This window comes from Microvirga sp. HS2 (genome assembly GCF_055792805.1).
On the sequence record NZ_JBVVAJ010000005.1, the window covers coordinates 110,486 to 168,156 of the forward strand.

The following is a 57,671-nucleotide window of genomic DNA, read 5'->3' on the forward strand; positions in this document are numbered from 1 at the left end:
GTGGCTCAAGCTCCTGAACCGGGAGCTGGATACGGCCCTCGCCCATCTGCGCGCCGACGAGCTTCAGCCCGCCTTCAAATGCACGGCGCGCATCAATCGGATCCAGGAGCAGCTCATCCAGGCCTGGACGGTGCTCTCCACCATGACGCCGTCCGATTATCTCAGCTTCAGGCCCGCGCTCGGCCGCTCGTCCGGCTTCCAGTCGTGGCAATACCGCCTCGTGGAATTCAAGCTCGGCGCGAAGGACGCGGTGAAGATGGCGCCGCACAAGCACCGCAGCGATCTCGCGGAGCAGCTCGACGCCGCCTATCACGCGCCGAGCCTCTACGACGAGGCGCTGCGCCTTCTGGCGCGGCGCGGTTATCTCGTGCCCGCCGACGTGCTGAACCGGGACGTGACGCAGCCCTATGCCGCGCACCCGGGTGTCGAGGCCGTGTGGGAGGACATCTACCGTCATTCGAGCGAGCATTTCGATCTCTACGAACTCGCCGAAGAGCTGGTCGATCTCGAGGACGCGTTCCAGCAATGGCGCTTCCGGCACATGAAGACGGTGGAGCGCATCATCGGCATGCGCCGCGGCACAGGCGGCAGCACCGGGGTCGCCTATCTGCGCAAGGCGCTGGAGCAGTATTTCTTCCCCGAACTCTGGTCCGTGCGCGGCAAGCTCTGATCGTCGAGGCCCCCATGCTCGATCTGCGTTCCCACTTCTCCCGTTTCCTCAACGCCGCGCCGGAGCGCCTTCATTTCGCGGCGCACAGCCACCATCCCTGGCCGGACGTCACGCGCGAGGCGCACCTGCAGGCCTGGGACGATGCCGCCCGCCTCGTCGACGACAAATGGGAGCATGTGCTCGGCCCCGTCTTCGACGAGTTTCGCGCGCATGTGGCAAGCCATCTCGGTCTTCCCGATCCGGGCACGATCGCCGTTGCGCCCAACACGCACGAATTCCTCAAGCGCATTCTCTCCTGCTTCGCGGCGGACAGGCCGGTCCGCATCCTGACCTCGGACGGCGAATTCCATTCCTTCAGCCGGCAGATCGCGCGCCTGGAAGAGGACGGGAGCGCCATCGTCACGCGCGTTCCGACGGAGCCCTTCACGACCTTCGAGGACCGCTTCTGCGCAGTGGCGAGCGACGCGTTCGATCTCGTCTTCGTCAGCCAGGTCTTCTTCAATTCGGGCTTCGCCCCGGATGTGCGACGGCTCGCGGAGGCCGCTCACTCCGATGCCATGGTGGTGATCGACGGGTATCACGGCTTCATGGCGCGGGCGACGGACCTGAGCTCCATCGCGGACTGCGCCTTCTACATGGCGGGCGGCTACAAATACGCCATGGCGGGCGAAGGCGCCTGCTTCATGCATTGCCCGCCGGGCTGGGGATTGCGCCCGCGCGACACCGGCTGGTACGCCGCCTTCGGCAACCTCGCCAACGCGCAGCGGGGACAGGTCGGCTACAGCGAGGACGGCTGGCGCTTCATGGGCGCGACCTTCGATCCCTCGGGCATCTACCGCTTCAACGCGGTGATGCGCTGGCTCAGGGCCGAGGGCATCACGCCGGCCATCGTGCACGCCCACGCGAAGGCGCTGCAGCAGCATTTCCTGCGGCATGTTCCCGAAATTCCGACCCTCGGCGAGGCCCGCCTCGTCGTGCCGCAGGACGAGATGCGGCGCGGCAATTTCCTGACCTTCGAGACGGAACAGGCCCAGAGCCTCTATGCCCGCCTCAAGCGGCACCATGTGGTCACCGACGTCAGGGGTGACCGGCTGCGGATCGGGTTCGGCCTCTACCAGACACAGGAGGAGGTGGACGAGTTCACCAGACGCCTGCAGGCGGACGCGGCGCTCGCCTGACCTTGGAAGCGATACCGACTCTGGAATCCCGATGGGCCTGAAGGCCCGTATTTGCAATGTTATTACTTATGATTTAGTGAACTCCTGGGAAGTTGCACCTGTCCCAGGAGGGCCCCATGGCCGAACTGCAGATTCTGAACCTCGACGGCGACACGGTTATCCGGGTCCCGAACGGAGCGCCGGTGTCGATCGACACGGGCTCCAATGTGGCAATCGTGCCCGGCGATCATCCGCTCCAGCGCCTCCAGATCAATCTGTGGACCGGTCCGATCACGAATGTTCTCAGTCTCCAGCTCGCCGATGGCGGGGTCACGGCTCCCGAGGGCGTTGTGGCGGGCAAGCCCATCCAGGTGGGCGACATCGTCATCGGGACCATCGCGTATGCGGACGACGCCGGGATAGGCTTTGACTTCAACGAAGCCGCCTCTCCGGCGCTGGTCCAGCAGCTCATCCGCGCCGTCGCCTATGCCGATACGTCCACGGCGAGCGGTTTCACGTCGGGAAGCTTGATCGGTCTGCTGCTGGAGGACAGCGGTGGGTATTCGGCCGAAGCCCTCGTCACCATCGCCGACCGCGTCGTCGGAACCGGAGCTTCCGATGTCTTCACGGCAGACAGGAACACCTTGAGCAGCGGCGACGAGCTGGCAGGCGGCGATGGCGACGACACCCTGATCCTGACCGGCGGCGACGAGTTCGATCTGCATCTGATGGGTGAATTGTCGAGCGTCGAGACGATCAAGGGCACGGCCGCCGACGACTGGATCGTCATCGCGGGAAGCCAGCTCACCGATGTCCGGAGAATCGAGGGCGAGGGAGCGACGATCGGCGACACGCTGGTGATCAGGGGAAACTCGATCGATCTCACCAACACGGACATCATCGGCTTCGGCAAGATCAATCTCGTCAACAACGGTGCCGAGATCACCGTCGACGACGCAGCGACCGCCAAGCTCGTCAACGGACGAGACACGACGAACGACAAGCTGACTCTGACCGTGGGAACCCTGACGGCGCAGGAGCGGCAGGCGCTGCACCTCCAGGGCGTCGACACCATCGTCGCGCGTGAGGTCGAGGGCGGCGCATACGTGACCACGACCCATCACGCCCCAACGGTCACGAATTTCGACGGGAACTCCATCAACGCCGTTCTCGGCACCCCGGTCTTCATTGATTTCAACCGGGATGCCGTGCTGAGCGTGGATGACGGACGGCTGAGTTTTCTGTCCGTGCACATGATGGGAAATGCCGATCCGGACGAGGTCATCGGGATCGCCTCTTCAACGAGATTGACGCTCTCGAACACGAACAATTCCAACACCAAGAACCTGCAATACGATGGGGCGGTCATCGGCCTCGTCGAGGGCTGGGGATCGTCTTCCCTCAGCATCACCTTCAATACGAACGCGACGGCAGCGATGGCCCAGGACGTCCTTCGCTCGCTGACCTATACCAAAGCGAACGGCGCCTTTGCGGAATCGCGCACGATCGACATTTCGATGATCGATGTCGGCGGACGGCAAGCGCAGGCGGACGTCTCCGTCTACCCGCCCGTCACGCGATCCCTCACCGACGGCGTCGACGACATCGTCGGAACGGACGCCAACGAGATTTTCGAGGCCACGCCGGAGAACCTCATGGTCGCAGGCGACCGGCTCGACGGGGGCGGCGGAACCGACACGCTCCAATTGATCACACAAAGCCCGGGGCCCGTCGGGTTCGACCTTTACCGCATGGCCAGCCTGTCCGGCATCGAGATCATCCGAGGCTCCGCCCAGGATGACGACATCAGCATCGCCGCCACCCAATTGGCGGGCGTCACGACGATCGACGGCGGCGGGCATAACGGCACGACCGGCGACGGCAGCAACGGCGACACGTTGTCTTTCCGCGCCGGAACGTCTTTCGACCTGAGCGGCAAGACCGTTACCGACTTCTGGAGAATCAGGCTCTGGAATGACGGGACAGAGGTGACCGTCGACAACATTGAGACCGCTCAGTTGGTGGACGGCCGCCTCACGCAGAGCGATCATCTGATCCTGACCGGGCACGACCTGTCGGATGCCGAGAGGGAGGCCTATTTCCTGAGGGGGATCGACAAGATCACCGATAGAAGCGGGCGCACCACCGAGAATCTGGCGCCCTCGCTGAGCAATATCGACGGCGACAGCATCCGACTTCAGGCCGGAGAGAGCGCGCTCGTCGATGCCGGAGGCAATGTGCAGATCGCAGGCGAGGACAATGATCTGGCGAGCCTCTCCTTCTCTTCGCTGCAGAAATTCGGTGATACCGACACATTCGTGGACATCCATATCGGGAACGGCATTGCTCTCAGCAACGCGCTGAATCATGGCAGCGAGATCACTGTCGACGGCGTTCAGATCGGCAAGATAGGCGACACGTCCAGTCAGTGGAGCCTCGACATCGAGTTCTACCCAGCAGCGACCCGCGCCCTCGTGGAAAAGCTGATCAAGGCACTCGCCTACAAAAACACCTCCGCGGACAATCACCTTCTGGACCATGATGCACTTGTCCTCGCGATCACGGACAAGGCAGCGCATTACTCCGAGGCCTCCGTCATCGTTACCATCGCTCCTGACAGTGCAACCATTCTGACCGAAGGCACCGACGACATCACCGGAACCGATGCAGAAGAAGCCTATACGGCTGCTGCCGGCACCATCACCGCAGGCGACAGGCTCGACGGCGGTGGAGGCAACGACACTCTGGTGCTCGGTATGGGCGCAAGCGACCTGACCTTTTTCGCGGCATTCACGGGCATCGAGACCCTCCAGGGCTCGGCAGGCGCCGACACCATCGTGGCCAATGCGGCCATCCTGGCCAGCGGCATCACGCATATCAACGGCGGCGGCGGCACGGACCGGCTCCATCTCGCAGCCGGCGCTTACGATTTGAGCGACAAGACCATCGAGGCCATGGAGGCGATCATTCTCCAGGGCAACGGGAGCCTGACCTTCGATGACCGCGCGACGGCTCTCCTAGCAGGCGCGGCGCAAGGCGTGACGGCCTCCGTCACGCTCACGGGATCCGCCTTCACCCTGGCCGAGCGCGCCCAGCTCTTCCGGCAGGGCATCGCGACCATCACCGATGCGGGCGGCACCTATGCCAACGCCGATCCGGACGGGATCAGCCTGAGCGCAACGAGCGTCAGCGAGCTGGCCAGCATCAACGCCGTCGTGGGCACTCTCGCGGCGAGCGATCCGAACAGCGGCGATACCTTCACCTACCAATTGCTCAACACTGCAGGCGGGCGCTTCAAGCTGGTGCAGGAAGGTGAATCCTGGACGATCAAAGTCGCCAACCGCCTCCTGCTCGATTTCGAGCAGGCCCAGGTGCACACCATCCGGGTCAAGGTGACCGATCAGGAAGGCGGCTCCTACGAGCAGGACCTGACCATCACCGTTGGCGACGTGCTCGGCGAACGGGCCACCGGATCGTCAGGCAAGGACAAGCTCTACGGCAATATCGGCCGGGATGCGTTCAACGGTGGCGGCGGCAATGACACATTGAAGGGCGGCATCGACAACGACACGCTGAACGGCGGCGCCGGCAACGACGTGCTCTATGGCGGGACGGGCTCCGACAAGTTCGTGTTCAGTACGAGCTTCAGCAGCCGGACCAACAAGGATCGGATCATGGACTGGAACAAGACCGCCGACACGATCCTGCTGGAGAACGGCGTGTTCAAGGCGCTCAAGAAGACCGGCACGCTCAGCAAGAGCTTCTTCAAGCTCGGCGCGGCTGCAGCCGATGCCAACGACTACATCGGCTACAACAAGGCCACCGGCGACCTGTGGTACGACGCGAACGGCAACAAGGCCGGCGGGCAGGTGGTGTTCGCCAATATCGGCAAGGACAAGGCCATCGCCTATAACGACTTCGCCGTGATCTAGCGGATCGTGCGAACCCGCTTACTCCTCCATGCGACTATTGCGGCGGAGTACGGGCTCCGGCAACCTCCACCGTCATCCCCGGCCTTGGGCCGGGGATCCACGCCTTTCCGCCGAAGACGTGGATTGCCGCGACAAGCGCGGCCATGACGGTAGAGCCAGGCCGAAACGGCGATCGAAGAGCAAGACTGCGGCAGCGTTGCCGCCGCGGTCTTCATATTATCGCCCGACCGTCTGCATGCCCGCCGCTGCATAGCGCGTTCCGGCAGCGGCGCCGGGCGGCATGATGCGGTCGATCCGATCGAGATCGTCCTTCGTCAGCGTGACGTCGCGGGCTTCGATATTCTGCTCCAGATATGTGCGACGCTTGGTGCCGGGGATCGGCACGATGTCGTCGCCTTGAGCAAGCACCCAGGCGAGCGCGAGCTGTGCGGGGGTGCAGCCCTTCTCCTGCGCCATTTTTTCGATCTCGCGCACGAGGTCGAGATTCATCTGGAAGTTCTCGCCCTGGAAACGCGGAGCGGTTCGGCGGATATCATCCGGCTCCAGATCGTCGATGCTCTTGATCTGTCCCGTGAGGAACCCGCGTCCGAGCGGCGAATAGGGCACGAAGCCGATCCCGAGCTCGCGCACGGTAGCTAGAATCTCATCCTCCGGGTCGCGGCTCCAGAGGGAATATTCCGTCTGCAGAGCGGTGATGGGGTGAACCGCATGCGCGCGGCGGATCGTCTGGGGCGCGGCCTCCGAGAGCCCGAGATAGCGCACCTTGCCCTCGCGCACGAGCTCGGCCATGGCGCCCACCGTGTCCTCAATGGGCGTGTCCGGATCGACCCGGTGCTGGTAGTACAGATCGATCACGTCGACCTTCAATCGCCAGAGGCTCGCCTCGCAGGCCTGGCGCACGTAATCGGGCTTGCCGCTGATGCCGAGGCGCTCGCCGTTGGGTCCACGCACATTGCCGAACTTGGTGGCGAGCACCACCTTGTCGCGGCGATCTTTGATGGCGCGGCCCACGAGTTCCTCGTTGTGCCCGACCCCATACATGTCGGCGGTGTCGAGGAAGGTCACGCCGAGTTCGATGGCCCGGTGGATCGTGGCGATGGATTCGTCCTCGTCACGCCCGCCGTAGAACTCCGACATGCCCATGCAGCCGAGACCGATGGCGGAGACTTTCAACTGTCCGAGATGGCGTGTCTGCATGGCGTTCTCCTGGCCGGGCGCCGATCGGCGCGAGGCCCGGGAACTAGCGCCTAAACGATATTCGACCAGTCCATCGCAGTGGCCGATCCCGCCCGCAAAAGAACGATTCCGGTTTCGAAGGTCCCGTTACCGTCAAGGTCGGAGAGAAGATAGCCTGTGTTCGTCCCGGCATTGTAGAGAAACCCGTAGCGAACCGACGGGTCGGTGAAGAGGCTCTCGGCCGCCGTCGCGGCAGCGCGAATGGAATTCGCCGCGGTGACCGCTTCGCCGTAATTCGAAGCCGATCCGGCGATGGACATGTCGATCCGGTCGCCCGCGCTCCAATCGGCGATGACGTCAGCCGTCGCGGTGGTGATCCCCGTCTCGCCCAACTGGAAACTGAACGTATCGGTCCCGCTTCCACCGGTGAGCCAATCCGATCCCGTTCCTCCGGCGAGGATGTCATTGCCCGACCCGCCGTTCAGAGTGTCGTTTCCGGCGCCGCCATCCAATCTGTCGTGGCCCGCCTGTCCATCCAGGAAATCTCTCCCGGCCCCGCCATAGAGTCGATCGCCGGTAAGATTGCTGCTCTCGCCGCCGCCATACAGGGTGTCGTTGCCTGCTCCGCCATAGAGGGTGTCCGAGGAGCCTCCGCCATTCAGCGTGTCATTGCCGTCCCCTCCCTCGAGCCTGTCGTTGCCGAAGGCGCCGATCACGCTGTCGTTCCCAGCTCCTCCGTCAAGAACGTCGTCGCCAAGCCCGCCGAATATCAAATCGTGTCCGTCCCCACCGAACAGCTGATTCCTGCCGGTCGGTTCGGTTCCCGATCCCGCAGTCAGAGTGTCGTTGCCGCTTCCGCCATACAGCTCGTTGTTGCCCTCTCCCCCATTCAGGATGTCGTTGCCGGATCCGCCATACAGGGTGTCGTTGCCACCTCCGCCGTCCAGGGAGTCGTTGCCGCTCCCGCCGTCGAGAAAATCGTTGTCGAAGGGTGAGCCGCCGCCACCGATCAGGGTGTCGTCGCCGGCCCCGCCGACCAGCGTGTTTCTGTCCGAGCTCCCCGTCAGGATGTCGTTGCCCGTCCCCCCGTAAAGGGTGTCGAAGCCGAACCGGCCGCCGTCCAAAGTGTCGTTGCCGCTCCCGCCATCCAGGAAATCGCTTCCGATCGGGTCGATCCCGCTGTCGCCGCTCAACCGGTCGTCGCCCGACCCGCCGATCAGGACGTCACTCACGTCTCCTCCGGTCAGGGTGTCGTTGCCGGCTCCGCCATGCAGAGTATCGGAACCGAACCCGCCGCCGCTCAAGCTATCGTTGCCGCTGCCGCCATCGAGCCAGTCGCTGCCGGCCAAGCCGCTCAGCGTGTCGTTGCCGCGCCCGCCATAGATGGAATCGTCGCCCGCCGTGCCCGGGAGGATGTCGTCGGCTGGCGTTCCAAGGATAACTGCCATGATCTCAGTCTCCTGTTCTGCGGTTCGCTGAATGGCGAGCGAGCTTCCATTGGTCGCGGCCCTGCTGGTGGCGGCGACCTGCTTCGACGGAACACGACAGACGGCACTTCGATGCTCGACATCGAGGATCTCTCGTTGCCTCGCATGAACTCACGCATGACCGGCATCGAGCAACGGGTGCATCGAGTCTACGAAGGGCGGCAGGAAACACCATTGATAAAACGGGTATTCCTACTCCTAAAGCCGTAGCCTCTTTCCCTGATGGAAATCTTTCAGGCACGCGTTCAGAACACCTGGAGCAGAGCCCAGCTCGAGAGGCGAATATCCTGCGATGTTGCGCTCTCCCGAAGAGCGCAGGGATCGCGTGTCAGGCCACCTGTCCCGCGCACCAGCCGGACGACCAAGCCCATTGGAAATTGTAGCCGCCGAGCCAGCCCGTCACGTCCACCACCTCGCCGATCATGTAGAGGCCGGGAATGGACTTGGCTTCCATGGTCCGTGAATCGAGCTCGCGGGTGTCGACGCCGCCCAGCGTCACCTCGGCCGTGCGATAGCCTTCCGAGCCCGCGGGCTTGAAGCGCCACCGGTTCACCGCTTCGTCGATGCGCCGCAGATATTTGTCGGAGCAATCGGCGAGGTTCGCAGGCCCCTTCTCCGACTCCGCGATCAGCTGCGCGAGGCGCTTCGGCAGAAAGGCGGAGAGCGCCGTCTGCAGCGCCTGCCTGCCGTTCTGGGCGCGGGCCGCGCGCAATTCCTCGAACAGGTTCACGCCGGGCAGCATGGACACGACGATCTCCGCGCCCTCGCGCCAATAGGACGAAATCTGCAGGATCGCCGGGCCGCTCAATCCACGATGGGTGAACAGCATCGCCTCGGCGAACGTGGTCTTGCCGCAGCCGACCACCGCATCGACGGAAACGCCCGCGAGAGGCGTCAGCCGCTCGAGCAATGTCGGCTCGAGGGTGAGCGGAACGAGCGCGGGCCGGGTTTCGAGAACGTTCAAACCGAACTGACGCGCGAGATCGTAGCCGAAGCCGGTCGCCCCCATTTTCGGAATCGACTTGCCGCCCGTCGCCACGACGAGGGAGCGGCACTGCACCGCTCCGTTCGAGAGGGTGAGATGAAAGCCGCCCGCGTTCTTCTCCACCTGCGTCACGGATGTCTGCAGGCGCAGCGCGACGCCCGCCTGCTTCATCTCGGTGAGGAGCAGATCCACGATCTGCCGCGAGGAGCCATCGCAGAACAGCTGGCCGAGCGTCTTTTCGTGATAGGCGATCCCGTAACGCTCCACGAGGGCGATGAAATCGGCTTGAGTGTAGCGGCGCAGGGCCGAGATGCAGAAGCTCGGGTTCTGCGAGATGTAGTTGGCGGGCGCAGCTTTGAGATTGGTGAAGTTGCACCGCCCTCCCCCGGAGATGCGAATCTTCTCGCCGGGCTTGGCCGCATGGTCGAGGATCAGCACGGAGCGCCCGCGCTTGCCGGCTTCGGCGGCGCACATCATGCCGGCTGCGCCGGCGCCGATCACCACGACATCGAACTGTTCCAAGAGACGCGTTCCCGAGAGGTTTTTCACACGAAGGCAGGCGAGCGGCGTTGGTAGTTCAGTTTGGCCGGATCGCGCAAGCTGGAGCAGACGATGGCCGCTCCCTCTCCGTCATGGCCGCGCTTGTCGCGGCCACCCACGTCTTGGAACTCCGGCGAAGTCAAGACGTGGATCCCCGGGACAAGCCCGGGGATGACGAGAGGGGATCACGACGCGGGCTCTCCATCCGTTTGTCGCCGGGTCGGTTTTGGGAACCTCGGCGAAGCATGGTAAGGCCGGGGCCCCGCAACGGCTTTCCCAGACCCTCATGCTGCATCTTGCCGAATACGGCGCTCTCTTCGCTGCTGCGTTTCTCTCGGCCACCATTTTCCCGTTCCAGTCGGAGGCCGTGCTCCTCGGCCTCCTGGTGGCGGGCGACGGCCACGGATGGCTGCTCATCCTCGTCGCCAGCCTGGGCAACGTTCTCGGCTCGATCGTGAACTGGTTCCTGGGGCGCTTTCTCAGCCGCTTCGAGGGCCGGCGCTGGTTTCCGATCAAGCGCGAGCAGATGGCCCGCGCGGAGGGCTGGTATCGGCGCTATGGGCGCTGGACCCTGCTGCTGAGCTGGATGCCGGTGATCGGCGATCCGCTCACCATCGTGGCGGGCGTGCTGCGCGAGCCCCTCCCCGTCTTCATCCTGCTCGTGGCGCTCGCCAAGACGGGCCGCTACCTCGCGGTCGGGGCGCTCAGCCTGGGCTGGACCTGAAGGACGTCACGGCCCCTGGAGGCTGAGCCAGATCTCTTCCAGCATCGCGGGGCCGAGAACGGCTCCGGAGGAGGTGCGGATCACGGCCTGCATGCCGGCCGGAGCCTCGTTGGTCATGGCCCAGTGCACCGCCTCGCGGAGGTTCTTGAACTCGGTCACGTCGCTCGCGTCGCGGTGAGCGCCTCCCTTGGGCGCGATGATCGGCTCGTATTGGAGATGAGCGGGGGCATCCCAGTCGGTCTTCGGCACCATGGCGTCATCCTGCCCGTATTCGATGATGTTGACAGGGACAACGCGGACCAGTGGCGACGGTTCAGCTTGGAAGCGGCGCATTTCGAAGCCGGCCGGGCGCTTTTCAGGCGTGAGATGCCGCTCCGGCATGCGTTCTGCGCCTAAAGGCGGCACCAAAACCGCTTGCATGTCGGGCGTTTTCAGCCGAACAAGACTGACTTACGGATTGTGAGGACCAGAGTACACCCCATGCCAGCCTATCGCTCTCGCACCACCACCCACGGCCGCAACATGGCGGGCGCCCGCGGCCTCTGGCGGGCCACCGGCATGAAGGATTCCGACTTCGGCAAGCCGATCATCGCCGTCGTCAACTCCTTCACCCAGTTCGTGCCGGGCCACGTCCACCTGAAGGACCTAGGGCAGCTCGTCGCGCGCGAGATCGAGAAGGCGGGCGGCGTCGCCAAGGAATTCAACACCATCGCGGTGGATGACGGCATCGCCATGGGCCATGACGGCATGCTCTACTCCCTGCCCTCGCGGGAGCTGATCGCCGATTCCGTGGAATACATGGTCAACGCCCATTGCGCAGACGCCATGGTCTGCATCTCGAACTGCGACAAGATCACCCCCGGCATGCTGATGGCCGCCATGCGCCTCAACATCCCCGTGGTCTTCGTCTCCGGCGGGCCGATGGAAGCGGGCAAGGTGCAGCTCAAGGGCGTGACCAAGAAGCTCGACCTCGTGGACGCCATGGTGGCCGCCGCCGACGACACGGTGGCCGAGGAGGACATCCAGGCCATCGAGCGCTCCGCCTGCCCCACCTGCGGCTCGTGCTCGGGCATGTTCACGGCCAATTCCATGAACTGCCTCACCGAGGCCCTGGGCCTCTCGCTGCCGGGCAACGGCTCGACGCTCGCGACCCACGCCGACCGCCGCCGCCTCTTCGTGGAGGCCGGCCACCTGATCGTCGATCTCGCCCGCCGCTATTACGAGCAGGACGACGCGAGCGTGCTGCCGCGCTCCATCGCCTCCTTCGCGGCCTTCGAGAACGCCATGACCCTCGACATCGCCATGGGCGGGTCGAGCAACACGGTCCTGCACCTGCTGGCGGCGGCCTACGAGGCCGAGGTGCCCTTCACCATGGCCGACATCGACCGCCTCTCGCGCCGGGTTCCGGTGCTCTGCAAGGTCGCGCCCGCCGTGGCCAACGTGCACATGGAAGACGTGCATCGCGCCGGCGGCATCATGGCCATCCTCGGCGAGCTCGACCGGGCGGGCCTTCTCGACACCTCCCTGCCGACGGTCCATGCCGAGAACATGAAGGCCGCCCTCGACCGCTGGGACGTGCGCCGCACCAACAGCCATGCCGTGCACGACTTCTACCGCGCCGCGCCGGGTGGCGTGCCGACGCAGACGGCCTTCAGCCAGGAAAGCCGCTACGACAGCGTGGACACCGACCGCGCGGCCGGCGTGATCCGCGATGCGGAGCATGCCTTCTCGAAGGACGGCGGCCTCGCCGTGCTCTCCGGCAACCTCGCGCTGGACGGCTGCATCGTGAAGACCGCGGGCGTGGACGAGAGCATTCTCGTCTTCTCGGGCCCGGCCATCGTGTTCGAGAGCCAGGACGATGCCGTGAGCGGCATCCTCAACGGCAAGGTCAAGGCTGGCGACGTGGTCGTCATCCGCTACGAGGGACCGCGCGGCGGACCGGGCATGCAGGAGATGCTCTATCCCACGAGCTACCTGAAATCGAAGGGCCTCGGCAAAGCCTGCGCGCTCATCACCGACGGCCGCTTCTCCGGCGGCACCTCGGGCCTGTCCATCGGCCACGTCTCGCCGGAAGCGGCGGAAGGCGGCATGATCGGCCTCGTGCGGGACGGCGACCGGATCGAGATCGACATCCCGAACCGCCGCATCCAGCTCGCCGTGGACGAGACGGAGCTGGAGCGCCGCCGCGCCGAGCAGGAGGCGAAGGGCTGGCAGCCCGCCGCTCCCCGCAAGCGCAAGGTGTCTGCCGCCCTCAAAGCCTACGCCATGCTGACCACCAGCGCCGCCAAGGGCGCAGTGCGCCAGGTCTGACGATCGACCCGGTCCCTGAACCCTTCTCGTCATCCCCGGGCTCGTCCCGGGGATCTCTCGTCTTTATGCACAGCGGTTCCGAAGTCGTGGATGGCCGGCTCTGATCCCCGGATCAAGTCCGGGGACGGCCATGACGGTGGGAACCTGGGAACGGGCGCAACGCATGAGCCGCGTGTCGCATCCGGCGCATATCCGGCATCGAATGCCGCATGTCATATCCCTGCAGGCGACAAGCCAAGTGATGCTGACATAAACCCAGCCTTGCACCCTTCACTTCATCACAATCTCAGGATGCTGATCCGACTGCCTTCCTGACAGCCCTTCGAGGGCCCTTCAGCCGTTTGGCCTAACGACAAGACATGTCTGTTACGTTATTAAATTAACAAACAGGCATTAAGCTGCGCGACGGTTGTCAGCGCCAGGCACGACGAATGGGCATACATATGAGCACCGGTCAGATTTTCGAATGGGAAAGCATCACCCAGCCGTCGTATTGGGGCGGCCAGGCCCTGTCGCCCGGCGGCCAGGCGGCGATGCGTCAGATCGCGGCGACCGGCGCCAGCACCGTCACGCTCATTCCGAACTTCTTTCAGGAGAACAAATTCAGCAACTCGATGGGATTGAGGCTCGGCACCGCGGAAAACCCCTGGGATGACGAGAGCGACACCTTCGAGCGGGTCGTGCAGACCATTCAGCAGGCGAAGGCGCTCGGCCTCAACGTGGTGCTCAAGCCCCACCTCGAAACCGTTGACCGCGTGTGGCGCGCGGAACTCGATCCCGCCAACCCGAAGGCGTGGTTCGACAGCTACAAGGCCATGATGGTCCAATACGCCCAGGCCGCGCAGGCGGCCGGAGCGGACATGATCTGCGTCGGCACCGAAATGGACAGCATGATCAATCCGACCAAGGTCTGCAGCGACGGCAAGACCTATACCCAGAAATGGGGGGAGATCATCGACGCCGTGCGGGCCGTGTTCTCGGGCAAGGTCACCTATGCGGCGACCTACTGGACCGTGAAGGATGTCGGATTCTGGGACAAGGTCGACTACATCGGCGTCGATGCCTATTACCCGATGTCGACGGTCGACGATCCCACCGTCGATCAGATGGTGGATGCCTGGACGAAGCCGCACTTCAATCCCTGGATCCGGGATACGCTGCTCGGCGGCAAGTCCATCGTCGATTACTACAAGGCGCTGTCCGATCAATACGGCAAGCAGGTCATCTTCACCGAAGTCGGCTTCCGCAGCATGGATGGCGCGAACAAGGATCCCGGCGTTTTCGGCAGCGGCGGCACCTACGACCCGCAGGAGCAGGTCGATTGCTACACGGCTCTCTACAAGGTGATGGAACACTACGGCGGGCAATGGCTCGCGGGGGCTTTCCTCTGGAGCTATTACTCCTTCGAACACCCGATGGCTCCTCCGGCAGAAGGAGGAGCAGGCGTTTCGTGGACCGATTACACGACGCAGGACAAGCCCGCTAACGGAACGATCACCTATCACTACTCCAGCCCGACGCACGAAACCGGACTCGTGTGGAACGGCACGGGAGCAGCCGACAAGCTCGACGGCGGATATCACAACGACACGCTCAATGGCGGGGGCGGCAACGACCTGCTCTGGGGCGGCGCAGGCGACGACCTGATGGACGGTGGCCAAGGCGACGATGCTTACGTCGTGGACAGCATCAATGACGTGATCATCGAGGCCGTAGATGGTGGCAACGATACGGTTTCAGTGTTCTTCTCGGCGTACCTGACGAATTACGCCAACGTGGAAAACATGGTCGCAGCAGGGTCAGGGGCCATCAACCTGACGGGCAGTACGGCCTCCAACATCCTGGCCGGCAACGATGCAGCCAATACCCTCGACGGCGGCGAAGGGAACGACACCCTGGCCGGCGGCAAGGGCGACGATGTGCTCATCGGCGGTGCGGGGAACGATACGCTCGACGGTGGTGAAGGAACCAATACGGCGAGATTCGCAGGGAACAGGGCCGCTTACACGATCGAACATATCGGCCAGAACCTCGTAGTGGTCGGGCCCGATGGCACAGACACTCTCAGGAACATTCAGTTTCTGGAATTTGCGGATCAGACCATCAACACGATCAACATCGCTCCAGACAGCATCGCTCTCTCGACGTCGACCGTTGCGGAAAGCACCCAGGTGAATGACGTTGTCGCCACTCTTTCGGGCCACGATGCCGATGGCGATGCACTGACTTTTACGCTGAACGATCCGACCGGCACGTTCAGGATCGATGGCCACAATCTCGTGCTGACCAGGGCGCTCGATTACGAAACGCAGCAGCGCCATCTGACGATCGATGTTGAAGCCAATGACGGCTTCGGTGGCACCTTCAGCCAGACTTTCACCATCGATGTCCTGAACGTCATCGAGACGACGCCTCTGACGCTGATCGGCACGCCCGGCAATGACAGCCTCACGGGCGAGGCGGGCAACGACACCATCTCGGGCCTGGGCGGAAGGGATGTTCTGAACGGCTATGTCGGCAACGACAAGCTCTATGGCGGCGCGGGCAACGATAAGCTCTATGGTGGTGCGGGCAACGACAGGCTCGACGGGGGCACGGGTAACGACGCGCTCTATGGTATGGCTGGCAACGATACGCTCGACGGCGGCACCGGGCGGGACGTGCTCAGCGGGGGAGCGGGCCGCGACACCTTCGTGTTCCGGGACCGGCCGGGCTCCACGCGCTACGACAAGATCACGGACTACAACAAGAGCTATGACAGCTTCCAGCTCGACAACAAGTACATGGCGAAGCTCGGACCGGCGGGCCGCTTGGGCAGTTCCAAGTTCGTCGTGGGCCCCCACGCCAAGGATGCCAGCGATCACCTGATCTACGACCGCTCGACGGGCAAGCTCTACTACGATGCGGACGGCTCGGGCGCTGGTGCTCAGGTGCTCATCGCCCTCTTCACCAACAAGGCCGCTCTCACCTACGGCGAATTCACGATCATTTGAAGATGGGCCTCAGAACGGGACGGCGCAGACAGGAGGGCCTGGGCCGTCCCGTTCATCAATCGGCCAGGGCACCGCTAAACCGAGGCCCGAAACACATTGACGTCTTTCTTGCGTGGCACCTGCTTCCTATAGTCCCAATCACCTTCTTCACCCTTGACGGAATAGCATTGCGCCGCCTCCAGTGAGGGATGATTCAATCGGCCGTGAGGAGTCTTATGCGCCAATTCTTATTTGCTGCCGTTCTCGCAAGCCTGCCGGTCTCGGCCTTCGCCCAGGGAGCCGCCTCCGAAGCCAAAGGCCTGCAACTGACGGTTCGCCCTTCCGGATACGAGGCGCAGGATGACGCACAGGCACGGCAGGAGAAGCTGCTCAAACGCCTGGAGCAGAGCAACCACATGATCCGCTCGATCTGCATCAATTGCGGCGATTCCTGGAAGCACCAGATCTACGCGCCCTTCGATCCCTATGCGTCCTTGAAGCCGTCCGCCCGCCCTTCGGACGATTCCGTGAACTGACCCCCCACCCGCGCCCCCCGAACGTAGGTATTTATGCAGCCGGCTACTATTGAGACGTATGCGACAGCCCTGTATACCTGGAAGGGCGCAAGGGGGGCCTCGCGCTATCATCTCGGAAAGGCTGTCACCGCATGGTGACGTGAAACCTGAATGGCGTGGGTTTATCTGACACTGGCAGGCCTTTTCGAGATAGGATGGGCCATTGGGCTCAAATATAGCGAGGGCTTCACGCGCCCCGTGCCCTCTGTCCTGACCGCTGTCAGCATGGTGGTGAGCGTCCTGCTCCTCGGGATCGCTCTCAAGACCCTGCCCGTCGGAACCGGGTATGCCGTCTGGACCGGGATCGGCACCGTCGGCACGGCCCTTCTCGGCATCGTTCTCCTGGGTGAGCCCGCCACGGCCCTCCGCCTCGGCTGCATCGGCCTGATCGTGGTCGGCATCCTCGGCCTCAAGTTTGCGGCCACGTGAGGGTCGATGCCGATGCTGTCCTCTCCCCGCGACGCCAATTCCTCCACCCGTGGGCTCAGGATATTCGTCGCGGTGATCTGCCTCGCCATCGTCGGCCTCGAAGGCTGGAGGGACTGGACGGAGCGTCAGCAGGAAGTCGTCCGCATCAAGGGCGAGATGACGAATCTCGCCAAATCCCTGGCTCAGCACGCGGAGGATACCTTCAACCTGGCAGACGCCATCCTGGTCGATATCGTCGACCGCCTGGAGCGTCAGGGAGCGGATCCGGACGACCTGATGTCCATGCAGGAATTCTTCTCCGAGCGCATCCAGACCCTGCAAGCCCTGAAGTCTCTCACGGTCTATGGCGAGAACGGCTTCCTCCTGGGTAGCTCACTTCCCGGCCATAACCGGGTGAACGTCAAGGACACGGTTTTCTTTCAGCATCACGCCACCTCGCTGGAGCGGAAGTGGTTCTTCGGCCCGCTCATTCAGGATCCGATCGGGGGCGAACGGGTGCTCACCCTCTCCCGTCGCCTCGACAAGCCCGACGGGAGCTTCGGCGGCGTCGTTCAGGTCAGCATCCCGCCGCGCTACTTCGCGAACTTCTTCGGCCGCATCGATCTCGGCTCCCAGGGGAGCGCCGTGATGGTGAGCTCCGTGGACGGGAGAATCCTCTCCCGATCCCCCTATGTCGAGAGCGCGATCGGCCTCAAGCCTCCCTCGACGGAGTGGCTGTTCGAGGGCAGCCAATCCGGCTCCCGCTCCTATGTCTCTCCCATCGATGGCGTACCGCGCCTTGCAGGCTATCAGCGAAACCACGTTTATCCGGTCGTTCTTCTGACGGCGGTCAGTCAGCAGGAGGCCCTGAGGAACTGGCTGCTGGAATTCCAGATCCGCTCGCTGCGCGTCGTGATCCTCATCGGCATCATCGTCGTTCTGGGCTGGAGGCTCGCCCGCGAGCTGCGCCGCCGCGCGCAGGTCGAAGCCGAACTCGCCGTGCTGGCGGCGACCGACGGCCTGACGGGCCTCGCGAACCGCCGGACCTTCGACAGCCGCCTCGAGATCGAATGGCTGCGCGCCTCGCGGGACGGAACGCCGCTTTCGTTGTTCCTGATCGATGTCGATCAGTTCAAATCCTACAACGATCTCTACGGCCATCAGCAGGGAGACGAATGCCTGCGCAAGGTGGCGAGGGTCATTACTGCGGAGGGCGTCAGATGCCCTCGCGACTTCGTCGCGCGCTATGGAGGCGAGGAGATCGTCTTCCTGCTGCCCGATACGGATCAGAACGGCGCAGCAAGGGTCGCGGAAAAGATCCGCGCGGGCGTGGAGGCGCTGGCCCTGCCTCACGAGGCCAATGCCCCCGTCCATACCTTGACGATCAGCATCGGCATCGTCACCCACTGGCCTGCTGGAGACCGCCCGCACGTGGGGCCGGCAGATCTCATCGAGATGGCCGACAAGGCGCTCTATCAGGCCAAGCAGAGCGGCCGCAACCGCGTCTCCGTCGCGAAAGCCGCGTAGCGCATCCTGCGGACCCGGCGGGCCGAACGGCCACGCCTCAGAAGACGCACTCGCTGAAGGAGGGCCGCACGGAGCCGCCCCACGCGCCGTGATAACGCTCCAGCAATCGCTCGGCGGACGTCCGGCCGGATGCGACGATCTCCTCGGCATAGACCAGATGCTTCGTCTCATCCTGTCCCGAGGCATCGCGATAGGCGCGGCGCTTGAGGCCCTCACGCGAGAGAGCCAGCGCATCGCGCGCGATCTCCTGGACGGAGCGACCGGCGACCGTGGCCCTCAGGGCGAGCTTCGGCACATCGGCGCGCAACTGTTCGCGCTCCTCCGCGCTCCATCCCTTCACGAGATCCCAGGCTCCGTCGAGCGCCGCCTCGTCGTAGAGCAGCCCCGTCCAGAAAGCGGAGAGCGCCACGATGTGTTCGAGGTTGCCGACATCCGCGCCGCGCATTTCGAGATAGCGCTTCAGGCGCACTTCCGGAAACAGCGTGGAGACATGGTTCGCCCAGTCGGAGCGCGTCGCGCGCTCGCCCGGCAATTGCGCGAGCTTGCCGTCGAGAAGATCGCGGAACGATTCGCCGGCCACGTCGTGATAGGTCGCGTCGCGCTTGACGAAATACATCGGCACGCCGAGCGCCCAATCCACGTAGCGCTCATAGCCGAAGCCATCCTCGAAGGCGAAGGCCATCATGCCCGTGCGGTTCCTGTCCGTATCGAGCCAGATGCGCGAGCGCATGGAGAGATAGCCGTTGGGCTTGCCTTCGGTGAAGGGCGAGTTGGCGAAGATCGCGGTCGCCACCGGCTGCAGCGCGAGCGAGACGCGCAGCTTCTTCACCATGTCGGCTTCGGACGCGTAGTCCATGTTCACCTGCACGGTGGACGTGCGGTACATCATATCAAGGCCCAGGTTGCCGACCTTGGGCATGTAGTTCGTCATGATACGGTAGCGCTTCTTCGGCATGACGGGCGTTTCGGCGCGCGTCCACAGCGGGCTCATGCCGAGAGTGAGAAACCGGATGCCGAGCGCCTCGCCGATCGCCTTCACGTCGGCGAGATGCTGCGCGGTCTCCTGCGCGGTGTCATGCAGCGTCCTGAGTGGAGCGCCGGAGAGTTCGAATTGACCGCCCGGCTCCAGAGAAATCGCTCCGCCGCCCGCCTCGTCGAACAAGCCGATGGGCTGGTCGTCTTCCATGATGGGAGACCAGCCGGTGCGCTCCTGCAGACCTTCGAGCAGCGCGCGAATGCCTTTTCCGCCGTCATAGGGAACAGGAGAGGCATCCGCCTCATAGAAGGGAATCTTCTCGTGCTCGGTTCCCAGCCGCCATGTGTCGCGGGGCTTCTCGCCCTCCGCGATCCATTCCACGAGCTCGGCCCGCGCGCCGATAGGGGTCGTATCGGATACGTCCCGCGCCATACATCACCTCATCCAAAAAGCGCGTTCAAGGCGCGCCGACTCAGGGATCGTGACTAGATAGGCGGGTTAAGGCCAAGCTGCAATGAGGGACGGCCCCACAAAGTGCGGGGCCGTGAATGCCTCAATGACGGACGACCAGATCCCCGACTGTCTCGGCGGAGAGCCAGTCGACCACGCTGGCCAGAGCGTCGCGGCTCGACAGGCCGCGCCCAAGCGCTTCCGTGTAGAGCGTGAGCTGCCGGTCGGCGCTCGTGCCGCGTGCCACGATCCAGCGCGCAAGATCGACCTCGCGCTCGCAGCCGAGCTCTTTCGCATCGTCCCGGATCATGTCCAGCACCTCGTCGAGCAGTTCGCGCACAGGCTTGGCGCTGCGCGTCTTCTCGTCGACGAAACTGCCATGGATGCCGTAGCGCATCGCGCGCCAGCTGTTCTCGTCGTTGATGGCGCGCGACGCGCCGGTCTGACCCGCATTCAGCTTGGACTCGAGGCTCAGGCGGCGTACGAGGCAACGATAGAGGGCCGCGATGGCGATGGTGTCGTCCACGCGGGTGCAGCTGTCGGCCACGCGCAGCTCCAGGGTCGGATGCTTCAGCGAGGGCCGGATCACCCACCACACATAGCTCGAATTCTCGATGGCGCGCGCGGCGACGAGCGTATCAATGTAACGCTGATAATCCTCAGCTCCGTCGAACAGGTCCGGCAGACCGGTGCGCGGCAATTCGCGATAGGCTGCGAGGCGGTATCCGAGAAGGCCCGTGCGCTGCGCCTGCCAGAATGGCGACGAGGTCGACAGCGCCAGCAGCAGCGGCAGATAGGGTTGAATGCGGTTCATGATGTCCACGCGCATGGCGAGGTCGGGCACCTCCACGTGCACATGCATGCCGCACAGCACCGTGCGGCTGCCGAGCATCTGCAGGTCGTGCATCACCTTGCCGTAGCGGGGCTGCGAACTCGGACGCACGCGCGACCAGACGGCGAGCGGATGCGTCCCCGAGGCCATGATGGACAGATTGTAGTCGCGGGCGATGGCGCCCGCGGCCGAGCGCAGGCCTGACAGATGGGCGCGGGCCTCGGCGAGATCCACCATGGGCTTCGTCGCGATTTCGATCTGAGGCTCGAGCATCTCGGGCTGGACGCCGTCCGAGAGCTGCTCGCGGCAGGAGGCGAAAAATTCCCTGATTCTTCCCTTGGCCACGTCCCGCTTGGCGGCATCGTTCACGAAGTATTCTTCTTCGATGCCGAACTTGAAATCCCAGCTCATTTCCCGGTTTCCTCTATTTGTTTTTCAGGAATGACCCTTGCACGCAGGATGGCCTGCCGCCGCCCCACACTCTGCCCGAATAGGGCGTGAGTGGGGCGAATCGGCGCTAAACTGCTAAGCTTGTGAAACTAGAGGCGAATTGGCCTGCCCCATCGCAGGATGGGCGTGTCAGTTCCAATCGCCAAGGACCGCTTGAACGATCGCGAGGGCTGCCACTGCTGCGGTGTCGGCTCGCAGGATTCGCGGTCCCAACGATACGCAAACACATCTTTCGTGGGCGGCGACAAGCGCTCTCTCCTGATCGGTGAACCCCCCTTCGGGGCCCACGATAACGGCAAGGCCTGCTTGATTGTTCCCAAGCTTGGCAAGAGCTTCGACCGGATTGGAAACGGGTGCGTCCTCGTCGCAGAACACGAGGATGCGATTTTTATCCAAGTCCTTGAGAAAACGTTCCAAATTCTCTTCTTCGCGCACCTCCGGAAGAGTCAGGATCCCGCATTGCTCCGCTGCCTCGACGGCGTTGCTGCGCATGCGCTCCAGGTTGACCCGCGTGCTCTGGGTGCGCCGCGTGATAACCGGCTGAAGAATCCCTGCGCCCATCTCGACAGCCTTCTGAACCATGTAGTCCAGGCGCGCATGTTTGAGCGGCGCGAAAGCATAGATCAGGTCGGGCCGGGCGGTCTGCTCACGGGCCTGCTCCGCGCAGACGAGATCGGCGGATTTGCGCCCCTCCACGGAGACTTCGGCGCGCCACTCCCCGTCCTGCCCGTTGAAGATCAGCACGCTCTCCCCGTCCTTCAGCCGCAGGACGTTCAACAGGTAATTGGCCTGCCCCCGGTCGAGAGCGATCCTCGCGTTCTTGTGAAGGGGCGAATCGACGAAGAGACGGGGCGCGTTGAAGTCGTAACCGGCCATGGGATCCCTGGAAGAATGAGCCAGGGAGCATTATCAAGTTCCCTCGCCCCTGAGGAGGGGTTGCGGGCCGCTGGTCATCTGGAATTAAGGTGCGCCATGGCACAGCTTGGCGTCGGGTTGCTCTTGGGCGACCAATCGCCCCTTGGCCTGGAGGCCCGTAACCTGTTAACAGAGCACAAGTTCGCGAGACGTCGCGGGCTTCATGAAGGGTTTTTGCCATGACGCACATCCGTCCGACCTTAATGGCCGCGCTTGCCGCCGTTGGCATTTTCGCATCCGCTCCTGCCTTCGCGCAGTCGAGCGCCTGTCAGGACGGGCAGAAGATCCTGCTCGAGCGCCAGAACCTGGTCAAACAGATCTCGGCCCTCACCGGCGGAGGCAAGAAGAAGCAGATCGATCCGCGCGCCGCCTGCACGGTCTTCGGCAAGCTCGTGACCAACGGGGATGCCGGCCTGAAATGGATGACCGCGAACAAGGACTGGTGCCAGGTTCCCGATCAGGTGATGGAGAATTTCCAGCAGGACCATAAGCGCGCCCAATCCTTCAAGACCCAGGCCTGCGGCGCCGCCGCGAAGATGGCCGAGATGGAAAAGCGCGCCAAGCAACAGGCCCAGCAGGGCGGCCCCGGCCGCATGGGCGGCGGCCTGACCGGCACGCTGAGCGTGCCGAAGGGCGCCCTCTAACCGAGGCAGAGACCCGTCATGGAGCGTCCCGGGGCGTCATCCCTTCCCGATGCTGTGCGCGGCCATTGGGCCGACCGGTGGGCCCCGGCGGGCCTGCGCCCTTATCTGCGCCTGGCGCGGATCGAGCGGCCCATCGGCTGGTGGCTGCTGCTGCTCCCCTGCTGGTGGTCAGCGGCCCTGGCAGCCCTCGTGAAGGGACAGCCCTATCCCGACCCGCTTCATTGCCTGCTCTTCCTGATCGGCGCCGTCGCGATGCGCGGCGCGGGCTGCACCTATAACGACATCGTCGACCGAGACCTCGACCTGCGCGTGGAGCGGACGCGCCAGCGCCCCCTGCCCTCCGGCCAGGTCAGCCTGAAAGGGGCGCTCGCCTTCCTCGGGCTTCAGGGCCTCGTCGGCCTTCTCGTCCTTCTGCAGTTCAACGGCTTCGCCATCCTGACGGGCTTCGGCTCCCTGGCGGTCGTCGCGCTCTATCCCTTCATGAAGCGGTTCTTCTGGATGCCGCAGATCGTGCTGGGCCTCGCCTTCTCCTGGGGCGCGCTGATGGGATGGGCCGCCGCCTTCGGCTCCCTGAGCTTAACCCCGGTCCTGCTCTACCTCGCCAGCATCGCCTGGGTGGTGGGATACGACACCATCTATGCCCTTCAGGATATCGAGGACGACGAGATCGCCGGCATCAAATCCTCCGCCCGCTTCTTCGGCGAGCGCGTGAAGCTGGGCGTCGGCATCTGCTACGGCCTGACGATCCTGCTCATGACGGCGGCCTTCGCCCGGGCCGGCGTGGGCCTCCCGTCCTACATCGGCCTCGGCCTCTTCGCCCTGCATCTCGGCTGGCAGGTGGCCCGGATCGACAGGTCAGACGGCGCAGGAGCCCTCAGGCTCTTCCGCTCGAACCGGGACGCGGGCCTGATCCTATTCGCCGCCATGATCGCCGACGCTCTGTTCTAAAGCATCGGACCCCAAAGGGGACTTGCACTTTTGGGACCCATCCGATGCTTTCTCCTGAGACGAGAGCATCGCTCGACGTGGCCCGCTGGGTCCGCACGATGCTCTAGGTGCCAGGCAGAGCCTTTCTCTCAAGTCCTTCCCTTGCGAAGGAAGCCCTTTTCGTGAAGAAACTCTGTTTCTTCGCCGGCCTCTCTGGCATCTGTCGACGGGGCTACCCATCTTGAGAAGGATGCTGTCCCCCTTGCCTGACCCCCTGCCATCCCTGGCCGCAGCCGTACGTGATGCGGCGCGCCGGGCCGGAGCCCTCGCCCTCCCCTATTTCCGCTCCGGGGAGCAGACGGCTGCGCGGCTCTGGTACAAGGGGCAGAGCTCCCCGGTGACGGAAGCGGACATCGCCCTCGACACCTTTCTGAAAGAGCACCTGACGAGCCTCCTCCCCGAGGCGGGGTGGCTCTCGGAAGAGACGGCGGACAATCCCGCGCGTCTCGACCGCACCCATGTCTGGGTCGTCGACCCCATCGACGGCACCCGCGCCTTCGCCTCCGGCCATCCGGACTGGGCCGTCTCCATCGCCCTGGTGAAGGACGGAACCCCGGTTCTCGGGGTGCTCCACGCCCCCATTCACGACCGTCTCTACGAAGCGCGTCTCGGCGGCGGCGCCTGGTGCAATGGGGAACGGCTCCGGCTTCCCGAGACTCCACCTGCGGCGCCGGCGCGCGTGGCGGGCCCCAAGCCCCTGGTGGACAGGTTCGAGCGCAATATCGGCCCCGTCGAGCGGCTGCCGAAGGTCCCCTCCCTGGCGCTGCGCCTCGCCCGTGTGGCAGATGGCTCCATCGATGTCGGGCTCGTTTCCCATAATTCACAGGACTGGGACATTGCCGCCGCCGATCTCATCCTGCGCGAGGCCGGCGGCCTTCTGACGGATTTCGCTGGTTTGCCACCGGCTTACAACAAACCTCAGCCGAAGCACGGCGAGATGATTGCCGTTGCGTCACAGTTGCATCCTCGTGTTATTGGGGCCATGAGGACCTGATCACGTTCGCCTCACAGCAAAATCCTATCCCCGCATCATTCGGAAGAGTTCTGAAAACATGACCGACACGTCCGGCAAGCAGCTGCTTCATCTGGTTTTCGGCGGTGAGCTCACGAGCCTCGAAACCGTTGATTTCAAGGATCTTTCCAAACTCGACATCGTCGGCATCTTCCCGAACTACGCCACGGCCCATGCGGCCTGGAAGGCCAAGGCGCAGTCGACGGTGGACAATGCCCAGATGCGCTATTTCATCGTGCATCTGCACCGCCTGCTGGAGCCGCAGGCTTAAGGCTTCACGGCCACGATGGGTCTCCTCAAGCGCATCATTCGCTCGCGGCCGGTCCAGGAAGCCTTGGGCTTCCTGGTCGCGAGCTATTTGAAGTTCGTGCACCGCACGAACCGGTTCGTCATGGAACCGGTGGATGCCTATGATCGGATCGGCCCCCAGATGCCCGTGATCGCCGCCATGTGGCACGGGCAGCATTTCATGATCCATTTCGCCAAGCGGCCCGAAGATCGCGCCGCGAGCCTCGTCTCCCGCTCCGGCGACGGAGAGTTCAATGCGGTCGCCCTGCGCCATCTCGGCATCAGGGCTATCCGGGGATCGGGCGCTCGCGGCCGCGATATCCGCAAGAAGGGCGGCGTTCAGGCCATGCGCTCCATGCTCAAGGCGCTGGCGGACGGTGAAATGGTCGTAATGACGGCGGACATCCCGAAGATCTCGCGAGTCTGCGGACAGGGCATCGTGACCCTGGCGCAGATGTCCGGCCGCCCCATCGTCCCGGTCGCCGTGGTGACGAGCCGCCGCATCGATTTCAACAGCTGGGACAGGGCCAGCATCGGCCTGCCCTTCGGGCGCGGCGCGATGGTGCTGGGCGAGCCGGTCCATGTCCCGCGCGATGCGGATGCGACCGCGCTCGAAGCTCTCCGTTTCCAGGTGGAGCGGGAACTCGACGCCATCCACGAGCGAGCTTACGCTCTCGTCGGTTCCCGGGATCCCGGCGCGAAATCGTCGCCGGCCTTCGCGGGGGAATCGCACGCATGAGCACCCCACTCTTCTTCAGGGCCTATCGGACGGCCACGGCCCTTCTCGAGCCCGCCGTCTTCGGGCTTCTCCTGTGGCGGCAGCGCAAGGGGCGCGAGGATCGCACCCGCCTGGGCGAGCGCCAGGGCCATCCCAGCCGCCAGCGGCCGAAGGGCCATCTGATCTGGGTCCACGGCGCGAGCATCGGCGAGACGTTGTCCCTGCTGCCTGTCGTCGAGCGCCTGACGCAGCGCGGCCTCGCGGTCCTGGTGACCTCCGGAACCCGCACGTCCGCCTCCCTGATCGCGCGCCGCCTGCCGCCCGGAGCGCTGCATCAGTTCATGCCCCTCGACGTGCCGCGCTACATGCGGCGCTTTCTCGATCACTGGCGGCCCGATCTCGCTCTCATCGCCGAATCCGAGATCTGGCCGAACACCGTCATGGCGCTCGACGAGCGGCACATTCCGCTGGTCCTGGTCAACGGGCGGATGTCGGACCGGTCCTTTCAGCGCTGGCAGAAATTCCCCTCCATCATCCGGGGACTGCTGGAGCGCTTCGCCCTGTGCCTCGCCCAGAGCCAGGACGACGCGGCCCGGCTTGCCCGCCTCGGCGCGCCTCGCGTGTTCGTGACCGGCAATCTCAAATTCGACGCCGCCCCTCCCCCGGCCGACCCGCGGGTGGTGGCGCATTTGTCGGGCCTCATCGCGGGTCGTCCCGTGTGGCTCGCCGCCAGCACCCATGCGGGCGAGGAAAGCGCCATCGTCGCCGTGCATCGGGCGCTCGCCAAGCGGCACCCGCATCTGCTTACGATCATCGCGCCGCGCCATCCCCATCGCGGACCGGAGGTAGCCGCCATTGCCGCGCAGGCGGGCCTGCGCGCCGGCCGCCGGTCCGAGGGCATGCACCCCGACCGCGCCACCGACGTCTATGTGGCCGACACGGTGGGCGAGATGGGGCTGTTCTACCGATTGTCCCCCATCGTAGTGATGGGCGGATCCCTGGTGGCTCATGGGGGGCAAAACCCGATCGAGCCCGCCAAGCTGGGCGCGGCCATCCTTCACGGACCCCATGTCCACAATTTCGATGATGTCTATGCGGCCATCGACAAGGGGCGCGGCGCTCTGATGGTCAAGGACAGCACCGCCTTGGCGCGTGCCGTCAGCGAGCTCTTGAGCAATCCGGCCCTCGCCCGCGACATGGCCCGGAACGCCGGCGAGGCCGTGCAGGCCTTGGGGGGAGCGGTGGAGCGCACCATGCAATCCATCGAGCCCTTCATCGTTCAGGCCAAGCTCGGAGCGCGACGCTGATGCGGGCGCCAGCCTTCTGGTGGCTGCCCCGCTCCTCCTTGACCGCGACCCTCCTGCGCCCGGCTGCCTTTGTCTATGGCGCCATCGCGGGCCGCCGGATGCGGAGGAAGGGCGAGCGCGCCGTCCTCCCGGTCATCTGCATCGGCAATTTCACGGCCGGAGGCGCCGGCAAGACGCCAACCGCCCTCGCCGTCGCGGAGATTCTCGACGCCGCGGGCGAAAGACCCGTCTTCCTGTCGCGCGGCTATGGCGGCAATCTTCGTGGCCCGGTCCAGGTGCAGCCGCATCACAGGGCCGCCGACGTGGGGGACGAACCGCTTCTTCTGGCCCCCATGGCGGACGCCATCGTGTCGGCGGATCGTGCCGCGGGCGCGCGTCTCGCCCATGAGATCGGCGCCACGGTCCTGATCATGGACGACGGCCTTCAGAATCCCTCCCTCCGCAAGGATTGCACGATCGCCGTCGTCGATGGGGCCACGGGGATCGGAAACGGCCTGCCCCTGCCTGCGGGCCCCCTGCGGGCGCCCATGGAGACGCAATGGCCCGCCGTCGATGCGGTGCTCGTGATCGGGGACGGAGCAGCCGGGACAGCCGTTGCGGACCGGGCCCAGGAGCTCGGCAAACGTGTCTTCAGCGGGCATCTCGCGCCCTGCCGGGAGGTTGCGGACACGCTCCAGGGGCGGAAGGTTCTGGCTTTCGCGGGCATTGGGCGGCCGGAGAAGTTCTTCGAGACCTTGCGCGCCTGCGGCGCGACCGTCGTCGAGGCCCGCGCCTTTCCGGACCACCACGCCTACAACCGGAATGAACTCGACGATCTGCGCAGAGAAGCCGCAAGACGCGGCCTCCAGGCCATCACGACCGAGAAGGATTTCGTGCGCATCGCCGGTCTGAACGGCCCGGGAGCCTGGAGCGACCTGATGGTCCTGCCCGTGCGGCTCCATCTTCATGACGAGAATGGATTGCGGAATTTCATCCTGCGCAAGATCAGCGACAGACGCCTGACGCGCCCTTGACCGGTGGGGGCATCAGCCCTTCTTGGGAAATGTCTGTCCGGTGATGCGCATCATCACCGCCTCGGGTGAAGCATAGGCCTCCTGCAGCTCGACGCTCCAATACTTCAGCTCGTCGAGGGGGATGGGCTTGTCGGTTACGGCGCAGCGCACGAAGGCACCGGGCTTGATGATCCGCAGGTTGCTGTCGAGATATTGCACAACGGCCTCGCCGCCAACGCGCTCATGCTTGTTCATCATCCCGACCATCGCAGGTTCGCAGATCCCATATAAGGGCGCAAGGTGCCGGTTTTTCAATGCCGGCGCGTCGCAGGCGGCTGTGGATCCGACGCCCTAGAACAACGCGCCCTGCTCTTCCTTCACGACGAGCTTGGGCTTCACCGGCTTCGGGCGCGAACCGATGCGCCCGCCCGTGGCGTCGACCGCGCCGTCGGCGAATTCGAGCACGAGCGCCTGTCCGTCGAGCACCGCATCCGCCGAACGCAGAGGCTGTCCCTCCGCATCGCGTACGAGTGCGAAGCCGCGCTTGAGCACGGATTTGTAGTTCAGGCTGTCGAAGAGCTTCGACACTGCGTCCAGCTTCTCGGCCTTCCGCGCGATCTGCCCTTGCAGCGCAGGGACCAGACGTTCGGCCACGCGCTGCGTGAGTTCGGTCGATTGCGCAATCCGTGTGCGCTCGGCGCGCAGCAGGGTCTCCCGCGAAACGACGAGACGGCGATCGAGCTGCTTGAGGGTTTCCTGGCGCAATGTCACCAGACGGCAGACCGCATTGTAGGGGCGCGAGCCCACCGCATCGAGCTTGGCCCGCATGCGCGCGACATTCGCCACCGGCGAGACATGCGCGAGCTGGCGCGCTGCCTTCAGCAGCCGCTCCTCGTGTCCGCGCGCATTGCGCGCAAGCGCCGGATAGAGCTTCGCCGTCGCCAGATCGAGCCGCTGGCGCTTCGGCGAGAACAGGGCCTCCGGCGTCGGCAGAGCGCGCGCGGTGGCGCGCAGATCCGAACGGCGGCGCTCGACGACGCGCAGCATGGTCTCCGTATGGCGGCGGGCGAGATCGTTGACGCCGGCCATCAGCTCGACGCGCACCGGCACGACCATTTCCGCCGCGCCCGTCGGCGTCGGCGCGCGCACGTCGGCGGCGTAGTCGATGAGCGTCGTATCGGTTTCGTGCCCCACCGCCGAGACGAGCGGGATGTCGCTCTCGGCGGCGGCCCTCACCACGATCTCTTCGTTGAAGCCCCACAGGTCCTCGATGGAGCCGCCGCCTCGCGCAACGATGAGCACGTCGGGGCGCGGGACCCTGCCGCCCGGATCGAGGGCGTTGAAGCCGCGAATGGCGGCGGCCACCTCGGCTGCGCAGGTCTCGCCCTGCACGCGCACGGGCCAGACCAGCACATGGCGCGGGAACCGATCCTCCAGCCGGTGGAGGATGTCGCGGATCACCGCGCCGGTCGGCGAGGTCACGACGCCGATCACCCGGGGCAGGAACGGCAGACGGCGCTTGCGCTCGGCCGCGAAGAGACCTTCGGCGGTGAGCTTGCGGCGACGCTCCTCGAGCAGCGCCATGAGCGCGCCGATTCCGGCGGGCTCCAGGCTGTCCACGACGATCTGGTACTTGGACGAGCCCGGGAAGGTGGTGATGCGCCCGGTGGCGATGACCTCCATTCCCTCCTCAGGGCGGATCTTGAGCTTGGCAAAGGAGCCCTTCCAGATCACCGCGTCGATGCGGGCGTTCTGGTCCTTCAGGCAGAAATAGGCATGCCCAGAGGAATGCGGCCCCCGATAGCCGGAGACCTCGCCCCGCAGGCGGACGAAGCCGAAGGCATCCTCGAGGGTGCGCTTGAGAGCGCCCGCGAGATCCGAGACGGACCATTCCTGGGCATTGGAGGGAGCTTTTGCTGCGAACATGAGGAGAACCTAATCGTTCCGCCCCCTCCCTGCCAAGGCCGCGGGACCGGTCGGGAGCGGGCAATCCTCATGGAAAGCCCGATTGTCCACTGCCTGAACGACGCAGACCTCCCGTCTTTCGTTCTCGCGGCCGCTCAGCCGGAAAGCGGACATTTTCGGGGTAGGCGAACGGCCTTCGAGCGGCTAAGAGCCCAGACGTCTTCACAGAGGGCTCACAGCCATGAACATCCTTCTCATCGGTTCGGGCGGCCGCGAGCACGCCCTGGCGCGCTCCCTGTCGGCCAGCGCCCTCTGCCAGCGTCTTCTCATCGCCCCCGGCAATCCGGGCACCGCCCAAGTCGGCACCAACGTCGTCCTCGACGTGACCGACCACGAGGCGGTCATCGAGTTCTGCCGGGTGATGGCCATCGGCTTCGTCGTCGTGGGCCCCGAGGCGCCCCTGGTCGCTGGACTGGTGGACGACCTGACCGCCGCCGGAATCAAGGCCTTCGGCCCCACCAAGGCGGCCGCCCAGCTCGAAGGCTCGAAGGCCTTCACCAAGGACCTGTGCGCCGAATTCGGCATCCCCACCGCTGCCTACCGGCGCTTCACGGATGCGGAGACCGCCAAGACCTATATCCGCAACTACGGCGTTCCCATCGTGGTGAAGGCGGACGGCCTCGCCGCCGGCAAGGGCGTGGTGGTCGCCACGTCCTTCGAGGAGGCCGAGGCCGCCATCGACATGATGATCGGTGGAGGCCTGGGAGCGGCCGGCGCGGAGGTGGTCATCGAGGCCTTCCTCGAAGGTGAGGAGGCGAGCTTCTTCGCCTTGTGCGACGGCACCAACGCCATTCCCTTCGGCACGGCGCAGGACCACAAGCGCGTGTTCGACGGCGACAAGGGCCCGAACACCGGCGGCATGGGCGCCTATTCTCCCGCGGCCGTCCTCACGCCCGAACTGCAGGCGCGCGCGATGCGTGAGATCATCGAGCCGACGCTCAAGGGCATGGCCTCGCGCGGAACGCCCTACAAGGGCATTCTCTATGCGGGCCTCATGCTCACGAAGGACGGGCCGCAGCTCATCGAATACAATGCGCGGCTCGGCGATCCCGAGACCCAGGTTCTCCTGCCCCGCCTCGATTCCGATCTGGTGGAGGCGTTTCTCGCCGCCTGCGACGGCAGGCTCGACGCCGTGTCCCTCCAATGGTCCGACAAGGCCGCGCTCACCGTCGTCATGGCGGCGAAAGGCTATCCCGGAGCCGTCGAGAAAGGCTCCGAGATCCGTGGGCTGGACAAGACCGAGGCGCTCGACGACGTGATCGTGTTCCATGCCGGCACGAAGCAGGATAACGACAGGATCCTCGCCAATGGCGGCCGCGTGCTGAACGTCACCGCGCTGGGCAAAACGATCACGGAGGCGCAGGCGAAGGCCTACGAAGCCGTCTCCAAAATCGACTGGCCGGAGGGTTTCTGCCGCCGCGATATCGGCTGGCGCGCGGTTGAGCGCGAGCGGGGCTGACAAACGCATCAGCTCCGCTAGCTTTGCAAAGACCCCTTTTCTGCCAACAGCGAGCGGTCTTTCCATGAGCAGCGATCTCTTTCCCGGTTTCGAGAGCCACTGGATCGATACGGAGATCGGACGGATCTTCGCGCGCTCGAAGGGCGATGGGCCGCCGCTGGTGCTGCTGCACGGTTTTCCGCAGACGCACGCCATGTGGCATCATCTGGCGCCGACCCTTGCCGAAACGCACCGGGTCGTGTGCTTGGACCTGCGCGGCTACGGCTGGTCGACGGCGCCCAAGGGCGACGAGAGGCACGAGACCTATTCCAAGCGCGGCATGGGCCAGGATGTCATCCGCGTCATGGAGGCATTGGGCCATGTGCGCTTTGCCGTGATCGGCCACGACCGAGGGGCGCGCGTGGGCTACCGCCTGGCGCTCGATCATCCCGGCCGCGTGGAGCGGCTTGCCCTGCTCGACATCCTTCCGACCTATCACGTGTGGCAGCAGATGCGCGCAGGGACCATTTCCGAGGTTCATTGGGGCTATCTCTCGCAAGCCTATCCGCAACCGGAAGAGGAACTGGTCAAGAACCCCATCCCCTATTTCGAGGGTTTGATGAAGGCGTGGTCCGCAGCCGGGGATCTCAGCGCCTTCGATCCCCGCGCCCTCCAATCCTACCGGCAGAGCTGCAACGATCCGACCCGCATCCATGCCTTCTGCGAGGATTACAGGGCCGGCGCCACGCGTGACATCGAGGCGGACGAAGCCGATCTCGCGGCGGGCAAGACGATCCAGTGCCCGACCTATCTGATCTGGAGCGATTACGAACTCGTCAGCGGGCCGGTCGGCGACAGGAAGCAGCCGCTGGAGATCTGGCACCGGAGCTTCGCGCCCCAGGCGCACGGCACCGGTGTCACCTCGGGGCATTTCGTGGCGGAGGAGAACCCGAGCGCGACCCTGGAGGCGCTGCAGGAATTTCTAAAGACCTAGCGACATCCGATTATGCGCAGCGAGACCATCGATGCATCGATGGTCTCGCTCTGCATGAGGAACCCGCCGTGAGAGCGCACGTTCACGCTGCACACGGGATCCATCGCCATGACGCAGCACGACCCAGACCCATCGGCCACACGCAGCGAGGCGGATGACACGAAAGCCATCCCTCTCACCGAAGAGGTGCTGCATCTCGATAAACGCGAAGTCACGACGGGCAGGGTTCGCATCAGCACGAAAACCGACGTCGTCGAGGAACTCGCACAGGCCTCCCTTGAGAGAGAAGCCGTCGAGATAACGCGTGTCCCGATCGATCGAGTCGTGGATCAGCCGCCTGGCATTCGCACGGAGAACGACGTCACGATCATTCCTATCCTGGAAGAAGTTCTTGTCGTGGAGAAGCGCCTCGTCCTGAAGGAAGAGCTGCACGTCCGCAAGAAAACCACGACGGACAATCTCGAAGTCCCTGTTCAGCTTCGCAAGCAACGCGCCGTCGTCGAACGCCTGTCTGCCGACGATGACCCGAACGAGAACCCCTAATTATCCGAGCATCGACCATAGTGATGGGAACGATCAGGACAAGCAGCCATTGTAAGGATCAATGCGCCTTTGCCTCGTAAGCGCTTCTGATGCGGCAACGGCAGACTTTCGACACAACTCAGATCGCATGTGATCTGTGCCTGCAATGGCGCGGATCGTGGAGATTTCATCAATGGCCAAGACTGTCACTTGCCTCTTCAACAGCGAGGCTCAGGCTTCGACGATCGTCAGCAGGCTCGAGGATGCCGGCCTCTCGCGAGGCAGCATCTGCATGTTCAGCAACTCGGGCAACAACCGCCTTTGGGACGAGACTCCCGGATACGACGAGAGCCAGAGCGGAGCGGATCGAGACCACGTCGAAAACTATTTGAAGCGCAACGGCGTTCCTGAGAATGACGCGCGTGCTTACGCTGAAGGCGTGCGGCGCGGACATGCTCTCGTGGCCGTCAAGTGCGACGACAACGAGGTCGATTGGGTCGTCGACATACTCGACGATGACAATGTCCTCGATCTCGACGAACGGCAGGAGGCTTGGCGTTCGGAAGGCTGGAGCGATGTCGGTTCGGGCACCCGCGATATCGGCGGCGCTTCGGCGGCTTCCGCAGGTTTCATGAGCGGTACCGGAGCCCGCATGACGGCGGAAGATCGCACGCAGCTGCGCGGGACCGGCACGGACCGGGACGACGAGGTCATCCCGGTTGCCGAGGAAGAATTGCATGTCGGCAAGCGCGAAGTGAGCCACGGCCGCGTGCGCATCCGCTCTCACGTGGTCGAGAAGCCGGTCCAGGAGCAGGTGAGCCTGTTGGAGGAACGCGTGCAGGTCGAGCGCCGGCCGGTGGAGGGCTCCGTGCGCGCCAGTTCCCTGGGCAATGACGACAATCTTTTCCGGGAACGCACGATCGAGGTCGAAGAGCGCGGCGAAGAGGCCGTCGTCTCGAAGGAAGCTCGTGTCGTGGAGGAAGTGGTCGTGCGCAAGGAAGCCGATCAGCGCACCCAGACCGTCTCGGATACGGTCCGCAAGACCGAGGTCGAGGTGGAAGACGAGCGGCGCGACACTCCCTCGCGCACCGGCACGACGGACAGCACCCGCTGACCGTCACGGCATAGAACCGATCGGCCCGGGGCTCATCGCCCTGGGCTTTTTCATGGCGTTTTACCGCCTGTCTTCGAAGAATTCCTTCAGCAGGGCCGCCGCCTCGCTTTCCCGGATGCCGCCATAGACCTCCGGCGCATGGTGGCAGGTAGGCTGGTCGAAGAAGCGGACGCCGTTGTCCACCGCGCCGCCTTTCGGATCGTGGGCCGCGTAATAGACCCGCCGGATCCGGGCGAACGAGATTGCTCCCGCGCACATGGTGCAGGGTTCGAGCGTCACGTAGAGATCGCAGCCGGAAAGCCGCTCGTCGTCCAACGCCTCGCAGGCCCGGCGGATGGCGAGCATTTCCGCATGGGCGGAGGGGTCCCGCAGCTCCCGGGGGCGGTTGCCGGCCGAGGCGACGACGCGGCCGTCCCTGACGATGGCGGCCCCCACCGGTACCTCCCCGCGCAGGGCGGCAGCGCGGGCCTCCTCGAAGGCCACGCTCATGGGATCTACTCTTATGGGATCGGACGGATTGCGTTCGTCGTTATCCATGTCTCTCGCTTCTGTTCCTTTCCTCTGCTATCAGGCTCCCATGACCGACAGCAACGACGATAATCGCAAGGGCCGTTCCTCGGGACGCTCCGACCGTGGCCGCCCCTCCGGTGACCGCCCCTTCCGCAAATCCCGCGAGGGCGGCGAGCGCCCCTTCCGCGCCCGGGGCGAGGACGAGCGTCCCCGCAAGCCCCGCGCCGCAGGCGACAAGCCCTTCCGCAGCCGCGACAACGACGAGCGGCCGCGCCGCCCCAGGCCCGAGGGCGACAGGCCCTTCCGTGCCCGCCGCGAGGAGGGAGACCGCTCCTTCCGGGGCCGTGGCGGGGACGAGCGCCCGCGCCGCTTCGACCGTTCCGCCGAGGAGCGCCCCCGCCGTAAGTATGAGGAGCGCCCGGAGGTCCAGGCCGAGGTTTCCCAGGAGCCCGCCGAGGACCGCATCGCCAAGGTGATCGCCCGCGCGGGCGTCGCCTCCCGCCGCGATGCGGAGGCCATGATCGCGGAAGGCCGCGTCACCCTCAACGGCAAGGTTCTGGAGAGCCCCGCCGTCAACGTGACCGCCGCCGACACGATTACGGTGGATGGGGAGCCCCTGCCTACCAAGGAGCGCACGCGCCTGTGGCTCTACCACAAGCCGCGCGGCCTCGTGACCACGGCCCGCGACCCGGAAGGGCGCCCCACCGTGTTCGACAACCTGCCCGAGGACCTGCCCCGCGTGGTGGCGGTGGGCCGCCTCGACATCAACACGGAAGGCCTGCTGCTGCTCACCAATGACGGCGGCCTCGCCCGCGTGATCGCGCATCCGGATACCGGATGGCTGCGCCGCTACAAGGTGCGCGCCCATGGCGACATCACGCAGGCCGATCTCGACAGGCTTCGCGACGGCATCACCATCGAGGGCATCGAATACGGTCCCATCGAGGCGCGCCTCGACCGCATGCAGGGCGACAACGTGTGGATCACGATGGGCCTGCGCGAGGGCAAGAACCGCGAGATCAAGCGCATCCTCGAACATCTCGGCATGCAGGTGAACCGCCTCATCCGCATGTCCTTCGGTCCGTTCCAGCTCGGCGATCTCGAGCAGGGTTTGGTCGAAGAGGTCAGGACGAAGGTACTGAAGGATCAGCTCGGCGCCGCTCTCGCGGTCGAGGCCGGGGTCGATTTCGAAAGCCCCGTGCGCGAGCCCATCGCGCCCTTCGGCTCCTCGGCGAAGGAGCGCAAGGGCCGTGACGAGCGCGACGAGCGCCCTGCCCGCTTCGGCCGTGGCGGGGACGAGCGCCCGCGTCGCCGGGGCGATGACGAGAGGCCTTTCCGCGCGCGCGGTGGCGACCGCTACGAGCGCGAGGAGGAAGAGCCCAAGAAGCGTCCTTCGCGGCTCGACGTGAAGAAGAGCGTCTGGCGTGCAGGCGAGACCGACGCGGACGCGCCGACCAAGAAAATTCCCCGCCGGGGAGCCGACCCGCGCGAAGCGCGCGCCGCCAGCGCGGAGCGCCAGCGCGAGCGCGTCGGCGCCATCGCTTCGGCGGAAGGCCGCAAGGTCGTGGTGGAGCGTCTCGTTCGCAAGCCGCAGGAGGAGGAAGCTCCCGCGCCGCGCAGAGGCCGTGGCGCCGAGCGTGGCGAGGAACGTCCCCGCCGCCGTGACGACCGCGATGCCGGGCCTTCCCGCTTCAAGCGCGAGGGCGGTGCCGGCCGCCCCCGTCGCGACGGGGACGAGCGCCCGCGCCGTCCGGCAGGCGACCGTCCGTTCCGCTCCCGCGAGGGCGGCGAGGATCGCCCGCGCAAGCCGCAAGGCGAGCGCCCGTTCCGTGCGCGTAGTGAAGGAGGAGACGACCGTCCGCGTCGTGGCCCCCCGCGCGGCGAGGGTCCCTCCCGTGGCGGACCGCGCGGCGGCGGTGGCGGCTTCAAGGGCGGTCCCCGTGGAGCGTCCAAGGGCGGCTTCAAGAAAGGCCCTGGCGGCGGATCCAAAGGCGGCCCGCGCGGCCGCCGCTGATGAGGGTTAGACGATGAGAATCGTGGGCGGGCGCTGGCGCGGCCGCTCGCTCAAGGGGCCGAGCTCGGACGTCATCCGCCCGACATCGGACCGCCTGCGCGAGACGCTCTTCAACATCCTTCAGCACGGCTATGACGATCCTATCGAGGGTGCGCGCGTGCTCGACCTGTTCGCGGGAACCGGCGCCATGGGGCTCGAAGCGCTCTCGCGCGGCGCGGCCTTCGCCCTCTTCGTCGACGACGGCGCGCAAGCGCGGGGCATCATCCGCGAGAACGTGGAGGCGCTCGGCGCCGGCGGCGCAACCCGCCTCTTCCGCCGCGACGCCACGCGCATGGGCGACGCCGCGCCCAACGCCCCCTTCTCCGTCGTCTTCTGCGATCCGCCCTACGGCAAGGATCTCGCCCCCAAGGCCCTGCGCTCCTGCGCCGAAGGCGGCTGGCTGACGCCCGACGCGCTCATCGTGGTGGAGGAAGCCCAAGGCGTCGAGGTCACATTGCCCGAGGGCTTCGAGGAGATCGAGCGGCGGGATTACGGGGAGACCAAGGTGCTGTTCGGGCGCTATCGCGCCTAGCCCTTTCACCGTTGTCACAGGCGCGGTCTGCCAGGATTTGCCCCCACATCAACCGCCCGCTATACCGTCCTTTCCCGCTCCGCACGCATGAAAGGCCTCCCATGAAAGCCGTTCTCTTCGAGCAATTCGGCCAGCCGCCGCGCGTTCAGACCGTGCCCGATCCGACCCCGTCGGCGGAAGGCGTGGTGATCAAGGTGGAAGCGACGGGATTGTGCCGGAGCGACTGGCACGGCTGGATGGGGCACGATCCCGACGTGGTGCTGCCGCATGTGCCGGGCCACGAACTGGCGGGCACGGTTCTCGCCACCGGCAAGCAGGTGACGCGCTGGAAGAAGGGCGACCGCGTCACGGTGCCGTTCGTCGGCGGATGCGGCCATTGCTTCGAATGCAATTCCGGCAATCATCAGGTCTGCGAGCATCAGTTCCAGCCGGGCTTCACGGCTTGGGGATCGTTCGCGGAATATGTCGCGGTCGATTACGCGGACACGAACCTCGTGGCATTGCCCGAAAGCCTCGATTTCGAAACCGCCGCGAGCCTCGGCTGCCGCTTTGTCACCTCCTTCCGCGCCATCGTCGACCAGGGGCGCGTCGGGCCGGGTGACTGGGTCGCCGTGCATGGCTGCGGCGGCGTCGGGTTGTCGGCGATCATGATCGCCGCTTCCATGGGCGCGAACGTAGTCGCCATCGATCTGACGAACGAGAAGCTCGACTTCGCAAAGCAGATGGGTGCGGTCGCGACGATCAACGCGGGCGAGGTCGCCAACGTGGTCGAAGCGGTGCGCGAGATCACGAAGGGCGGCGCGCATGTTTCCATCGATGCACTCGGCCATCCGACCACCTGCTTCAACTCCATCGCGAACCTGCGCCGTCGCGGGCGTCACGTGCAGGTCGGCCTGATGCTGGGCGATCATGCACGTCCGCCCATTCCGATGGATCGCGTGATCGGATGGGAACTCGAGATTCTCGGCAGCCACGGCATGCAGGCTTTCCGCTATCAGGCCATGATGAACATGATCGAGACGGGCAAGCTCGCGCCGCACAAGCTCGTCGGCAAGAGGATCAGCCTGGAGGAAGCTCCTGCGGCCCTCATGAATATGGACAGGTTCGAGGGCCTTGGAATCAGCGTGATCACGCAATTCTAGGGCACCGCTCATGCGGATCGAAGGGTCCGTCGGCTGCTCGGGGAGCCGCGCGGCAAAGAGCAGATTTCCTTTGCGCTGACGCCGTCACTCGTCATGCTCCTCGCCGTCATGGCCGGGCTTGACCCGGCCATCCCCGTCTCGGGAAATGCCGGGCCTCGAAGACGGGGATCCCCGGGACAAGCCCAGGGATGACGAGGAGAGAACGTCAGAAGACGCGGCTCGGACCTGGATCACGCGCGCCGTGCCGAGACTATTGCTTGGGCAGCGCATAGGCGATCACGTAATCACCCGCCTTCGTGCCGAGCGAACCGTGCCCGCCTGCGACGACGAGCAGATATTGCCGCCCGTCCGCGCCCGTATAGGTCATGGGCGTCGCCTGCCCGCCCGCGGGCAAACGATCCTCCCACAACTGCCTGCCGTTCGAGACGTCGTAGGCGCGGATGTAATAGTCGATCGTGCCCGAGAGAAACGCCACGCCGCCTGCGGTCATGATGGGCCCGCCGAGATTGGGCACGCCGAGCGGCAGGGGTAGCGGAACGGGCGACGCATCGCGCGTGGTGCCGTTCTTGTGCTTCCAGACGATCTTGCCCGTGGTGAGATCGGCCGCCGCCACATAGCCCCATGGCGGAGCCTGGCACGGAATGCCGAGCGGCGACGTGAAGGCGTAGAGCTTCACGGCAAACGGCGCGCCGAAATTCTCGTTGAGCGCGGGAAGGCTCCCTTTGGGCCGCTCCCCGCCCTGCACATAGAGCGTCTTGTCGTCATGGCGCGGAACGAGCTGCGACACGAAGGCGAGATAGGTCGGGGTCGTGAAGGCGATCTGGCGCTGCGGATCGACCGCGATGCTGCCCCAGTTGAAGACGCCGAAATTGCCCGGATAGATCAGCGAGCCCTGCAGTGACGGCGGCGTGAAGCGGCCCTCGTAGCGCAGCTTCTTGAATGCGATGCGGCAGGCGAGCTGATCGAACAGCGTCGCGCCCCACATGTCGCTCTCCTTCAGCGGCGCAGGATCGTAGGACAGGGCCGAGACCGGCTGCGTCGGCGCCGTTTTGTCGCCCTGCGCGGCCCCCTGCGGCGCTGGCTTTTCGGTGACGGGCAGCACGGGCTGGCCGTTGCGCCGGTCGAGCACGTAGAGTTCGCCCTGCTTCGTCGGCTGCACGAGCGCGGGAACGTCCTGTCCACCCACGGTCAGGTTGATCAGGCTCGGCTGCGACGGCACGTCGTAGTCCCACAGGTCGTGATGCACGGTCTGGAACACCCAGCGCACCTGCCCGGTCGCGATGTCGAGCGCCACCACCGAGGATGAGAAGCGCTCCACGTTGTCGCTGCGGTTTCCGCCCCATTGATCCGGCGGCTGGTTGCCGATCGGCACGTAGATCATGCCGAGATCCTCGTCGACGCTGGAGATGGACCAGCTGTTCGGCGAGTTCGGCACATAGGTCTCGTTCGGCGCGATTGGCGTGGTGACGTCGGGGTTGCCGGAATCCCAGTTCCACACGAGAGCGCCGGTGTTGACGTCGAAAGCGCGGATGACGCCGGACTGCTCATGGGTCGACACGTTGTCGAGAACCGTGCCGCCGACGATGATGAGGCCGCGCGCCACTACGGGCGGCGACGTGGAGTAATAGGCGCCCGGTTGCACATTCGGCATGTTGCGCCAGAGATTGATCTGTCCCGTTCCCCCGCCGAAGCCCGCGCAGACGGCACCGTTGTCGGGGTTGATGGCGATCAGGCGGCCATCGGCAGTGGGCATGAACAGCTTCGCGTTGCATTCCGGCACCGTCTGCGCGCTCGACGTCGCGGCGACGGGCAGATCGGGCACGGGCTGCGGCTGCCCGTTCTGCGGGGCCGCAGGCGCGGCCGCCGTCGCGCCGTCTCCCGGATAATAGGACAGCCCGCGACAGGTGAGATGCTGGAGCGCGAGCTCTCCGCGCACCTTCGGCTCATAGCGCCAGATCTGCTGGCCGGTCGTGGCGTCGAGGGCGATGACGTTCTGATGCGGCGTGCACAGGAAGAGCCGATTGCCGATCTTCAGGGGCGTCACCTGGAACGTGGTCTCGACGGGATCGCCCGGGCGTCCACGAAGGTCGCCGGTGCGATAAGTCCAAGCGACCTGGAGATTGGTGACGTTGGCTGGCGTGATCTGGTTCAACGGCGAATAGCGCTGCCCGTATCCGGTGCGCCCATAGGCGTGCCATTCACCGGCCGGAACGCCGAGCGCATCGGGAGGAACCTGCGCACGCGCCTCAGGGGCGGTGCCTTCGATCGTGCGGTGATCGACAAACCACGAGGCGACCGCAACCACGAGCGAGACGCCGAGGATCGCGCTCAGCGGCAGTCCCGCGCCGCGAAAGGCGGGCACGCGCGTCCGGATGGCGCGGGCGGCGGTATGGTCCGGTTCCGTCCTGAGGGCGCGCCTCACCCACGGCGTCAGCAGAAAAAGCCCGATCACGAAAACTAGGCCTCCGCGGGCGCCGAGCGGCCACCAGTCGAGACCGACCTCCCACAGGGCCCAGAGCAACGTTCCCGCGACGACGATCGCGTAGACCCAAAGGGCGGCAGGCCGCGCGGTGACGAGAAGATAAGCCGTGACCAGAAATCCCAGACCCGCGAGGCAATAATACCATGAGCCGCCGAGTGTGATCAGCCAGAGGCCGCCCGCTCCCAGCGCCAATCCCAGCAGCGCGATGACGATGCCTGTTCCGAGGAGAACAGGGCTCCACGACAGCTTGTTCATGAGGGTCCTCCGACGGCCTATCGGGCACCCCGCTAACGCCGGCTCATAGGAATTGTTCGCCCATGGCCGAGCTTTTCTCGAATGACAAATGCCGCCGCGGACCTGAAATCCGTCCTCTCTCGACACAGCCATGCCTCGTGTGCCAGCCTGCTGTGGCGAGAAATTCCTGGAGGAAGCCATGGCCTATCAGCCCGCCGCCAACCGTTACGACGAGATGATCTACAATCGCTGCGGACGAAGCGGATTGAAGCTTCCGGCGATCTCGCTGGGGCTGTGGCACAATTTCGGCGAAGACAAGTCGTCCGCGACCGCGCGGGAAATCTGCCGGACCGCCTTCGATCAGGGCGTCACCCATTTCGACCTCGCCAACAATTACGGGCCGCCTCCCGGCTCGGCCGAGACGCTGTTCGGCGAGATCCTGCGCAGCGAATTCCACGGGCTGCGCGACGAGCTCGTCATCTCCACCAAGGCGGGTTATCGCATGTGGCCCGGCCCTTACGGCGAATGGGGCAGCCGCAAATATCTTCTCTCCAGCCTCGACCAGAGCCTCAGGCGCTTGGGCGTCGATTATGTCGATATCTTCTACTCGCACCGCTTCGATCCGGAGACGCCGCTGGAAGAGACCATGATGGCGCTCGACTCCGCCGTGCGGCAGGGCAAGGCGCTCTATGTCGGCCTGTCCTCCTACAACTCCCAGCGCACACGCGAAGCGCTGGCTATTCTGCGCGAACTCAAGACGCCCTGCATCATCCATCAGCCGAGCTATTCCATGCTCAACCGCTGGATCGAAGAAGACGGCCTTCTCGATACCCTCGACGATCTCGGCATGGGCTCCATCGTGTTCTCGCCGCTGGCGCAGGGCATGCTGACCACGAAGTATCTCGGCGGCATTCCGGAGAGCAGCAGAGCGGCGGCGGGCAAGTCGCTCCGGACGAGCTTTCTGAGCGAGGAGAATCTGTCCCGGATCCGCAGCCTCAACGACATCGCGCAGAGGCGCGGACAAACTCTCGCGCAGATGGCTCTGGCCTGGGTCCTGCGCGGCGGACGCGTCACCTCCGCCCTCATCGGCGCGAGCCGCCCCGAGCAGGTGATGGATTGCGTCGGAGCGCTCAAGAATCTCTCGTTCACGCCGGACGAGCTTGCGGAGATCGACCGCTACGCCCTGGAAGGCGGGCTCAATATCTGGGCTGCGTCGTCGGAACGTCCCGGCCCATCGCGCTGATGGCGTTTCCGGCCTCCGGACATTGCCATTGCGGCTCGTTGCGCAGCGGATCGACAGAGCATCTGTTCTTTCCTCACCGAATGAACAGCGATGCGGCATTTGCGCGCCGCCGATCCGTTGACGCCCCATGCACGCGAAATACCATCGGGATGCTGCGGTGATCGCTCACAAGCAGCCCACGCCCTGGCCGTGGGATCGACCTCTCCTGGCCGGGGCGCCAATTCTCAAGGTGTCATCGTCTCGTCACCTCAAGCCTTTAGCGATGGCGCGTGGGGGCACGAGGGATGGGCTTCACGGATGAACTGGGGCTCATCCCGCCTCCGCAGCCGTGTGACAAACGGAGAGAGCGACAGAGGATGAGACCCGTCGAACCGACCTCCTGCCCCAAGTGGTTTCCGTTCCTTCTGATGGGCATGGGCTTCGTAGGAGCCGTCGCGCGTCAGATCCTGGTTTAGGCGGCCCGCCAATCGTATTGGACTAATGTCCTACGGCGATACCCAAAAGGGGAATTGGAAAAAAGTTAACGCAACATTAAGAACCAAGCGTGGCGTTAACCATTCCAGCAGGTCGGGCCCATGGGCACTCGCAGCCAAATCGACAATCGTCGGCAGGCCCGGCGCTTTCGCACGCAGCATCTCGCTAAGATCGTGCTGGGGCCCGATTCCATGATTTCCTGCAGGATCGAGGACATCTCGACCGGCGGCGCGAGGATCGCTCTCGACCAGCACACGGAGCTGCCTGACGATTTCGAGCTCTTCATCGCTGCTCACGACCTTCAGGTCCACCGGGCGCGTCTGTGCTGGCGCAACCGGGGCTCCCTCGGCGTCCACTTCGTCTGCGCGCCAGATCGGGTCGGCGGCCATCTGCAGCATATCGCCCACGCCTCCGGCTCGTTTCACGACGAATTCGCGAAGGTCCGGGTCGAGGTGGAGCGTGATGATCTCAGCCTGCGCGACCTTTTGCGTCAGGGCGCGGCCTAGCTGCTAGCGCCGTCCAAACAGCCGCTCGATGTCGCTGAGCTTCAGCTCCACGTAAGTGGGCCGCCCGTGATTGCACTGGCCGGAGAGAGGCGTGGCTTCCATCTCGCGCAGCAGCGCGTTCATCTCTTCGGGCCGCATGCGTCGTCCGGCGCGAATGGAGCCGTGGCACGACATGCGCGAGAGCACCGCGTCGAGCCGCTCCTCCAGCGGATTGGCGGCGCCCTGGCCCCATTCGGCGAGCGCATCCGCCACGTCCTGCACCAGATCCTTGATGCGTCCGCCCGCAAGCGCCGAGGGAACCTCGCGCACGAGCAGCGCGCCATGGCCGAAAGGCTCGACGGCGAGACCGAGGCTCTCCAGCATGGAGGCTTCCGCAAGCACGCGGTCCGCATCCACGGGGTCGAGATCCACGACCTCGGGGATCAGCAGCAGCTGGCGCGCGATGCCCGAGGACGCGCGCTCGCGCTTCAGCCGCTCATAGACGAGGCGCTCATGCGCCGCATGCTGATCGACGATGACGATGCCGTCCTGCGTCTGCGCGACGATGTAGGTGCCGTGCAGCTGCGCGCGGGCCGCGCCGAGAGGAGACGCCTCCGTCTCCGGCTCGATCTCGGTGAGCGTCGCGCGGCTGTCGGCCGAGGGCGCCGCGAGATCGGGCAGGCTCGCCTGCGTTTCCGCCAACCCGGAAGACGATGCGTACGGCGGCGGAGCGGGATCGAGCGGCGCCTGCCAGTTGGCGAAAGCGCTCGACGGGCGGATGATCGAAGGCCGGTGATGGCCATAGGGAGGGCGTGACGACAGCATGCCTTGCGGACGCAGGCTCTCCAGGGTGCGCGCGCCGACAGTCGAGGACGCGCGCATGGAAAAGCGCGTGATCGCCTCCTTGATCGCCGCCACCAGGAAGCCGCGCACGAAGGCGGGATCGCGGAAGCGCACTTCGGTTTTCGCCGGATGCACGTTCACGTCCACCGCGCGGGGATCGAGATCGATCATCATGGCAAGAACCGGATGGCGGTCGGAGGCCATCACGTCGGCATAGGCGCCCCGCACCGCGCCGAGCAGAAGCTTGTCGCGCACGGGCCGCCCGTTCACGACGAAATGGACCGAGGTGGAGGTTCCACGATGATAGGTCGGCAAGCTCGCGAAGCCCGTGATCCGCACACCTTCGCGCTCGACACCGATCGCCATGGCGTTCTCGTTGAAGTCTGAGCCGAGAACGCGTGAGAGGCGGCGCAGGAAGCCGTGCTCGCCGGGCTCCTCCGGCGGATAGGTGAAGGATGTGATGTGCTCGCCCGACAGCGTGAACCGCACGGTCGGATGCGCGATGGCGAGGCGCTTGACGATCTCCGCGACGGCCTGCGCCTCGGAGCGGTCACTCTTCAGGAATTTCAGACGCGCGGGCGTGGCGGCGAACAGATCCGTCACTTCGACGCGTGTGCCCTTGGGGGCCGGCGCGGGCCGCACGGGGTGTTTCACGCCGCCCTCGACCACGATCATGGAGCCGGTTTCGGCGTCCTTCGTCCGCGTCGTGATGCACAAGCGCGCCACGGCGCCGATGGACGGCAGGGCCTCGCCGCGAAAGCCCAGCGTGTTGATGGAAAACAGATCGCCGTCGGGCAGCTTGGAGGTGGCGTGGCGTTCGACGGCGAGCTCCAGGTCCTCCGGCGACATGCCCTGCCCGTCGTCGACGATGCGGATCAGGCGCCGGCCGCCGGCCTCCACGGTGATCTCGATGGAGCCCGCGCCAGCATCGACGGCGTTCTCGACGAGTTCCTTCACGGCGGCCGCGGGACGCTCGACAACCTCGCCCGCGGCGATGCGGTCGACGAGAATGGGATCGAGGCGGCGGACGAGCATGAGGCGCTTCACGTTCGAGGGATTCGGGAGAGGAAAGATAGGGGCCGAGGCCCCTCGACGCCAGCAGCCGCGACGTTATTCCCCTGCCCATTCACCACAATGACGGGGGCGCCCACGTCATGGCCGGGCTTGTCCCGGCTATCTCGATCCGAAAGGCATAGCGTTCTTCACAATCGGGATCACCGGCACAAGGCCGGTGACGACGGGAAGAATCCGAATCCGGGATGACGACGCTGCCGCCTACCCCTGCGCCAGGTACTGCTTGGCGAGGATCTTGCCCTCCTCCACCGCCGGCTGGTCGAAGGGATCGACGCCGAGCGCATAGCCGGTGAGAATGGTCTCCAGCATGAAATGCATCAGCAGTTCGCCCACGGCGCGCTCGTCGAGCTTCTCGATATGGAGGCGCCGGGTCGGACGGCCGTTCCTGGCGAGCGCATCGGCCGTCGCGCGCCCTTGCGCCGCCACCAGATCGCCGATGCGCTTGCCGCCGAAGCCCGCCTCGCCCGCGCGTTTGGCGAGCTTCTCGTCCATGAGAGGCCCCTGCCCGGCCACGTCCGTGGTCATGACGGTGAAGAGCTTGTCGTTGGGGCCGGCGAGATAGAGCTGGAGCTGGCTGTGCTGATCGACCGGGCCGATGGCGGCCACGGGCTGCGTGCCCTTGCCGTTCTTGCCGATGCTCTCGGCCCAGAGCTGCACCCACCAGCGGGTGAATCGCTCCAGGCGGTCCGCATAGGCCATCGTGACGGCGATGCCCTTGCCCTCCTTGGCGGCAGCCACGTTGAGCGCGGCGCCGAGGGCCGCCGGCGTGTCCTTGGCGGCGCTGCCATTGCGGAAAGGCTCGTAGGCGTCCGCCGCGCCCTGGCGAATGGCGGCGATGTCGAGGCCGAGGACGGCCGCGGGCAGAAGGCCCACATTGGTGAGCACGGAATAGCGCCCCCCGATGCCCATATGATGTTCCAGGAAGCGCACGCCCTCCGGCTCCAGAAGGTCCCGCAGGGCATTCCGCCCGCCATCCTTGCGCGGCTCGGACAGGCCCAGGACCATATCCTTGGGCATGGCCTTGAGGCCCGCTTTATCGAGAGCGGACAGCACCGCGATGGTCTGCATCAGGGTCTCGCCCGTGCCGCCCGATTTCGAGATCGCCACGAAGCGCGTCGAAGACAGCGGCAGTTTGTGCAGCACGTGGTCTAAGGTGACGGGGTCGAGATTGTCGAGGAAGTGAACCCGCGGACTCTCCGTGAAGCGTCCGGCTCCCGGCACCGCATAATCCTTCAGCTGGGCCAGGGTCTGCCCGCCCAGGCTTGAACCGCCGGTGCCGAGAAAAATCACGTCCGTCGTATCCAGGCGCAGCCAAGTGGCCGCTTCCTTGACGGCGGCGAGATCGTCCGTCGTGCGCGGCATGTGGAGCAGCGGCAGGCGTCCCGACGCATCATCCTCCGACAGTCGCTCCATGGCTTTGCTGACGGTCGCGAGGGCCGCCTCGAACGTCCCCTGCGAAACACCGCCCTCCCCGATGGTGGATGCCAGGGCAAGCTCAACCGATTGCTGCAGGGCCATGCGGGTCCTCTCCGGCTCGTTCCACGGGGAAGCGAAACTTTAGGGCCGGATAGGGTGATCGGCTAGAGGCTTGTTCTCCCGAAGGGAAAGGCAGAATTCTTAAATCAATCTGCCTCGGTTGATGGAAAGGAGATTTTCTGTAATATGCAATACTATAACATAAGCAAGGTCTTCTTCCATGGCAACGGGCGTTCACGACGGAACAACGACTGGAAATCCCTATATCGATCCCCTCCTGTCGGGATGGCGGTGGGACGGAAGTCCCGTGTCCTATGGCTTCGCCCAATCGGCAACGGCCTATGGGGATCCCGCCCTATACTATGGCCGGTATCCCCTACATCATTTTCAGTCTGTGTCGGCGATGTCCGTGGCCGCCTTCCAGGGCATCCTGACGGGCCAAAGGCTCCTGGCCGGGAGCGCCATGACCCTCACCCCTGTCTCGGGTTTCACCAATCTCGGGTTCATCCAGTCGGATCCAGCGACAAGCCAAACGGATATGCGGATCGGCGTGTCGTCATACGCCCCATTCTCCTATGGCTTCGCACCGGGTGAGCACGCCGATCAAGGTGGGGCCGACGGCGATATCTGGCTGGGCAACACCGGCGCTTACGGGGCCGCCTTCCAGCTTCAGACTCCCGTCAATGGAACCTGGGGTTATTATACGCATCTGTGGGCTCTCGGAAAAGCTCTCGGCCTGAACAGCGGGTACATGGACATCCCGAGAGACAAGCAGTTCAAAGAATATACGCTGATGACCTATTACGATGCTCCCAGTGTGGAACTCCCCACGGCGCAGTTGGGCATCGGCGGGCCTGCCGGACCGCATCCGGAAATCGACAATCTCAACTTCTATACCAGCCAGACCTTCATGATGCTGGACATCGCCGCCCTGCAGGAGATGTACGGCGCTAACTACACCTTCCGCAGCAACGACAGCACCTATACCTGGAGCCCGACCACCGGCGAAGTCTTCGTCGACGGCGTTCCGAACGGCGTCATAGGAGACGGGCTCACCAATTTCAGCAAAGCCAACAAGATATTCCAGACGATCTGGGACGGGGGTGGCACAGATACCTATGACCTGTCCAACTACACCGCCGATCTCAAGCTCGACCTCAGGCCAGGCGAGTATTCCACCTTCAGCCAAGAACAGCGGTTGTATATTGGCCGGGATATCCACAACGGAAACTACTACGCCCGCGGCAACGTCTACAACGCGCTTCTGCATCACGACGACCCGCGCTCGCTGATCGAGAACGCAAAGGGCGGTTCCGGCAACGACACCCTCACCGGCAACATCGCCGCCAATCATCTCTGGGGCAGCGTCGGCGACGACACTCTCAGCGGTGGCGCCGACAACGATATCCTCGATGGCGGCGGCGACACTGACACCGCCGTGTTCAGTGGCTCCCGATCCAACTACACGATCACCCATAACAACGACGGCAGCATTACCGTCGCCGACCTGCGCGCGAACGGCGACGGCACCGATACGCTGATCAGCATCAACTTCGCCAAGTTCAGCGATCAGGTCGTGACGCTCGTTAATCCAGGCTTTGCCCGCAGCGGCACGGCCAGGGCCGATACGCTCGAGGGCAAGGCCGGCAACGACAAGCTCTATGGCCTGGGCGGCAACGACAGGCTTGATGGAAAGGGTGGGGCTGACATCATAGCTGGCGGTGCGGGCAACGACATTCTCAACGGACGTGGCGGCAACGATGTCCTCTACGGCGGCACGGGCGCGGACAAGTTCGTGTTCAACACGGTGCCCAACGGTCGCTGGAACAGAGACGACATCCGGGACTGGTCCGCCAGGGACGACACGATATGCCTGGAGAATGCGATTTTCCGTAAGCTGACGAAGACGGGCGCGCTCGACAGCGCGTTCTTCGTCATCGGCGATGTGGCCAAGGATGACAACGACTTCATCGTCTACCACAAGGCGACAGGCGTTGTGTCCTACGATGCGGACGGTTCGGGCGCGGGAGCGGCGGTGGCCTTCGCCAAGCTCAAGCCCGGTGCGGCCCTCAGCCACCTCGATTTCATCATCACCTGACGCGGACGGCCGTTTGCGCCTCGCCCGAGCTGGCAACGGCCGCCCTCATCGCTCTGCCGCTTTCATCCTGCACGGGAGAGACCATGTCCCTTTCATTGATGTTCGATACCCTGAATCTGACGAGCAGCAACACCGCCCTCGCCCCCGCAATCGTCGGCGTCTACGATCCTGCGCGCACGGGAAACGCTTATGTCGACGGTGTGATGTCAGGATACAAATGGCCGGCGGGCACCGTCATTCATTATGGTTTTCCGACGACGCCCGCTCCCTACCCCATTCCCTATGATGGCACCGAGGAGTTCAACCACAATTTCGTGCCTGTCTCTCAATTCGCTCAGGAAACAATCGACGCGTTCATCACCGGCGCACGATCCGGCGGCATCCAGGCCCTGACACTCACCCCGATTATGGGGTTCACGAACTTAACTTTGGTAAAAGATTCTACCGCGACGGCAAGCACGCATATGCTTATCGCCACATCGTCCGACCCAAGCAGTGCCTGGGCTTACTATCCCGGCAGTAAATTCGGTGTCCGCGAGGGCGATGTGTGGCTGGGTCAAAGATATGACGATTACATTACCCCGGCCAATGGCAGCTACGGCTCCTATATCATGATCCATGAAGTCGGCCATGCCCTCGGCTTGAAGCACAGCTTCGATCTTCATGAGCAAGAGGATGTGACCGTCCCGTTCGATGCGGATTTCTTCGAATACACCGTCATGTCATACTCGGGCGCGCCCTACGTCGTGCCGAAGGGCTCGGCTTTGGCGGGTCCGGAAGAAAGCTTTTCTTATGCCTATCCGCAAACCTATATGATGCTGGATATCGCCGCTCTGCAGGAGATGTACGGCGCGAACTACACCTTCCGCAGCAACGACACCACCTATACCTGGAGTCCGACAACCGGCGAAGTCTTCGTCGATGGCATATCGCAGGGGCGCGAAGGGGCGACTGACGGAACGGGCAGCTTCGTCATGAACCAGATTTTTCAAACGATCTGGGACGGGGGTGGCACCGATACCTATGATTTGTCCAACTACACCGCCGATCTCAAGCTCGACCTCAGGCCGGGCGAGTATTCCACCTTCGGCCAAGAGCAGAGAGCGTGGCTGGGTTACTTTCCATCTCCGGAAAACTACAGCGCCCGCGGCAACGTCTACAACGCACTTCTGCATCATGACGACCCACGCTCGCTGATCGAGAACGCCAAAGGCGGTTCCGGCAATGACACCCTCACCGGCAACATCGCCGCCAACCATCTCTGGGGCAGCGTCGGCGACGACACCCTCGCCGGCGGCGCTGGCGACGACACCCTCGCCGGCGGCAACAATCTCGATACCGCCGTGTTCAGCGGCAATCGCGCCAACTACACGATCACCCATAATGATGACGGCAGCATCACCATCACGGACAGCCGCACGGATGGTGATGGGGTCGACATCCTCTTCGGCGTCGAGATCGCCCAGTTCAGCGATGGGACTGAGCGACTCGTCATCAATCGTGCGCCGTCGGACCTGCGCCTGGCCGGCCATACGGAGATCGTGCCGGTTCAGGAAGGAAACACCGTTCTTGGCGATCTCAGCGCCTCCGACGCCGACGGCGACACCATCGCCTGGAGCTTCGAGGATACCGCGGAAGGTGGCGGCAATGCGGATGGCATGTTCGTGATCGAGAACGGACAGGTCAAGCTTGCTCCCGGCAAAGTCCTCGACTTCGAGAGCGACACCCGCTCCTACACCATCCATGTGAACGCCTCCGACGGGAACGGCGGCATGGCTTCCAAGACCTTCATCATCAATGTCGGCGATGTCCAGGGCGAGCAGCTGATCGGCACTGCCGGCGCGGATACGCTCCGGGCCGACATCGGCCGTGACGTGCTCAATGGTTTGTCGGGCGCGGACACCATGATCGGCGGCGTCGACAACGACACCTACTATGTGGACAATGCCGGCGACCGCGTGATCGAGACCGCCACCGGCGGCACGGCGGATCTGGTCTACACTGCCGTCAGCCATACCCTGACGGCTAACGTGGAGAGGCTGATCGCAACCGGATCGGGCGCGCTCACGCTCACGGGCAACGGGCTCGGCAACACGATCATCGGCAATGCCGGGCGCAACCACGTCAACGGCGGAGCCGGCAACGACACCCTCTTCGGCGGCTTGGGCAACGACACATTATCGGGCGGGTCCGGCAGGGATGCCTTCGTGTTCAACACTACCTTGAACAGAACCTTCAATGTGGACACGATCAGCAACTTCAGCGTGAGGGACGATACGATCCGCCTGGAGAACGCTCTCTTCAAGAAGCTCGGCAAGGCGGGCACCCTGAACAAGGACTTCTTCACCATCTACGCGAAGGCGAAGGACAAGAACGACTACATCGTCTACGACAACAAGACCGGTGCGCTCTATTACGATGCCGACGGCTCGGGGCGGGGCGCTGCGATCAAGTTCGCGCAGCTCAGCAAGGGTCTCCATATGACCAATGCCGACTTCCTCGTTGTTTGATTAAACAGGCCACTCGACAATAATAGGGGAGCCAAGCGGCTCCCCTTCCATATTTCATGAATGGCTTTTCTAAAGCATCGAATGAGAAATCGTCCTCACGTCCGATGCTTTAAGCTGTTGATCTGGGGGCATCTTTCCACGCAAATCCGGTGCCCGCTTTTGCGTCCGATCCCCTAAAGTCCCGTCGGTCGTCCCGCAATCACGGTCAGCATCCTGCCATCGCCGAAGATGCGGTCGGCAGCCTTGCGGATATCGGCCTGCGTGACGGAAGCCACCAATGGATTGCGACGGCCGATATAGTCGATCCCAAGGCCCTCGAACGCGATCTGCACGAGGGTATGCGCGATCTTCGTCGAGGTGTCGAAACCGAGAGCGTAGGAGCCGATGAGGTAATCCTTCGCCTTCTGCAACTCCTCATCGGAGGGGCCTTCTTCCCTGAGACGCGCCATTTCGCTCGCGATCACATCGAGGCATTCCACCACGCGCTCGTTCTTGGTCGCGGTGTAGCCCCAGGTCATGGCGGCGGCGCGATAGCTGACGAGCGAGGTGCCGACGCTGTAGGCGAGACCACGCTTCTCGCGCACTTCCTGGAAAAGCCGCGAGGTGAAGGAACCGCCGCCGAAGATGTGATTGAGCACATAGGCCGGGATGAAGCCGGGGTCGCGCCATGCGATGCCGGGTGTGCCGAACCGGATGACGGATTGCGGAACGTCGAGATCGACGACGATGCGCGAGCCAATCTTCTGCAATGCCGCAGTCTCGATGACGGAAAGCGATTTCGCCTCGGGCAGCGAACCGAAGACCTGATCGAGCAGCACCGATAGATTGTCGGCGGAAATAGCGCCGACGACGGCGATCTTCACGCGACCGCGCGCAATCATGGCGCGATGCATCGCCATGAGATCGTCCCGCGTGATGGCGGCCACGCTCTCAGGCGTGCCCGAGGTCGGGCGGCCATAGGGATGGTCCGCAAAACCTTCCTCGAAGAAGCGGCGCGTGGCCATGACGCCCGGATCGTTCTGCTGGTAGCGCAGACCCGCGATGGTCTGGGCGCGCACGCGCTCGATGGCATCCTGGTCGAAGCGCGGCTCGACGAGCGCGAGCCGCAACAGCTCGAAGGCTTCGTCCGCGTGCTTCACGAGCGTCTTCAGCGAGCCGCCGATGGCGTCGTTGCCCGCATTGAAGGACAGCTCGATCGCACGCGCGGCGAGGCGCTCCTGGAAGGCGTCGGAATCGTATTCGCCCGCGCCCTCGTCGAGCAGGCGCGCCAGCATCTGCGCGACGCCCGGCTTGTCGGCGGGATCGTGCGCGGAGCCGCCTTCGAAGATGAAGGAAACTGCGATCAACGGCACCACGTCGGATTCGACGTGCCACGCCTCGACGCCGCCCGCGGAGGTCAGGGCCTTCACGGTCGTGGGCGACGAGGACAGGGTTTCAACGGAAGCGGTCATCTTTCCCTCGAATCTCAAGCAGGCGGTCAAGAAGCCGACTTCTGCAGATAGCCCGTCACGGAGCGGCGGGCGACGAGATAGCGCTCGGTGGCGGAGGCGAGATCCTCCTTGAGCACGGTTTCGATTTCTACCGGCCAGCGGCGCACGTCCTCGATCGTCTCGCCGATGGCGAGAGCAGAACCGTAGATGCGGGCGAGCGAGGACTGGCTGTCGGTGGAATAGATCGTCTCGGCCACGAGACGCGTCTTGGCGCGCTCGATGGAATCGGAATCGAGCGCCTCCGTCGGAACCATCTTCAGCACTGCGTCCATGGCCTCCTCGAGCGCGGACAGGGAAACGCCCTCGGCCGGAACCGCATAGACGCAGAAGCGCGTGTCTTCCATGGCGGAGGACATGTACCACGCGCCCGCGTTCACGGCGATGCCGCGTTCCATCACGAGCTTGCGGTAGAGATAGGATGTGGGACCGCCGCCGATCACCTCGGCGAGCAACTCGAGCGCATAGCAATCGCGATGGCTTACCGTACGGCAGGACGGCACGAGATAGAGCCGCTGCAGCGTCGGCTGCTCGACCTTCGGATCGGCCACTGTGATATGGCGCGCGGCCACGGGCTCGGGCTCGCGCGGACGCACGCGCACCGGCCGCTTGCCCTGTGGGGAGATGCGGCCATAGGTGGCGTCCGCCAGACGGCGCACCTCGTCTGCCGTCACATCGCCGGCCACGACCAGAATGGCGTTCTCAGGCGTATAGAAACGCTTGTAGTAATCGAGGGCATGCTCGCGGTTGAGCGTCTCGATCTCGTGCATCCAGCCGATGATCGGAATGCCGTAAGGGTGATGCACGAAGAGCGAAGCCGCCATCGCTTCGGACAATTGCGCGGACGGATCGGTCTCCACGCGCATGCGGCGCTCTTCCAGCACCACGTCGCGCTCCGGGCCGATCACGGCTTCCTCGAGCAGAAGATTGGTCATGCGGTCCGATTCGAACTCCATCATGACCTTCAGGTTCTCGCGCGCGACGCGCTGGAAATAGGCCGTGTAGTCGAACGACGTGAAAGCGTTCTCCTGGCCGCCGAGGCCGGAAACCACTTTCGAGAACTCGCCCGCGGGATGTTTCTCGGTGCCCTTGAACATCAGGTGCTCAAGAAAATGCGCGATGCCCGATTGTCCGATCGGATCATCCGCCGAGCCGTTGCGGTACCACACCATATGCGTGGCGACGGGAGCGCGATGATCGGGGATCACCACGACGTCGAGACCGTTGTCGAGGGTGAAGGACGACAAATTCGGGCCGCTGCCTTCCGTGCGCCCGAAGGACGAGGCGTCGGCTCTGAGAATGGGCTTGGAGGCAGTCTTCATAATGGTTCAACCTTGGAAGCATCAAATCGTTTCGTAGGGCGATTCCTACGGGATAGCCCAATCGGGGACGCAAGCAAGCGAGGCAGGACACCTTTCGGTGCGACATGGTTTTGCGCCTGCGGGCCTCAAACAGGCTTGGCTTTGCAAGGCCCTTAGAACGTTTTCAGGCGAAGCGGGTGGAACCCGTTCGCCTGAAAAGGAAGGAAAGGAGCAGTGCGTTACTGCCTGCGCTGCTGCTGTTGCTGGATGAAAGCCTGCGGGCTGTCGGGGTCACCCATCGGCTTCGGATCGGCGGATGCCTTGAGAGCCGCGCCGGGCGCCGCCTTCAGGAGATTGGCCGGCGGATCGCTCAGGTAACGGCGCTCCAGACCGTTGCCATCGAGCTCCACCTTCTGGTTCGTTCCGAACGCGCGCAATTCGTCCGGCGTCATGCGGCTGTTTTCCTTGCCCCAGCCTCCGGAAGGCTGCGGAAGAGCGTCACGGCTGTTGGGATTGCGGCCAGCGCGGACCTCGTCGATGGACAGGCGCCTGCCCTCGCTGAGCTTGTAGAGCTCGGATTCCGTGTAAGGAGTCTTGGCCTCTTTCGCAGCCTTGCGGCGGGCCGCCAGGTCCGGATCCTTGGGCCAATTGGCGTTCGTGGCCTCGGCGCCGTTCGACGCCGCCGGCGGCGGAAGATCCATTTTAGGCGGCAGCACCAAGGGAGCGCGCTCGTTGTAGATGATAGGCTCTTTTTCCTTGGGAATGATGCCGATGCTACCGAGCAGGCTCTTCACGGCCTCGCCCTCCTGCGCCGAAGCGGAGGATGCGGCGACCAGGAGCGCCAGCGCCCCCGCGAAGCCAAAGATTCTCATTCCCTTCATGGCACACCCACCATTGTTTCTCATTATGCCTGGAACGCCTGATCGCTCTTTAGGGCGAACATATGGCAGCTTGTCCGGCAGACTCGGGATTACCGGCTCCGCCGGCCTTCCAGAACGAAGGAGTCATAAAGCAATCCAATGACACCCGCAACGATGGCCGCATCGGCCACGTTGAACACGTACCAGGACCAGTCTCCCACATGGAACTGGATGAAGTCGAACACCGCCCCGTACCACAGCCGGTCGATGACATTGCCGATGGCCCCGCCCACGATCAGTCCGAGAGACGCCCCCAGGAGCTTGGCCTTGGTGCGGCGGATCCAGACGGACAAGCCGATGGAGGCCAGGATCGAGACGACGATCAAGATCCAGCGCCCCAGGTCCCCGTCCTGCTGGAAGAGCCCATAGGAGATGCCCCGGTTCCAGACCACGATCAGCTTGAGGAACGGAGTCAGCACGATGGGTTCGTTGATCGGCAGATCGAGAACCCGATAGGCGTAGATCTTCGTGGCCTGATCGAGGATCAAAGTGATGAGAGCGGCGGAAAATCCGAGGATCGCAGCCAGCGGGAGCCCGTTCCGGGCCGCGCGGCCGCCGCTCCTGGAGGCGCGGGGTTTGGCCGCAGCGCGGGGGCGCTGCGGCGATGGAGGAGCGCTCGAGCCCGGAGCCGACGCCTGGGAGCCTTCGCCTTTGATCATTCCGCAGCCGCCTTCAACCGGTCCCATTCACGAAGGGCTTCCGCATCGCGCGGCGTCACGTCCGGATAATCCGGATCGCTTCCGACCTCGGGCGTGACTTTCCAGGAGCGGGCGCATTTGCGGCCTTTGGCGAGTTCAGGCACCACGGCCACGCCCCTCACGTCTTCGAGACGGAACGCCTCCGCCGGCCCCTCGCCCTGCACGACCCGGATGGCCGAGGTGATGCAGATCTCGGCCATATCGAGCCCCTGAACGGCCTCGAAGAGGCTCTGGTCGGCGATATGCACGACAGGTGCAGCCTCCAGGCTCGCACCGATGCGCTTCTGCGCCCGCTCGATCTCGAGCGCGCCGGTGACGACGCGGCGCACGCGGCGCACCTTCGCCCAGCGTTCGGCCAGCGCATCGTCGCGCCACTGCGCCGGAACCTGCGGGAACGTTTCGAGATGCACGGATTCCGCATTCGGGAAGCGCGCGAGCCACGCCTCCTCCGCCGTGAAGGCGAGGATCGGCGCGATCCAGGTCACCACGCAGCGGAAGGTCTGATCGATCACGGTCAGCGCGCTTTTGCGCACGACGCTTGAAGTCGGGTCGCAATACAGCGTGTCCTTGCGCACGTCGAAATAGAACGCCGACAGGTCCGTGGTCATGAACGAGTTGAGGAGAGCCACCACGCGCTTGTAGTCGTAGCTCGCATAGGCCTCGCGCATTTCGCCGTCGAGTTCCACGAGGCGATGCAGCACGAAGCGCTCCAGCTCCGACATGGCCTCGAACGAGACCTTGTCCGCTTCGCGGTAATGGGCGAGCGAACCCAGCATCCAGCGGATCGTGTTGCGCAGCTTGCGATAGGTTTCCGACGTCGTCTTGATGATCTCGGGCCCGATGCGCTGGTCGTCCCAGTAATCGACCGAAGCCGTCCAGAGGCGCAGGATGTCCGCGCCGTATTCCTTGATGACGGCCTGCGGAGCGACCGTGTTGCCCAGGGACTTCGACATCTTGCGGCCCTGCTCGTCGAGCGTGAAGCCGTGAGTCACCACGATGTCGTAAGGCGCGCGGCCGCGCGTGCCGCAGCTCTCGAGCAGCGACGAGTGGAACCAGCCGCGATGCTGGTCCGAGCCTTCGAGATACATGACCCGGTCGGGGCCGCCGTCGACCTTGCGGCGAACCTGCAGGTCGGGGCGCTTCTCCAGCGCGAAGGCATGCGTGCAGCCGGAATCGAACCACACGTCGAGAATGTCGTTCACTTTCTCGAAGTCGTTCAGATCGTAGCCGCCCGCTTTCAGGAAGCGCGAGCCGTCATCCGCATACCACGCATCCGCGCCCTCCTTCTCGAAGGCGTCGGCGATGGCGTCGTTCACGCGCTCGTCCTTCAGGATTTCGTTGGTGCCCTTCTTCACGAAGACCGCGATCGGCACGCCCCAGGCGCGCTGGCGCGACACCACCCAGTCGGGACGGTTCTCGATCATGCCGGTGATGCGGTTCTCGCCGGATTCCGGCACCCATTGCACGCTCTCGATGCCGCGCAGCGCGCGCTGGCGAAGGGTGTCGCCCTTGTCGTCGAGCGGCTTGTCCATCGAGATGAACCATTGCGGCGTGTTGCGGAAGATGAGCGGGCCCTTGGAGCGCCAGGAATGCGGATACTGGTGCTTCAGGCGGCCGCGCGCGATCAGCGCGCCGACTTCCACGAGCTTCTTGATGACTGCTTCGTTCGCGCCCGCATCCTTGCCCTTGTCGTCATAGATGCGCTCGCCCGCGAAGAACGGCACGTCGGGGAAATAGGACGAGTCCGGCGCCACCGTGTGCGGCACTTCCTTCGTGCCGCAGGCGGCGAAGACGTCGCGATGCTTCACGTAAGTGTTGTAGTCGTCCGCGCCATGGCCCGGAGCGGTGTGCACGAAGCCCGTTCCGGCGTCGTCCGTGACATAATCGGCTGGCAGCACCGGCACGGCGAAATCCCAATAGCCGTTCGCGCCTTCGAGGCCGCGGAACGGATGTGCGCAGCGCTCGATCATCACCGGCAGCACGTCCTTGATGCGCTCGTAACCGGCGACGCGCGCCGCCTTGAACACGTCGTCCGCGAGCTT

At 64.7% G+C, this 57,671-nt stretch carries 46 protein-coding genes (2 of these 46 running past the window's edge); 27 read left to right on the forward strand and 19 right to left on the reverse strand.

What is annotated here, in order from left to right:
- The 3 genes from kynA to ACS5Q0_RS06725 all read left to right on the forward strand — a co-directional run.
- Nucleotides 1-670: the 3' portion of a tryptophan 2,3-dioxygenase gene (gene kynA, locus ACS5Q0_RS06715; RefSeq protein ID WP_473125837.1), read on the forward strand. It extends 155 nt beyond the left edge of the window; 670 of the gene's 825 nt are visible here — the last part of the coding sequence; its start codon lies off the left edge, out of view; it ends in the stop codon at nt 668-670.
- Nucleotides 671-684: 14 nt separating this feature from the next.
- Nucleotides 685-1,848 (forward strand): aminotransferase class V-fold PLP-dependent enzyme, encoded by a 1,164-nt coding sequence (locus tag ACS5Q0_RS06720; protein WP_473125838.1) that lies wholly within the window; start codon nt 685-687, stop codon nt 1,846-1,848.
- 116 nt (nt 1,849-1,964) lie between these two features.
- Entirely contained in the window at nt 1,965-5,759 is a 3,795-nt protein-coding gene (locus ACS5Q0_RS06725; protein ID WP_473125839.1) for a hypothetical protein, read from the forward strand.
- A 216-nt stretch (nt 5,760-5,975) separates the two neighbouring features.
- Here ACS5Q0_RS06725 and ACS5Q0_RS06730 read toward each other — a convergent pair whose 3' ends face one another.
- The 4 genes from ACS5Q0_RS06730 to ACS5Q0_RS06745 all read right to left on the reverse strand — a co-directional run bounded on the left by ACS5Q0_RS06730 (nt 5,976) and on the right by ACS5Q0_RS06745 (nt 10,090).
- Complete coding sequence (locus ACS5Q0_RS06730; protein WP_473125840.1) at nt 5,976-6,956, reverse strand: aldo/keto reductase; 981 nt, start codon at nt 6,954-6,956, stop codon at nt 5,976-5,978.
- 50 nt (nt 6,957-7,006) lie between these two features.
- Nucleotides 7,007-8,383 (reverse strand): calcium-binding protein, encoded by a 1,377-nt coding sequence (locus tag ACS5Q0_RS06735; RefSeq protein ID WP_473125841.1) that lies wholly within the window; start codon nt 8,381-8,383, stop codon nt 7,007-7,009.
- Between the two features lie 367 nt (nt 8,384-8,750).
- Complete coding sequence (locus ACS5Q0_RS06740) at nt 8,751-9,929, reverse strand: BaiN/RdsA family NAD(P)/FAD-dependent oxidoreductase (protein WP_473125842.1); 1,179 nt, start codon at nt 9,927-9,929, stop codon at nt 8,751-8,753.
- Between the two features lie 23 nt (nt 9,930-9,952).
- Complete coding sequence (locus ACS5Q0_RS06745) at nt 9,953-10,090, reverse strand: hypothetical protein (RefSeq protein WP_473125843.1); 138 nt, start codon at nt 10,088-10,090, stop codon at nt 9,953-9,955.
- Nucleotides 10,091-10,233: 143 nt separating this feature from the next.
- Here ACS5Q0_RS06745 and ACS5Q0_RS06750 point away from each other — a divergent pair, with 143 nt between their 5' ends.
- A complete protein-coding gene (locus ACS5Q0_RS06750; protein ID WP_473125844.1) occupies nt 10,234-10,671 on the forward strand; it encodes a YqaA family protein in 438 nt (145 codons plus the stop codon).
- A 6-nt stretch (nt 10,672-10,677) separates the two neighbouring features.
- Here ACS5Q0_RS06750 and ACS5Q0_RS06755 read toward each other — a convergent pair whose 3' ends face one another.
- A complete protein-coding gene (locus tag ACS5Q0_RS06755; protein ID WP_473125845.1) occupies nt 10,678-11,052 on the reverse strand; it encodes a hypothetical protein in 375 nt (124 codons plus the stop codon).
- Between the two features lie 99 nt (nt 11,053-11,151).
- On the opposite strand from ACS5Q0_RS06755, the gene ilvD reads away from it, so the two are divergent.
- From ilvD to ACS5Q0_RS06780, 5 genes are all read left to right on the forward strand, one after another.
- Nucleotides 11,152-12,981, forward strand: a complete 1,830-nt coding sequence (gene ilvD, locus ACS5Q0_RS06760; protein ID WP_473125846.1) for a dihydroxy-acid dehydratase — start codon at nt 11,152-11,154, stop codon at nt 12,979-12,981.
- 443 nt (nt 12,982-13,424) lie between these two features.
- Nucleotides 13,425-15,974, forward strand: a complete 2,550-nt coding sequence (locus ACS5Q0_RS06765) for a glycoside hydrolase family 113 (RefSeq protein WP_473125847.1) — start codon at nt 13,425-13,427, stop codon at nt 15,972-15,974.
- Nucleotides 15,975-16,189: 215 nt separating this feature from the next.
- Complete coding sequence (locus ACS5Q0_RS06770) at nt 16,190-16,489, forward strand: hypothetical protein (protein ID WP_473125848.1); 300 nt, start codon at nt 16,190-16,192, stop codon at nt 16,487-16,489.
- 150 nt (nt 16,490-16,639) lie between these two features.
- Nucleotides 16,640-16,957 carry a quaternary ammonium compound efflux SMR transporter SugE gene (gene sugE / locus ACS5Q0_RS06775; protein WP_473125849.1) on the forward strand — a complete coding sequence of 106 codons (318 nt, stop codon included), beginning with the start codon at nt 16,640-16,642 and terminating at the stop codon, nt 16,955-16,957.
- 12 nt (nt 16,958-16,969) lie between these two features.
- Entirely contained in the window at nt 16,970-18,463 is a 1,494-nt protein-coding gene (locus ACS5Q0_RS06780) for a sensor domain-containing diguanylate cyclase (protein WP_473125850.1), read from the forward strand.
- Nucleotides 18,464-18,500: 37 nt separating this feature from the next.
- Here ACS5Q0_RS06780 and ACS5Q0_RS06785 read toward each other — a convergent pair whose 3' ends face one another.
- The 3 genes from ACS5Q0_RS06785 to ACS5Q0_RS06795 all read right to left on the reverse strand — a co-directional run bounded on the left by ACS5Q0_RS06785 (nt 18,501) and on the right by ACS5Q0_RS06795 (nt 22,047).
- Nucleotides 18,501-19,871, reverse strand: coding sequence for a glutamate--cysteine ligase (locus tag ACS5Q0_RS06785; protein WP_473125851.1), 1,371 nt, complete (start codon nt 19,869-19,871; stop codon nt 18,501-18,503).
- A gap of 121 nt (nt 19,872-19,992) precedes the next feature.
- Nucleotides 19,993-21,132 carry a carboxylate-amine ligase gene (locus tag ACS5Q0_RS06790; RefSeq protein WP_473125852.1) on the reverse strand — a complete coding sequence of 380 codons (1,140 nt, stop codon included), beginning with the start codon at nt 21,130-21,132 and terminating at the stop codon, nt 19,993-19,995.
- Nucleotides 21,133-21,300: 168 nt separating this feature from the next.
- Nucleotides 21,301-22,047 carry a 16S rRNA (uracil(1498)-N(3))-methyltransferase gene (locus tag ACS5Q0_RS06795; RefSeq protein ID WP_473125853.1) on the reverse strand — a complete coding sequence of 249 codons (747 nt, stop codon included), beginning with the start codon at nt 22,045-22,047 and terminating at the stop codon, nt 21,301-21,303.
- A 218-nt stretch (nt 22,048-22,265) separates the two neighbouring features.
- Here ACS5Q0_RS06795 and ACS5Q0_RS06800 point away from each other — a divergent pair, with 218 nt between their 5' ends.
- The 7 genes from ACS5Q0_RS06800 (at nt 22,266) to lpxK (ending at nt 28,055) form a co-directional block, all read left to right on the forward strand.
- Nucleotides 22,266-22,730, forward strand: a complete 465-nt coding sequence (locus tag ACS5Q0_RS06800; RefSeq protein WP_473125854.1) for a hypothetical protein — start codon at nt 22,266-22,268, stop codon at nt 22,728-22,730.
- An 18-nt stretch (nt 22,731-22,748) separates the two neighbouring features.
- Nucleotides 22,749-23,678 (forward strand): 4-hydroxybenzoate octaprenyltransferase, encoded by a 930-nt coding sequence (gene ubiA / locus ACS5Q0_RS06805; protein WP_473125855.1) that lies wholly within the window; start codon nt 22,749-22,751, stop codon nt 23,676-23,678.
- 241 nt (nt 23,679-23,919) lie between these two features.
- Nucleotides 23,920-24,711, forward strand: coding sequence for an inositol monophosphatase family protein (locus ACS5Q0_RS06810; RefSeq protein ID WP_473125856.1), 792 nt, complete (start codon nt 23,920-23,922; stop codon nt 24,709-24,711).
- Nucleotides 24,712-24,769: 58 nt separating this feature from the next.
- Nucleotides 24,770-25,000 (forward strand): DUF4170 domain-containing protein, encoded by a 231-nt coding sequence (locus ACS5Q0_RS06815; RefSeq protein ID WP_473125857.1) that lies wholly within the window; start codon nt 24,770-24,772, stop codon nt 24,998-25,000.
- A gap of 15 nt (nt 25,001-25,015) precedes the next feature.
- On the forward strand, nt 25,016-25,756 hold the full coding sequence (locus ACS5Q0_RS06820; RefSeq protein ID WP_473125858.1) for a lysophospholipid acyltransferase family protein: 741 nt from the start codon (nt 25,016-25,018) through the stop codon (nt 25,754-25,756).
- Nucleotides 25,753-27,042 (forward strand): 3-deoxy-D-manno-octulosonic acid transferase, encoded by a 1,290-nt coding sequence (locus ACS5Q0_RS06825; RefSeq protein ID WP_473125859.1) that lies wholly within the window; start codon nt 25,753-25,755, stop codon nt 27,040-27,042. The genes ACS5Q0_RS06820 and ACS5Q0_RS06825 overlap by 4 nt, the downstream gene beginning before the upstream one ends.
- Nucleotides 27,042-28,055 (forward strand): tetraacyldisaccharide 4'-kinase, encoded by a 1,014-nt coding sequence (lpxK, locus tag ACS5Q0_RS06830; RefSeq protein ID WP_473125860.1) that lies wholly within the window; start codon nt 27,042-27,044, stop codon nt 28,053-28,055. Before ACS5Q0_RS06825 ends, lpxK begins: the two co-directional genes overlap by 1 nt.
- 12 nt (nt 28,056-28,067) lie before the next feature.
- Here lpxK and ACS5Q0_RS06835 read toward each other — a convergent pair whose 3' ends face one another.
- Both ACS5Q0_RS06835 and xseA read right to left on the reverse strand, forming a co-directional pair.
- Nucleotides 28,068-28,292: a DUF2093 domain-containing protein gene (locus ACS5Q0_RS06835; protein WP_473125861.1), complete on the reverse strand. Its 225-nt coding sequence runs from the start codon at nt 28,290-28,292 to the stop codon at nt 28,068-28,070.
- Between the two features lie 93 nt (nt 28,293-28,385).
- Entirely contained in the window at nt 28,386-29,960 is a 1,575-nt protein-coding gene (gene xseA, locus ACS5Q0_RS06840) for an exodeoxyribonuclease VII large subunit (protein WP_473125862.1), read from the reverse strand.
- A 220-nt stretch (nt 29,961-30,180) separates the two neighbouring features.
- Here xseA and purD point away from each other — a divergent pair, with 220 nt between their 5' ends.
- The 4 genes from purD (at nt 30,181) to ACS5Q0_RS06860 (ending at nt 34,067) form a co-directional block, all read left to right on the forward strand.
- Nucleotides 30,181-31,458, forward strand: a complete 1,278-nt coding sequence (gene purD / locus ACS5Q0_RS06845; RefSeq protein WP_473125863.1) for a phosphoribosylamine--glycine ligase — start codon at nt 30,181-30,183, stop codon at nt 31,456-31,458.
- Between the two features lie 64 nt (nt 31,459-31,522).
- Complete coding sequence (locus ACS5Q0_RS06850) at nt 31,523-32,431, forward strand: alpha/beta fold hydrolase (protein WP_473125864.1); 909 nt, start codon at nt 31,523-31,525, stop codon at nt 32,429-32,431.
- Between the two features lie 108 nt (nt 32,432-32,539).
- On the forward strand, nt 32,540-32,974 hold the full coding sequence (locus ACS5Q0_RS06855; protein WP_473125865.1) for a YsnF/AvaK domain-containing protein: 435 nt from the start codon (nt 32,540-32,542) through the stop codon (nt 32,972-32,974).
- 172 nt (nt 32,975-33,146) lie between these two features.
- A complete protein-coding gene (locus ACS5Q0_RS06860; protein WP_473125866.1) occupies nt 33,147-34,067 on the forward strand; it encodes a YsnF/AvaK domain-containing protein in 921 nt (306 codons plus the stop codon).
- Between the two features lie 60 nt (nt 34,068-34,127).
- Here the strand turns inward: ACS5Q0_RS06860 and ACS5Q0_RS06865 are convergent, their stop codons facing one another.
- Entirely contained in the window at nt 34,128-34,604 is a 477-nt protein-coding gene (locus ACS5Q0_RS06865; protein ID WP_473125867.1) for a nucleoside deaminase, read from the reverse strand.
- Nucleotides 34,605-34,644: 40 nt separating this feature from the next.
- Here ACS5Q0_RS06865 and ACS5Q0_RS06870 point away from each other — a divergent pair, with 40 nt between their 5' ends.
- The 3 genes from ACS5Q0_RS06870 to ACS5Q0_RS06880 all read left to right on the forward strand — a co-directional run bounded on the left by ACS5Q0_RS06870 (nt 34,645) and on the right by ACS5Q0_RS06880 (nt 38,304).
- On the forward strand, nt 34,645-36,591 hold the full coding sequence (locus tag ACS5Q0_RS06870; protein WP_473125868.1) for a pseudouridine synthase: 1,947 nt from the start codon (nt 34,645-34,647) through the stop codon (nt 36,589-36,591).
- 13 nt (nt 36,592-36,604) lie between these two features.
- Nucleotides 36,605-37,162, forward strand: coding sequence for a 16S rRNA (guanine(966)-N(2))-methyltransferase RsmD (rsmD, locus tag ACS5Q0_RS06875; protein ID WP_473125869.1), 558 nt, complete (start codon nt 36,605-36,607; stop codon nt 37,160-37,162).
- A 101-nt stretch (nt 37,163-37,263) separates the two neighbouring features.
- A complete protein-coding gene (locus ACS5Q0_RS06880) occupies nt 37,264-38,304 on the forward strand; it encodes a zinc-dependent alcohol dehydrogenase family protein (protein ID WP_473125870.1) in 1,041 nt (346 codons plus the stop codon).
- 250 nt (nt 38,305-38,554) lie between these two features.
- Here the strand turns inward: ACS5Q0_RS06880 and ACS5Q0_RS06885 are convergent, their stop codons facing one another.
- Nucleotides 38,555-41,041 (reverse strand): glucose/quinate/shikimate family membrane-bound PQQ-dependent dehydrogenase, encoded by a 2,487-nt coding sequence (locus tag ACS5Q0_RS06885; protein WP_473125871.1) that lies wholly within the window; start codon nt 41,039-41,041, stop codon nt 38,555-38,557.
- A 178-nt stretch (nt 41,042-41,219) separates the two neighbouring features.
- On the opposite strand from ACS5Q0_RS06885, the gene mgrA reads away from it, so the two are divergent.
- Together mgrA and ACS5Q0_RS06895 are read left to right on the forward strand one after the other, a co-directional pair.
- A complete protein-coding gene (mgrA, locus tag ACS5Q0_RS06890; RefSeq protein WP_473125872.1) occupies nt 41,220-42,263 on the forward strand; it encodes an L-glyceraldehyde 3-phosphate reductase in 1,044 nt (347 codons plus the stop codon).
- Between the two features lie 575 nt (nt 42,264-42,838).
- Nucleotides 42,839-43,243, forward strand: a complete 405-nt coding sequence (locus ACS5Q0_RS06895; RefSeq protein ID WP_473125873.1) for a PilZ domain-containing protein — start codon at nt 42,839-42,841, stop codon at nt 43,241-43,243.
- A 3-nt stretch (nt 43,244-43,246) separates the two neighbouring features.
- Here the strand turns inward: ACS5Q0_RS06895 and mutL are convergent, their stop codons facing one another.
- A complete protein-coding gene (mutL, locus tag ACS5Q0_RS06900; protein WP_473125874.1) occupies nt 43,247-45,100 on the reverse strand; it encodes a DNA mismatch repair endonuclease MutL in 1,854 nt (617 codons plus the stop codon).
- 240 nt (nt 45,101-45,340) lie between these two features.
- Nucleotides 45,341-46,657, reverse strand: a complete 1,317-nt coding sequence (locus ACS5Q0_RS06905) for a glucose-6-phosphate isomerase (protein ID WP_473125875.1) — start codon at nt 46,655-46,657, stop codon at nt 45,341-45,343.
- 178 nt (nt 46,658-46,835) lie between these two features.
- Between ACS5Q0_RS06905 and ACS5Q0_RS06910 the strand changes: the two genes are divergently transcribed.
- The gene (locus ACS5Q0_RS06910) at nt 46,836-48,713 is read left to right on the forward strand and encodes a M10 family metallopeptidase C-terminal domain-containing protein (protein WP_473125876.1); all 1,878 of its coding nucleotides are present in this window, start codon (nt 46,836-46,838) and stop codon (nt 48,711-48,713) included.
- Nucleotides 48,714-48,796: 83 nt separating this feature from the next.
- Nucleotides 48,797-51,223 carry a M10 family metallopeptidase C-terminal domain-containing protein gene (locus tag ACS5Q0_RS06915; protein WP_473125877.1) on the forward strand — a complete coding sequence of 809 codons (2,427 nt, stop codon included), beginning with the start codon at nt 48,797-48,799 and terminating at the stop codon, nt 51,221-51,223.
- A 173-nt stretch (nt 51,224-51,396) separates the two neighbouring features.
- Here ACS5Q0_RS06915 and ACS5Q0_RS06920 read toward each other — a convergent pair whose 3' ends face one another.
- The 5 genes from ACS5Q0_RS06920 to ileS form a co-directional block, all read right to left on the reverse strand.
- Nucleotides 51,397-52,674, reverse strand: coding sequence for a M16 family metallopeptidase (locus ACS5Q0_RS06920; RefSeq protein WP_473125878.1), 1,278 nt, complete (start codon nt 52,672-52,674; stop codon nt 51,397-51,399).
- Between the two features lie 26 nt (nt 52,675-52,700).
- Nucleotides 52,701-54,032: a M16 family metallopeptidase gene (locus tag ACS5Q0_RS06925; protein ID WP_473125879.1), complete on the reverse strand. Its 1,332-nt coding sequence runs from the start codon at nt 54,030-54,032 to the stop codon at nt 52,701-52,703.
- A gap of 218 nt (nt 54,033-54,250) precedes the next feature.
- Complete coding sequence (locus ACS5Q0_RS06930; RefSeq protein ID WP_473125880.1) at nt 54,251-54,892, reverse strand: hypothetical protein; 642 nt, start codon at nt 54,890-54,892, stop codon at nt 54,251-54,253.
- An 89-nt stretch (nt 54,893-54,981) separates the two neighbouring features.
- The gene (lspA, locus tag ACS5Q0_RS06935) at nt 54,982-55,458 is read right to left on the reverse strand and encodes a signal peptidase II (protein ID WP_473125943.1); all 477 of its coding nucleotides are present in this window, start codon (nt 55,456-55,458) and stop codon (nt 54,982-54,984) included.
- 128 nt (nt 55,459-55,586) lie between these two features.
- Nucleotides 55,587-57,671 carry the 3' portion of an isoleucine--tRNA ligase gene (gene ileS / locus ACS5Q0_RS06940; RefSeq protein WP_473125881.1) on the reverse strand. 864 nt of this gene lie beyond the right edge of the window, so 2,085 of the gene's 2,949 nt are visible here — the last part of the coding sequence; its start codon lies beyond the right edge, outside the window; its stop codon occupies nt 55,587-55,589.

Bases quoted from the DNA above. Each gene is read 5' to 3' on its own strand.
- ACS5Q0_RS06720 (WP_473125838.1), top strand. From the start codon at position 685: ATGCTCGATCTGCGTTCCCACTTCTCCCGTTTCCTCAACGCCGCGCCG.
- ACS5Q0_RS06725 (WP_473125839.1), top strand. From the start codon at position 1,965: ATGGCCGAACTGCAGATTCTGAACCTCGACGGCGACACGGTTATCCGG.
- ACS5Q0_RS06730 (WP_473125840.1), bottom strand. From the start codon at position 6,956: ATGCAGACACGCCATCTCGGACAGTTGAAAGTCTCCGCCATCGGTCTC.
- ACS5Q0_RS06735 (WP_473125841.1), bottom strand. From the start codon at position 8,383: ATGGCAGTTATCCTTGGAACGCCAGCCGACGACATCCTCCCGGGCACG.
- ACS5Q0_RS06750 (WP_473125844.1), top strand. From the start codon at position 10,234: ATGCTGCATCTTGCCGAATACGGCGCTCTCTTCGCTGCTGCGTTTCTC.
- ACS5Q0_RS06755 (WP_473125845.1), bottom strand. From the start codon at position 11,052: ATGCCGGAGCGGCATCTCACGCCTGAAAAGCGCCCGGCCGGCTTCGAA.
- ilvD (WP_473125846.1), top strand. From the start codon at position 11,152: ATGCCAGCCTATCGCTCTCGCACCACCACCCACGGCCGCAACATGGCG.
- ACS5Q0_RS06765 (WP_473125847.1), top strand. From the start codon at position 13,425: ATGAGCACCGGTCAGATTTTCGAATGGGAAAGCATCACCCAGCCGTCG.
- ACS5Q0_RS06770 (WP_473125848.1), top strand. From the start codon at position 16,190: ATGCGCCAATTCTTATTTGCTGCCGTTCTCGCAAGCCTGCCGGTCTCG.
- sugE (WP_473125849.1), top strand. From the start codon at position 16,640: ATGGCGTGGGTTTATCTGACACTGGCAGGCCTTTTCGAGATAGGATGG.
- ACS5Q0_RS06780 (WP_473125850.1), top strand. From the start codon at position 16,970: ATGCTGTCCTCTCCCCGCGACGCCAATTCCTCCACCCGTGGGCTCAGG.
- ACS5Q0_RS06785 (WP_473125851.1), bottom strand. From the start codon at position 19,871: ATGGCGCGGGACGTATCCGATACGACCCCTATCGGCGCGCGGGCCGAG.
- ACS5Q0_RS06790 (WP_473125852.1), bottom strand. From the start codon at position 21,132: ATGAGCTGGGATTTCAAGTTCGGCATCGAAGAAGAATACTTCGTGAAC.
- ACS5Q0_RS06795 (WP_473125853.1), bottom strand. From the start codon at position 22,047: ATGGCCGGTTACGACTTCAACGCGCCCCGTCTCTTCGTCGATTCGCCC.
- ACS5Q0_RS06800 (WP_473125854.1), top strand. From the start codon at position 22,266: ATGACGCACATCCGTCCGACCTTAATGGCCGCGCTTGCCGCCGTTGGC.
- ubiA (WP_473125855.1), top strand. From the start codon at position 22,749: ATGGAGCGTCCCGGGGCGTCATCCCTTCCCGATGCTGTGCGCGGCCAT.
- ACS5Q0_RS06815 (WP_473125857.1), top strand. From the start codon at position 24,770: ATGACCGACACGTCCGGCAAGCAGCTGCTTCATCTGGTTTTCGGCGGT.
- ACS5Q0_RS06820 (WP_473125858.1), top strand. From the start codon at position 25,016: ATGGGTCTCCTCAAGCGCATCATTCGCTCGCGGCCGGTCCAGGAAGCC.
- ACS5Q0_RS06825 (WP_473125859.1), top strand. From the start codon at position 25,753: ATGAGCACCCCACTCTTCTTCAGGGCCTATCGGACGGCCACGGCCCTT.
- lpxK (WP_473125860.1), top strand. From the start codon at position 27,042: ATGCGGGCGCCAGCCTTCTGGTGGCTGCCCCGCTCCTCCTTGACCGCG.
- ACS5Q0_RS06835 (WP_473125861.1), bottom strand. From the start codon at position 28,292: ATGATGAACAAGCATGAGCGCGTTGGCGGCGAGGCCGTTGTGCAATAT.
- xseA (WP_473125862.1), bottom strand. From the start codon at position 29,960: ATGTTCGCAGCAAAAGCTCCCTCCAATGCCCAGGAATGGTCCGTCTCG.
- purD (WP_473125863.1), top strand. From the start codon at position 30,181: ATGAACATCCTTCTCATCGGTTCGGGCGGCCGCGAGCACGCCCTGGCG.
- ACS5Q0_RS06850 (WP_473125864.1), top strand. From the start codon at position 31,523: ATGAGCAGCGATCTCTTTCCCGGTTTCGAGAGCCACTGGATCGATACG.
- ACS5Q0_RS06855 (WP_473125865.1), top strand. From the start codon at position 32,540: ATGACGCAGCACGACCCAGACCCATCGGCCACACGCAGCGAGGCGGAT.
- ACS5Q0_RS06860 (WP_473125866.1), top strand. From the start codon at position 33,147: ATGGCCAAGACTGTCACTTGCCTCTTCAACAGCGAGGCTCAGGCTTCG.
- ACS5Q0_RS06865 (WP_473125867.1), bottom strand. From the start codon at position 34,604: ATGGATAACGACGAACGCAATCCGTCCGATCCCATAAGAGTAGATCCC.
- ACS5Q0_RS06870 (WP_473125868.1), top strand. From the start codon at position 34,645: ATGACCGACAGCAACGACGATAATCGCAAGGGCCGTTCCTCGGGACGC.
- rsmD (WP_473125869.1), top strand. From the start codon at position 36,605: ATGAGAATCGTGGGCGGGCGCTGGCGCGGCCGCTCGCTCAAGGGGCCG.
- ACS5Q0_RS06880 (WP_473125870.1), top strand. From the start codon at position 37,264: ATGAAAGCCGTTCTCTTCGAGCAATTCGGCCAGCCGCCGCGCGTTCAG.
- ACS5Q0_RS06885 (WP_473125871.1), bottom strand. From the start codon at position 41,041: ATGAACAAGCTGTCGTGGAGCCCTGTTCTCCTCGGAACAGGCATCGTC.
- mgrA (WP_473125872.1), top strand. From the start codon at position 41,220: ATGGCCTATCAGCCCGCCGCCAACCGTTACGACGAGATGATCTACAAT.
- ACS5Q0_RS06895 (WP_473125873.1), top strand. From the start codon at position 42,839: ATGGGCACTCGCAGCCAAATCGACAATCGTCGGCAGGCCCGGCGCTTT.
- mutL (WP_473125874.1), bottom strand. From the start codon at position 45,100: ATGCTCGTCCGCCGCCTCGATCCCATTCTCGTCGACCGCATCGCCGCG.
- ACS5Q0_RS06905 (WP_473125875.1), bottom strand. From the start codon at position 46,657: ATGGCCCTGCAGCAATCGGTTGAGCTTGCCCTGGCATCCACCATCGGG.
- ACS5Q0_RS06910 (WP_473125876.1), top strand. From the start codon at position 46,836: ATGGCAACGGGCGTTCACGACGGAACAACGACTGGAAATCCCTATATC.
- ACS5Q0_RS06915 (WP_473125877.1), top strand. From the start codon at position 48,797: ATGTCCCTTTCATTGATGTTCGATACCCTGAATCTGACGAGCAGCAAC.
- ACS5Q0_RS06920 (WP_473125878.1), bottom strand. From the start codon at position 52,674: ATGACCGCTTCCGTTGAAACCCTGTCCTCGTCGCCCACGACCGTGAAG.
- ACS5Q0_RS06925 (WP_473125879.1), bottom strand. From the start codon at position 54,032: ATGAAGACTGCCTCCAAGCCCATTCTCAGAGCCGACGCCTCGTCCTTC.
- ACS5Q0_RS06930 (WP_473125880.1), bottom strand. From the start codon at position 54,892: ATGAAGGGAATGAGAATCTTTGGCTTCGCGGGGGCGCTGGCGCTCCTG.